Here is a 57671-nt window from a genome sequence, read left to right as displayed (position 1 = left end):
CAGCACAGTTGTAAATAACCGGATGTATGCCGAATACCAAGATAGTCGAGCTAAATATGCAGATCAGGTCAACCGCTTTTTGACATAATTCCTTGAATGTTAATGCTCCCTGAGTACCTTGCCATCACAAGCCAAGAACCCAGGGAATATAGATTTCGTATTGAATTCCTACTTAGCAGCTGCTCTTCGTTCTTCAAAGACTTCCGCTGCTACCTTGAAGATCGTGTTCAGGGCATGTGGAAATCCGGCATAAATGATCATCTGCATAATTACTTCAACGATCTCTTCCTCTGTCCATCCAACGTTGAGCGCTCCATTGATATAAAATTTGAGCTGCGTAGTGTTGCCTAATGCAGTCAAACCTGCCACCGCAGCAAGCAGTCGCGATTTCAAATCGAGCCCTGGTCGCGAAAAGATCTGTCCATAATTAAATTCTACAGCAAGTCGTCCTAAGTCCGGAGCAGGCGAATCCTTGAAGCTGTTTACAATGGCCTCAACATGATCTTTGTCGATACGTGCCAAGATGTCCAAGCCTTTTTGATAGTGGTCTTCACAGCGTGACATGATGAAATTTCCCCTTTGTAAAAAATTCACTTTCCATTTGCTCAACCGTTAGATGTTCCAAATGAGTTCCCTCTGTCAATCAGACCGATGGAAGAGATGAGGAGCATAGAGAGTCCTGTGACACAGACTCCTACCCATTGCCAATGGCTCCATGCAAGCAAACCCAAGTAAGAGCCTAGAGCCCCTCCCAAAAACGTTGCAACCATATATAGTCCATTCAGACGATTGCGAGCTTCGGAAGACTGTTCGAAAAGACGTGCCTGACAAGCCACCTGATTCGCTTGCGTACCAATCGTTAGCAAGAAAGCGGCGAACACGAGTACCAGCAGACTTTCTCCCCATAACAGAAGCAGCAAGTAAGAGAACAGAGCAGCAGCCGTACATACTCTTCCAGCAAACACAGCTCCCATGCGATCGATCACTCTCCCGACGAGGGGAGTTGCGAACGCGCCTCCAATCCCAACCAGACCGACCATACCTACTGCACCAGAACCTAAGGAGTAGGCAGGCGAGGCAAGCAGCAAGGCTAACGTTGTCCAAAAAACACTAAATGCTCCAAATACGAATGCTTGACTTATACATGTCTTGCGCAGTACTTGCTCCTTCCGAATCAATGGAAGAAGAGAGGCGATTAACGCTCGATATGTCATCTCTGCTCGGCCATAACTGCGTGGGAACAAGCTGCGAACGAGTATCATCAGACCGATCATGCAGCCAAATGATATCCAGTACATGACTCTCCAGCCATAGATAGCGTCTATCCATCCACTAACGAACCTGGCACCCAATATTCCGCACACTAACCCGATTGCCACATTTCCGAGCACTCTCCCTCGCTGTTCCGCTATGACCAGAGAAGCCGCCATCGGAACGACAACTTGTGGGATAACAGTGGTTATTCCGATAACCAAATGAATGCTTATTAACCAGTTCATATTCGGGGATACCGCAGCTGCCGCTAAGGAGATACTCACGATCCCGAGAAGGACAAGCATAAGACGCCGTCTCTCTACCATATCAGCAAGCGGAACTAAGAACAGATTGCCCAGTGCATAGCCTACTTGCGCCAATGTTGCAACCCAGCCAATTTGAGTAATCGTCCCTCCGAACGTCTGGGCCATACTGGCAAGCAAGGTTTGGCTCACATACACATTGGCGACCGTAAAGCCGCATGTTAATGCCATTAAGAACAATAATCCTCTTGTTAGCTGTGGATGATGCACATCTGGTAAAGTACGATTCATTGTTTCAATCACCTCCGTTCTTCTTAGTTGAGTTACTTCTATCCGCAGTGATAGAATAAGGGTATTTTCCTGATCCAAATAGGTTCCTGTTAATCATAGTATTGAGAGTAATAGGTATAGGAGTTGAGATAGCTTGGATAAGAAGAGCGAACAGGGGCGACGCCAAGAATTAGGGGACTTTCTCAAATCACGGCGCAATCGCCTGCAGCCTGCCGATTATGGTCTGCCGATCGGAACGAGACGCAAAGCGAAGGGGCTTCGCAGGGAAGAGCTAGCACAATTAGCTGGCATCGGCCTATCGTGGTATACATGGCTGGAGCAGGGAAGAGAAATCAATGTCTCCCAAGACGTATTAGAGAGCTTAGCTCGGGTGATGCGATTAAGCGCGGAAGAGAAGAATCATCTGTTTCTACTTGCTCTTCAGCAGCCTCCGGCAGCGAATAAGCCGGAAACGATTCGTGCGGATGTTCAAACTGTTGTGCAGCATTTTCTAGATCATTGGGCAGATTGTCCTGCATACGTAACCGATCATAAATGGGATGTGTTGGCTTGGAACCGCGCTGCATGTGCGGTATTTGGCGATTTTTCCGCCATGAATGGGAAAGAGCGAAATGCGGTATGGCGTTGTTTTCGCTCAGCTTCTTACCGAGAGCTGCTGGTCGATTGGGAAGGTCACGCGAAGCGGCTGCTTGCTTCATTCCGATCTACCAGCACATGTTACGTAGGGGAGGATTGGTACCAGGAGCTTGTCCAAGAATTAATCAAGCATAGTAAGGAGTTCCAGCAATGGTGGCCTCGCCATGACATCATGGGAACCCCGATTGGCACCAAAGCATTGCTCCACCCAAAGGCAGGGCTAATGATGATGGAACATATCACGTTCCAGGTATATGATGCTCCGGATCTGAAGGTGACATTGTACCGGCCGCTTCCTGACAACAACACAGTGGTGACACTCGCCAAACTGCTTGAGGAATATCAGGATACAAACAGCCTGACTGCAAATAGCAGTTGAACATTTACCTGACAGACTTTATTTTTCCTGAAAATTTGAAGCGTCCGTGTTAAAATATTACATGTTCATTTATTCATGCAGTTACATACATTACAGGAGTGATGAAACATCATGTTGTCGAACAAAAGGATCAAAAGATGGAGCAGTGCCTTGTTGGCAGTTGTATTGTGCTTGAGTGCTGTAACTAGTGTCTCAGCTAGTCGTACAAGCAAACCGCTGCCAAAGCCAAGTTGGCAAAAAGACTTGTCTGAGGTAAATCAATTTATTGAGGCTCCATATCATTTTCCGAGCACGAAGACCGTGTATTTGGCTTCAAATACTTATATCGCCTCACAAACGAAAGTATGGGAAGCAGGTGTTGTCACTGCCGTAGATGAGAGCAGCGGCAAGCCGAAATGGTCCTTCACATTCTATCAAAAAGGAACACCTTATCCATGGAATACGAAGATTGCTTATAGCAAGTTAGGCTCGGTGTATGCCCTCGTAAAAGATGGTCAAGGAACGAAATTATTCTCCGTGAATGCCTCTGGCAAAAGCAATTGGATCATCCCTGTTCCAAATGCCGAAGACGTGCATGTGATGAATGATGGTACGATTCTATTAATCGACCCGGATAGAAAGGTTACACCTTCAGCCAAAAGCAAACCTCGTGCATATGCCTATAGTGCAAACGGCAAAAAACTTGCTGAGCTATCACTGGGACAAATGTATTCCGTAATTGGCGGTCAATATGTTGTGTCCCAAATAGGAGAGATCGGCAAGTCCAATTTAGCGGTGTATGGTTCGAAATTAAACAAGCTATTCACTTATAACCTCCCTAGCGGCGCGGTTACCTATGTGAATGAGGCGACTTGGGTCATTAACAACGGCGATATTCTGCTTCGTGTGAATGTGCCGAAGAGCGGAAATAAGTTAATCGCGATGAACGCTAAAGGGAAAACATTATGGGGACGCAGCATTCCAGGAAATGCACGAGTTCAATCCATCGGTCAGAACTATGTTGTGTACGCGGATGGGGTAATGAGCTTGTTCAATGCCCAAGGACTTGTCACGAAAGCCGAAGTGAAAGTGGATCTCCCGATAGCCATTATTTACGAAACACCAGATCAGCAAATCGAGATACATACAGAGAATGCGAAAAAGGTGCTGAATGCCAAGACCTTGCAAACGATGTATGAGTATCCTAATGATCAAGACAGACAGAAGTATCATTATGCAGGCAATGGATATCTGTACTCGATTAGCCAAGGGAATCAGCTAGCCCAATATAAATTGCAAAAATAACACAATGAATGGGGTTGTCTCAAAAGGATAGGATCAAATGAGTCAGTCCCATAAGATGTGCAAAGACGCTTCCAAAACCACTGAATATGTGGGGATGAAAGCGTCTTTTTCCTTGCATGCTCCTATCAATGCGGAGGCTTCAAATTTAATATTGACCTATGAGACTGTCCCAATTAATCATTGCTTTGGCCATTGAGCTTCAATTGCGATTTGCGATTCCATAGGGTTGACATCACAAGCGCAGCAAGCAGGATTACTGCTGCGAACATGTATGGCGCATTAATGTTCAGGTCGAATAAGAAGCCGCCTATGGCCGGCCCAGCAATAATGCCTAAGCTTGTGTAGGTGGAGTTCATTCCTGCGACGAAGCCTTGATTTTCTCCAGCCATTTTCGAGAGTAAGGAAGTGACGGCTGGACGAAGAATATCACAAGCGAAGAAGACAATGCTCGTCACGACCATTATAGCTAAATAACTGCTTACGAATACCGTGGCCATAATGAATAATGCCGCTATAACGAGGGAAGCGTGAATGATATTCTTCTCCCCAAATTTCGCCACCATCTTCTCAAATAACAGAATTTGCGCAACAACTCCTAGAATTGAGCCGATCGTAATAATGAATGCAATATCTTTGGCCGTAAATCCAAACTTTGCATCAACGAACAGGCTGAACATCATCTCGTATGCTGCCAATCCAAACGCGAGCACAAACACGATGAGGAACGGTACAAAATAGACGGACTGCACTGATTTTTTCATTTCAGCAAAGAAGTTGACGCGAATATGTTGTGCACGGTTTTTCTCCATTTGCTCCTGAGATAGCGATTCTTGCAGCAGGAAGATGGAGAAGATCGCCGCGATGAATGCAAAGGCTGCAGCGAAGAAGAAGGGGGCACGTATGCCTAATTCGGCAATGAAACCGCCTAGTCCCGGCCCGATAATGAAACCTGCACTAATAGCAGCAGCTTGATAACCTAATACCTTGGCTCTATTCTCAATTGACGTTCGATCTGCAATGTACGTAATAACGGCAGGCATAATGAATGCATCACTAATACCGCCTAATATTCGCGACGCAAATAGAACCCAAGCCTGCGTTCCAATGCCGAACAAGATCTCTGAAAACGAAAACAGACATAACCCGAATACGATCATTTTCTTTCTGCCCAGTGTTTCTACCATTACGCCGGTAAACGGGGAGGCGAGCAACTGAGCAAAAGCAAAGGCCGAAATCATATACCCGACCATTTGTCCGCTTAAGTGCATCTCCTTCGCAATGGACGGCATGACAGGTACGGCAAGACCAATACCGACGTAAGCAATAAATAAATTAAACAATACGAGTGCTAATGACATTTTTTCCTTTGTAACTGTACTCATGTTATTCCTCACTTATTCAATTTTCTGTCTATTCATGTTGTGTGATGATGTTTCATAACCGTTATTGTTCTTCATCAGACCCCGTTATCACCTGGTTGATCTTCTTCATCGTGTGAAGCATCTGTTCCAACTCCTCAAGCTCAATATGAGATGAGAACTTCTGTACAATCGACTCATCCGCTTTGTTAATGAGCTCCGCATAGTTTGTTCCTTCCTCTCCAAGAAGAATAAAGGATTCGCGCAGATTTTCTGGATTGCTCTCACGGATAATAAAGTGTCCAGCCTCCAATTTAGACAGCACCTGACTAACCGCGCTTTTGGAAATCGAAAATGCTTTTGCGATCTCATGAGCGGTCGTCCGCTCGTTTCGCATAATAAATAGCATCATATTTTCTTGTTGCACCGTTAATTGATAATCATCTATTTGTTTAGCTCCCTTGTTATAGACCGTGAAATAATCTTGAAAAGCATCATTGAGCTCGTTCATAACTCTCCGGTATTCCGCAATCATATCAATTCCCTCCATAGCGATAGTATTCACCTCATCCTCAACCAGAATCAATTCCGTTACGTTAGGATAAGTTCCTTTTAGTTTAGTTAAGTTCACTTAACTATATAGATAGAATACGCTATTGTCAATTCATTAATAGGGATAATCAATGAGGTTAAACGTCGATTCATGGAGTAAGCTTGCGATATCAACATAAGATTGAGGGTTTTTGTGGAAATAGATTCATGCTATACTGAATCCGTTACTATAGATAAGGAGGTTGAACCATGTTAAAAAACGAACTCGGGACATCGCTCTGTGCAAAGTCTTACCTATAAACAACGGCGGTTGTTTGTATAGAGCCAAGCACGCTTGAACCGCCTTCATCCGTGACGGTGAGATATGTTTATATTGAGACTTTGCCACCTTACTATCTAACTATATAAGGGGTAGAGTTATCATGAAATATGTCAACGCGGACATTTTACCACAAGAACTGCTAAAGGAAGTTCAAAAATATACGAATGGTGTCATGCTGTACATTCCGAAACGCGAGGAAGAACGCAAGGCATGGGGGACAAAATCCGGAAGCAGGAAGCTGCTGGCCTTTCGAAATCATGAGATTCGCAACAGATTTGCCGAAGGTGCAACAATCGAGCAGCTTATGGAGCACTATTTCCTGTCCTACGATAGTATTAAGAAAATCGTATATACCAAGTTAAAATAGATGATTCAATGCGCAAGCCACATCAGATTTCGATCTGATGTGGCTTTTTATGTGCAAAGAACGGTTTAGATTCATTTGCTGTCTATCGACTCGATTATCACATTGCTACAATCATTTACAGCAGTATCGTTCTTGCATGCTGCTAATGGATGTCCATTACGATGAACCGCTGCAGCCCGACTTGATTATAGACAAGGAGAATAACACCGTAGAAAGCTGCACAATGCATCAGCTAACTTTATCACCACTAGGTTCGCCCATCCATATGTGATCGGGAATTGATGCAGATTCATAGAAACGGAGAGGGTTCAAATGAAGATAGATGGAAAGCGTGTTCGTCTTTCAAGAGTTACTGCAGATGACTTAGATTTTATTTGTGGACTTGAGACGAACACCGGCATCTGGTTGTATGAAGAACAAGTTGAATCTGATAAAGAGAAAGTTAGGAACAAGTATCTTGAGCAGATGAATTCAACATCCCAATATAATTTTGTCATAAAGAAGGAAGCCGATGGAAAGTCAATTCCTGTTGGCTTAGCTCAAATTTGGAGTTACTCCGAACACCGAAAAAGTTGGGAACTCGGATTTGCGATAATTCCAGAATTCCAAGGACAGGGTTATGGTTACGAAGCCATAAATCTATTACTTGATTTCTCATTCCATCAATTACAAGCTCATAAAGTCGTTGGTATGTGTAATTGTCACAATATGAAATCCATGAACCTCATGGAGAAGTTAGGAATGAGAAGAGAAGGGACTTTCAAAGAGGAACTAATGTGGAAGAACCAATGGGTTGACCAGTATTTTTATTCAATACTCAATACCGAGTACATAAAAAAAGCGAACATCACGGTCCAACTGTAGATTTAAATATAAATTGCATTAACAAGATGGATTATGACAATTCAACAAACGGGCCATTTTGCGGAACAAGGGTTTGAAATCACAGGGGAAAAAGAGTTAGCTTTGTTGATTATTTTGTGTATCCTATTTTGAGAATTATGGAAAAGATATTCGGGATGTTTGAGGCCATGTGTGAAAGTGGCTTGTCTTAGGAGAGGAGATAAATAAATGATCGAATTACGAAAAATTACCGGAGATAACATAGATGAAGTAATAGCACTTGAAGTAGGAGAAAACCAGAAAGACTATATACAAACTACTAACCTCAGAAGCTTTGCAGACGCTCATATGTTGAACGCAGACGGGATACCAGCGACTCCCATTGCTATTTATGCCGATGGAGTTGCGGTTGGATTTTTGATGTATATTTATGATACGTTGGATCATGAATCATTTGAAAATGAAGTTTTTTACGGGAAGAAGAGCTATTTTATATGGCATATTATGATTGAAAAGAGTTATCAGGGGAAAGGATACGGCAAACTTGCCTTTGAAAAAATGTTGATGGATATTGAAAATAAGCCATATGGGGAAGCAGAATATGTAGCCCTCTTTTATCGAACAAGTAATGTCATAGCTAAAACATTATACGCTTCATTTGGTTTCGTAGATACAGGAATCATTCAGGATAATTCGATGTTGGCGATTAAAAATCTAGATAGGAAAATAACTGAATCCTTAGTAGAATAGGATCTATCGGAAAGAAATGTAAGATATCAACGTCTCGACCCATAATAAACATAAATATCCAGAAGTAAAAACCGATTTTGTTAACTCTGTCTTAGCAAAAATATAAAATTTATACCGCAATCGGGAGCGATTGTTTTATTCCAAACCAACATCATTCACAATAGAAACGTATTGGAACGATATGAAAAAAGTGCCCTCTTAATGAAGGCACTTTTTGTCATGTAGCCAGCAATCCGTCGAATTCCATTTTATCCAAGATGCTCAATCAAGTTAGCGAGTGGAACCTCTTGCTCCTGCTCTGGATCGTCAAGTGGATATATTCGAGCCGATTCGTTATCGGAATCTACATGCTGAATATACACTTGTCTACCGTTGTAGGTTACGTTAGCCAGCATTGGAGAGCCTGCGATCTCTTGTGCGCGTTGTGCATTCATGCCGATACCTCCTGCAATCATCATCTATACACTAGTGTGTGTAAATGAAATGGAAAATAATCGGCATGAAGCTAATCATCTCAATGGCTTGCCTTCTTTATAATAATAGTGCGGATCGAGGATGATGAAGAAAATGTGAACGCCTGGATATCCTCGCTCTCGCAACATATGGTCGATGCTGGCGGCAACGGCGTCATGTGTTTCCTTATCCCGTTGGAACATCATAATCTCGACCGAAAGCGGAGTGTTCGTTATAATATGAACGTTCAGTACTTCAATCTTGACCTTCTCCGGCTCCACGCGAACAATCGAGGCAAACTCCTCTACAATGTTTGGTGTAATCTCTTCCACGAAGGCATCTGGAAAGGCTTTAAATCGAATGTATGGCATATAAATCCCTTCAATCTGTTCTATTGTTCAATATTGTGATTTTAGGCGCAAATCGATGGAAAAGTCAATTCCCTTGTATCGAAACAATGCAAAATACCTATATTCAGCAGCGGGGGCGTAAATCCTTTTTCTTTCCTTGAAGAGTGAGGGGAGGAAGGAATCGCTGTGCTAACTGTCAAAGTTTATTTTGATTCAATTCAAGATATAGAACAACTATATCGAGCTATCCAGAAAGGATGATTGCCATGTCAGAGATGCAAGGAAATGCATTGAAGTCAAATGGCAATAAATTCGATGTCAATGAATGCGTCTCGATGCATCGCTCACCAGAAGAAGTGGATAGAGTAAATGCTCATTTATTTAATCCCATTAACAAATAAACATGACTCGCTTCGATCCTGTTTGAAAAAACAGGATCTTTTTATTACACTAAAGAGATCAATAGGCATAAAACATAGAATACAATGACGCAACGGGAGCGAAGATATGATGGAGAGACAGCCGATGAGAGATCATTTGGTGAATATACTTAATGTCATTAATCTTGGGGAGAAGTTAAAGTCTGACTGCGGCACAGCTGGCTATCGAACGGCAGACAGGAGAGCGTGGCGGAGCACTCGTGGAGAGTATCGCTCATGGCCATGCTGATTGAGCCGTATTTAGATCAAGAAATCGATACCGCCAAAATGCTGAAAATGATCATTATTCATGATTTAGTGGAAGCAGAAGCGAAAGATATTCCTGCATTCGATACAATGAACAACGAACAATTGCGAGAGCAAAAGGCTCAGAATGAAATGAAGGCCATACAACGAATTCGGGAAACACTGAAAGGGGATCTAGGGCGAGACGTATATGACCTGTGGATCGAATTTTAACATAAGCAAACGTATGAAGCCAAGGTTGCAAATGCTTTGGATAAAATCGAAGCTCAAATCCAACACAATGAGGCGGATATAAGCACATGGATTGAAATCGAATACGAGATGAGCTTTATGATGGGAAGCATACCGACTTTAGCCCTGTATTGTCCCAGTTGAAAGAACTCATTGAAGAGGAAGCAGAGGATAAACTACGACGTGCAGGTATTGATGTAGACAATCGCAAGAGTATGAAATGAACGGCGGCCAATTTCTAGCCGATTGGCAATTCAAATAGAGAGCGCGGGAAAATGAATATAACGCATATCTTCGGGGACTAAGGCTACAAGCTATTTTAATGGGATACAGATACACATCATCTAAAAATGACAATGACCCCGCCTAACGCCAATGCGTTGGTGGGGTCATCTTGTGGTGCATATTCACTTAAAAGCTTATTTGCTTACTTGATCGATTTGGCATATTCAGCGGATTTCGTACCCGCTTGACGACCGAAGATAATGATCTCCGCAACGGAGTTACCTCCGATTCGATTCTCGCCATGCAATCCGCCTGTCACTTCACCTGCAGCGAATAGTCCTGGGATAGGCTTGCCGCCCTTGTCCAGCACTTCTGTATTCGTGTTGATTTTTACGCCACCCATGGTGTAGTGAATCCCTGGGCCGATTTTAATCGCATAGAATGGGGCAGCTGACAATTCATGATCCATCCCCGTTTTTCTGTCGAACTCCGCGTCTTTCTTATTTTTCACCGCACTGTTCCACGTATCGAGCGTTTTTTGCAGCTCTTCAGCCGGTACCTTAATTTCTTCTGCCAGCGCCTTGATCGAGTCTTTTGTTTTGACAAAACCCATCTTTTCGTACTGTTCGATGGCTTTTGCTCTTGAGCGGACACCCGCGTCAAATATAAGGAACGCGTTTTTCTCTGGCAGCTTTGTAATCGCAGCCGTTACACTGTCTCGGGCAGCCATCTCGTTAACGAAACGCTTCCCTTTGCTCGTAACGAGAATCGCACCTTCGCCGCGCACAACTTCACCAATCAGGTAGGAGTTTTCCTGCTGTACAGTAGGATGCACCTGAATTTGCTTCAAATCAACCGTAGTTCCGCCCATTTTCTCAACCATAGAGATGCCATCACCTGTGCTTCCCGGTTGGTTCGTTGTGACATAGCCTTTCAGGTCGGGACGAACTTCAGCAATGCGATTCATGTTGGCTCCAAAACCACCAGCTGTTATGACAACCGATTTTGCTGCAATCGTTTTTTCTCCATGCTGGCTGAATCCAACCTTCACTCCCGTTGCTTTGCCATTTGAACTTGTAATTTCTTTAACATCCGCATTTACAAATACCGGGATGCCTTTTTCTTGTACATTTTTAAGCAATCCAGTCACGAGATACTGGCCCACGGCTGAACCGTCTTTGGGACGGTGTGTCCGCTTCTCGCTCATGCCCCCGGTAATCGTGATGTTGTTGAGTGTAATACCAATGGAGTCGAGCCAATCGATCGCTTTGGCCGAATTGTCTACGAAGAAGTGGAGCATATCTTTGTTGTTCGTGTTATGTCCACCCTTAAGCGTCTCTTCATAAAATAAGTCATTTTTATCAGAGATGCCTTGTTCCTTCTGGAACTTTGTTTCTGATGCATTCATACCCGAAGATGCTTTACTTGTATTGCCGCCTGCAACTGGCATTTTCTCAAGAATGACGGGATTCATGCCCGCCGCCTTCGCCTCAAGCGCGGCAGTCATGCCGGCACCACCCGCGCCAACGATGACGATATCGTAGCTATTCTTCAATTCCTCAAGCGGGGTATACTTCGCCACTGAAGCACCTGATGTGGCATCTTTTTCTCCCTTATCCTTCTCTTTTTGTACATTTTTGTTCTCGCCCGCATTAGTCTCGGGCTTCTTGCTTGCATTCCCACAGCCTGAAATCATAAGCAGCATAGAGAGCAAGAGAATCATGACAATGGTTGATTTTTTTTGCATGATGCGATCCTCCACTATGGAATCTGTTCTTCTCACTAGGATGAACACAATGCACCCTAATCAAACTGAGCGTTTCATCACATTTAGCATGTCATTTTCAGCTTTATATTATTTATGAACATCTGAAACCTAGATGGAGAGACATGAACGATAGGAGTTGACTTTGCCCTTAGGGGAAGATGTACAGTGGAGTTGAACCAAGAAACGATACACAATTCATGTTGATGATTAGATAAATGATAAAGAATGGAGGTTATCTCTTGTTATCAATCGGAGAATTCTCGAAAATATGCGGAGTGTCAACTAAAACACTTCGATATTATGGTGAAATCGGATTAATTAATCCTAGTGAGATTAACCCTGAAAATGGGTATAGGTATTATTCCATTAAGCAGCTTACAAAAATGCTTTTCATTAACCGTTTGAAATCTTATCACTTCCCGTTGGAGGAGATTAAAGACATGCTCGTGTGGGAGGAGAATGATTCGGAAGGAAAGTTGAGCGATTCCCTGAACCGCAAGCGAGAGGAATTACAACTCAAAATCCAAGCATTAGAACTTACGCTTGCACAAATGAATCATGATATTTCAATTATAGAAGAGGGCGTATCAATCATGTCGTACCTTGATCATATTGAAGTGCAACTTGTTGAGACTCAGCCTATGAATATTTTGTATATGCGTCGGATGATGAGCAGCGTTGACTACGCTGCTGGATATGGCAAGTATTTTGGTGCGCTCTATGAAAAAATTGCCGCCGATCATCTCACAATGACGGGCACACCAATGACGATTTATCACAGTCCAGAATACAACCCTGCAGGCAACGATACAGAGTTTGCTATTCCGATTCGGGAAGCAGTTAAGGGGACAAGAGATTTGCCAGAAGGACTATGCGCAAAGTCAGTCGTGAGGGGACCATATGCGGAATTAACTTCGGTATATGCCAAGTTAAGGGAGTGGGTAGAAAAAGAAGGTTATGCCCTAGTAAACTCCCCCTATGAAGTCTATGTAACGGATCCAAATCAAGCCGCTGATCCTGAGGCAATGGTTACTGAGGTATATTTTCCTGTCAAGAAAAGATAGAACCTGAGACTGCCATCATCCTTAATTAGGTTAAACAAATTAACTAGGACAGTACTCTTGAAGGAGTTGCGATATGAATAGAAATGACTTAACAATTACAGAATGGCAAGTTGAAGTCCCATCTGTCTTGCGAATGGACGCTAATAAGTTATCAACGCTTGAACCTATCATACAATCAGAGTATAGCAATATAAACGGGATTGTCATTGCGAGACATGGATTCATTGCTTACGAAAGGTATTTCAATAGCTTCGGCCCAGATGATACGCACCATGTAGCCTCGGTGACGAAAAGTGTGCTCTCCACGCTGATAGGAATTGCTATAGATGCAGGCTACATTCAACATATAGACCAGAGGGTGATCGATTTCTTCCCTGAATATGTGCCTGATTCGGCTGACAGACAGAAGCGAGAAATCACCCTTCGTCATCTTCTCACGATGACGGCTCCTTATTCATTTGAGGACTGGCGGGAGCCGCTGGACAAGATGTGTATGCAGCCTGACTGGGTAACTTATTCACTCGATATGTTGGGACAGGATGGTAGCATTGGAGATTTTAAATACTCAACCGCGGGGGCACACTTACTATCGGCCATTATTACACGCAGCACAGGACAAAGTGCCCAATCGTTTGCCAACGAACGATTATTTGCACCCCTCGGCATGAGCATAATTCCTGATTTTGAAATGAAGGAGTATGACTTTGAGCATTTATTCGGGAAGAAGGTAAAAGGGTGGGTGAAAGACCCGGACGGCAACTCTACAGGAGGGTGGGGACTTACATTAAGTCCCCGTGATATGGCTCGGTTCGGTGTTCTGTATTTGAACCGTGGTAGTTGGAACAATCGTCAAATCATATCAAACACATGGATTGATGAATCAATAGCGATGAACCTCAATCATTACGGGTATCTATGGTGGCTGCGTGAAGAGAATGGGGTACTTGCTTATATGGCACTAGGCGATGGCGGCAACGTTATTTGCTGCATTCCAGATCAAGATCTGGTCATTGCCATTGCATCTGAATTCACCATGAATCCTCGGGATAGATGGACACTGATTAAGGAATGCATTATCCCGGCAGTTATAGACTAAGTAAGTTTGAAACTTACGGTTTCACATTCCCCAAGCTATTCTCGAACATATCAATGATTTCAAGGAAGCGTTCAGCTTCACGAAATACATGGTCGGCTAGCAATGGATGAATAATGCTCTTGATTTTACATGCATCAATCAAGTCTCTCGCCGTCTTTTTGAAATCACGCAGGGAGGTTACGGAGACGCGGTTCTGATCCAAAAATTGTTCCAATAGCGGCTTCGTCTGCGATTGTGGTCGCATGTGATCTAAATCAATCGCTTGATAGAGCAGCTGGTCAAAGTCATGACTAAAATTGCGGGCCTGCTCAACTAATTGGCGTTCAGATGGATCAAGCAAATGCCCAATAAACTTCGCGTGATCGGCCATGATTTTCAAGAAGAATACATTTTCATTAATGATTGCATCGGGGAGTGGATCCAACTGACCATTATTCAGCTGTTCCATACGATTTCTGAAATAGTTGGCTTCCCTGCTCGTATGATCAATAAGCAAGGGGAAGTTATTCGCGCCTGGCATCTGGCAAGTGAGCACAAAGCCGAGTATTTTACGTTTGAAGGCCCATATGTACGCCGCTGCGTTGCGCACTTCTGTATTAAAACGAACAATTACTTGTGGATCTGTATCCTCCTTATAAGCATGCGATTGATTTTCAATCTGCTCAAACAAGGAATAGAACTGATTCGCTTCATTGATAAGCTGTGTATCTTCACATCTAAATCCTAGCTTTAAAAACAGAGAATGTTCTTTCATAATGCGCGACCAAAAGCGTATTTCGTCTAGTGAGCGTGAGACAAATAAGTCCGGCACAGTGCACACCTCCAATGGATAAACAATGGAAAGTCCTTAGTTCATCGTATTCTCTGGCATTCAGATTATGTAATATTTCAAACATAGGGAATGAAAATTAGCCCAAGTCGTATTTTTCAGGTATTGTTGAATGAACGTGTATGTAAATAAACAAGAAATAAGCTAAAGTGTCAGGAAGAGCTTGAACCATCAAGCTCTTCTTTTGTTGAACTTTCAGCTCAGGAATTGGTTCTTCGCTGAAAACAGAAACTGGAACCTATCGCTTATGTTATCCTTTCAAGAAAAGTTCGTTATAATAGACTCAGGAAATGAGGAAAGGAAATCAAGTATGAAAAAAGTCATCGTTGTAGGAGCAGGAATTCTTGGGGCATCGACCGCTTACCAGTTGGCTAAGTTCGGAGCGAATGTCCTGATTGTAGACCGTAAGGATCAAGGACAAGCTACAGACGCTGCAGCAGGGATTATATGTCCATGGCTGTCACAGCGACGCAATAAAGCTTGGTACCGATTAGCGAAGGCCGGAGCCCATTTCTATCCGCAGTTAATCCAGGATCTCCAGAGCGAAGGGGAGACGGATACGGGTTATGCGCAAGTGGGAGCTCTCTGTATACATGAAGATGTTGAGAAACTCATCAAAATGGAAGAGCGCGCATACGTACGTAAAGCAGATGCACCAGAAATCGGGGAGATCACACAGCTTGATGAATCAGAAACGCAGGAACGATTTCCTCTGTTGGCTGAGGGATATCGATCCGTACATATAAGTGGTGCCGCTCGAGTAGACGGTCGTGCACTTCGTGATGCTCTGCTCCGATCCGCTCAAAGAAATGGCGCTGTCTTTATAAATGGAGATGCTGCGCTTCAATATGAGTCGAATCGTGTTACAGGTGTATACGTAGGTGAACAGAGCTACACATCTGAGCTTGTAATTGTATGTGCAGGAGCATGGGCTAACCCGCTTCTTCGACCATTAGGGCTTGACTTTCAGGTAGGCTATCAGAAGGCGCAAATCATGCACTTACGAGTTCAAGGGAAACACGACACTGGCAGCTGGCCTTTAATTATTCCGCCTTCTGATCAATATTTGCTTACCTTTGACCAACAGAAGATCGTGATTGGAGCCACACATGAAAATGATGTCGAAGGTTATGATACGAGAGTAACAGCAGGGGGAGTACAAGAGGTTCTAAATAAAGGATTGCATTTAGCACCACAGTTAGCGGACAGCACAATGGAGGAGATTAGAGTCGGATTCCGCCCTTTCACACCAGGCTTCCTTCCCGTTATCGGCGCTGTTCCCGGCTGGGCGGGGCTTATTGCAGCCAATGGGCTAGGATCATCTGGATTGACGGCAGGGCCTTATTTGGGTAGCCAACTTGCCAAAATGGCACTGAATATGGAGCTTGATATCGATCCGGCTGACTATGATATTCGTAATGCCATGGAGGAAAGCTGAAACTCAGACCATCGATAAGTAGCAACATAATTTAATTTTTAGCAATGATAACAAGATTCAAGATCGTCATAGGTTCATGAGTACAATAACGCCGCTAGCTTCCGCCTCGAAGTATAGCGGCGTCTTTCTATGCCGATGATTTCGTTCCCTTGACACATTACGTCACCATATACAATTCAGCATTCTCCTTGTTCTTTTTATCGAAATCAAACTTTTTCAGATAGCTTATTCGTCTTTCTTATGTACAGCAAGCAAGAATACATGGAGGTAACATAATGAAAAACCAACAAGCAAAGAAAATTCCTTTATTAGCGATGGCGGGACTCATTTGTGCTGTCAGCATCGGAACACCGCAAGTAATATTTGCAAAACAGGCATCCTCAACTCCAAAAGCAGTAACTCAACCGACAAAAAATAATAAGTCATCAAATGTAGAGATTGGCCAAAAATGTAGAATCCCAGAATTAAAACTAAAGGAAAATACGTATGTCCTTGATTATAAGCAATCCGAAATTACTGGGGATAACATTCAAGACAACGTGATATTGGTCGGGACAAAAGAAAAGTTAAATGGAAAACTGGATACTTATGCGAGAGACTTGTCCATTATCATTCAGGACGGAAAAACCAAAAAATACGTGAAATACGATTGGATATTCAAAGGATCGGACGGAAAAATGTATCGAGAAATCGGAAGAGAACCGAATTTGATTATTGGCGACTATACGGGCAATAAAGTGAACGATATTATCGTAACGGCCCCTCAAGGCGGAAATGGCGGATTCGTGGATCATCTTATCTTAACTGGGGAAAACCTTAACCTCAAAGATGTTATGGCGGATAATCAAGCGCTATACGAGAATTCTCAGGCAAAATTCAGCGTTAAACTGCCTGCTTCATGGAATGGACATTACAAGGTAAACCCAATTTCAGGCGCAGAGGCAGATAAAGTTATGCCATTCGCAAAGCATGTCGTGCAGTTCGAATACGTGACGAAAGATAACAAAGATTCGGAAATAATGATGATGATCTCTGTTTTTAACAAGACTGATTGGAGCCGCCTCTCCAATGAAGATGGCCCGCCTGTAGGGAGTGTAATTGCAGAGGCCGACGGTATGGTATATGTATCTACAACGCCACAATCCAATCCATTTGATCCGAAGTCCAAAGATGGCAAAATGTTCGATCAACTCTATCAAGATCTAAATTTGAATAAATCTTTCGAGCTGATTAAATAGGTTTTTAGTTCACACATCTAAGAGATATAGAAAGGTTATCAATACATCTGCAAATTAGATATAAATATCAATGAACCTGCAGGACACGAAAACTCGATTTTCCTTTTAAAGAGGAGATCGAGTTTTTTTGATTTCATTAACAACGTAAAATGTTGAACGATGATGACAGTACCTATATTTACATCACAGAATGATCTTACTTTTGTGATTAAATAAAAGTTGCCCAATGATCTCGATAAAAATGAAAATTTTACATCTACTTTTCACTACTCAAGTACAAACTTTTTGAGTTGCTGTCTTCGTCTTATTCTATAGCAACAAAAAGATATGCGCATATCAAAGGGAGAATCTCTGCATGAATCACAAGTTCGAAAAGTTACTTATTCGTTTCATTACGGAACATAAAGAGGATATATATCGATTGGCTTATAGTTACGTTAAAAATGCTGAAAACGCACTGGATATTATCCAGGATACCATTCATAAAGCTCTGTCATCATCAGAATCGTTGAAATCCGAAGGCTCGATAAAGAGCTGGTTTTACAGAATATTAGTCAATACAGCGATCGATTTCCTAAGAAGGCAAAAAAAAATACAGATTGTAGATGATAAGACATTGGAATTACACACCCCAGCAGGAGAAGATGTCTACCAAGACATTGATCTTGAAAACGCATTGGATGAATTGCCTCCTGCATACCGGACTGTCATTGTACTTCGATATTTTGAAGATATGAAAATAGAAAAAATTTCGGAAGTCATGAATGAAAACGTCAATACGATAAAAACACGGTTATATCAAGGACTCCGCAAACTCCGAATTAAATTGAGTAATGAATTGTTAGAGGAGGTAAAGAAATGAGCGAGCAACTTGACCGTCTAAAAAGAAAATATAAAGATATACCCATCCCTAAAGAATTAGATTCTGTTGTAAAGAGTGCGATAAAACAAGGGAAAAAGAAACGGAAACGAGTGAACTGGACGAAGAAGCTGATTGGAGCAGGCGCAGCTGCAGCTATTCTGATGATAGCTGGGATCAACACTAGCCCCGCCTTTGCAAAAGCCATATCGAATGTGCCCTTGGTTGGTTCGCTCGTCAGTGTGCTCACGTTTACTGAATTTACTGTGAATGAAGAGACCGCCAAAGCCAATATCAAGGTGCCTGCCATCACGAATATGGATAATAAAGCACTAGAAACTGCCATAAACAATAAATATCTCGAAGAAAATAAAAAACTGTACAATGATTTTAAAGATGAAATGGAAGAAGTAAAGAAAAGCGGCGGGGGACATGTAGGTGTAGAAAGCGGCTATGAGGTCAAAACTGACAACAATCAGATACTTGCCATTGGCAGATATGTTGCAAATACGGTCGGTACATCATCTACTACATTTACGTACAATACGATAGACAAACAAAATCAACTATTAATTACTTTACCAAGTTTATTTAAAGATAATAGCTATATACAGCTTATCAGCGAAAATATTAAAGAACAGATGAAACAGCAAATGAAGTCGGATTCCGATAAGACCTATTGGTTAGATGGTGAAATGGGCTTCAAAACCATAACTCATGATCAGAGCTTCTATATAAACAATAATGGAAAACTCGTCATTTCCTTCAATAAATATGATGTCGCACCTGGCTATATGGGCGTGGTTGAATTTATCATACCGACAAAAGTAATTGCGGATGTACTAGTAAGCAATGTTTATGTCAAGTAAGGGATGTTCAAGATGTACTCCAAGCAACATTACGTCTGCTTGTTGTGCTCTCTTTACGTTTAGGACGTGCTGTATGAGCGCTGTACTATTTGCCAAACGCGATGATTCGAGAATACATTACCGTCGTTGTACTGGCTCGTTAGCAATAACATTCATAAGTTTCCACATAGCTGCCTTCGTCTGGGAAGGCAGCTTCTTCGAGTTAAGAGGTGATGCGCCTAAAATACGTAACCCAAAATATTCTTGTACGTATAATGATAATAATTGTTGACGAGTTGACGCATGCACAATGAATAATCTTATCGAAGTCGAGGGAAGCCACCTGATGAATGAAGCACTTATCGATCATGCCCATACTGCATACCGGCAAGCTGAACAGCGAGCAGCGCAATATTTTGCAGCGTTGTATGAACAGACAGCTACGAAGACTCACCTGACTAAGTTAACAGAGGATTTTCGCTTATGGAAGAAGGGTCATCTTCCTCGTCATTCATGGTTATCTATTTTTTCAAAAACCAAGAAAAAGCCATCTACGAAAGAGTACTACAGGTATATTCAATGGCTGAATCAAACTGGCAAGCTAGATGATTACTTGGATCGAAGCGTATCCTACATGTACATGAGAGATCTGGGCAAGTCCCTAGATTCTCCTGACATACGCGCTCGAGTGAAACGCCTGGCTACCGATATCAAGCAACAGCTTGTTGCCTCTCAGGAAATAAGGAATCAGAAACAACCTCCAGAATTGATGAGCTTATCGGGATTGTATCGTTGGGCTCAGAAGGTGGGAATTGAAGAGGACGTCATCTGGGTAATCAACAAGCTGAATGCCGTATCCTCTCATATTCCGAAAGAGATGAATGCAGAGCATGCCCAGCGCAAGCTGATTAAGATCATGCTCGGGGTAGTTCTGAATATGAAGGAAGAAATAGATGATAATGCGCCCCCAGCAGAACGTGCCAAGCGGCTCGGTGATGCAATCAGACTGGGATATAGCTATGGTCTGACCTACCCGTTCATTGACGACCTTCTGGATTCTGGAGCATTAACGCCAGAAGAACAAGTGCAATATTCACATATGATTCGAGAGGCTTTGATTACTGGAATCGTTCCGGAGCTCGGAATGTGGACGGGTAAGCACACCGATATGTTTCACTTTATCCACTCTGAGCTGAGCGAAGCGTTCACCTATATTAAGGGTTACCAAAATCCACGGTCTGAGAACACTTTTTTCGAGCAATCCTATGTGTTTTTTCATTCTCAGGACATTGATCGTGTCAAAGATCTAGCAAATGCAAATTATACGAATGAAGAGCTTTATATCCCAATCATCCTAAAATCATCATCTTCCCGCTTAATCGTCCGTTCGGTTATCCGTGCACCTGAAGATTCCGGGTTCGAACACCGGACATTCTATTACGGAATCTATAATCAGCTGGCGGATGATTTCGCGGATATGTTCGACGATATGCAGGACGGGGCTGTAACGCCCTATACGTATTATTTGAAGTATCATCAACAACGGCCTGATTTACTAAATCCGTTCGAATTGTACTGGTCAGTGATCTCCCATATTATCCATCAGGTCCATCATTCTGATGCTGCGACGCGCGAGGTCATATTGGATCGGGCAATCAATGGCTTGAAGCGCTGCAGAGAACGAGTTGGGGAAGCTAAGTATGAAGAAATCATGGATATATTCGACTTCAATGAATCGGCCTTTCTTTCTCTTGTGCAACAGATGGTGCAGAAGGCGGACAACGTGGATTTCTTCGATAAACTGCTTCGCGATCAGCTCGTTATTCAACTCGCGAACAATCGGAAGGAGAAGGAACATTTCCATAGTTCAATTGCAACCATTCGACAAGAGATTAACAGCATACTTCATATCACCAAGCCTAGCACACTTCCAATTGAAGATTCACTATTTGACGCAGCCAATTACAGTTTGACAGGTGACGGGAAACGATTACGCCCTATATTAACTTGGGTCATAGGTGTGAATGAATATGGGCTGCAGTCAACTGCCATCGTACCGCTGCTTCGATCATTGGAATATATGCATACAGCATCTTTAATCTTCGACGATCTTCCGTCTCAAGACAATGCCGATACGCGCAGGGGAAAACCTACGCTCCATAATGTATATAATAGCGCCACTGCGGAACTGACAGCTCTATTGCTAATTCAGAGGTCGATTCAAGAGCAATCCTCCCTAGATAAATTTGATGCTGCAACTGTTCTGAACTTAATTCGGTATTCGGCATGCAAGACAGAAGAGTTGTGCAGAGGCCAAGCGATGGACTTGCAGTCAAAAGGAATGCCGCTGACGTTAGAGCAATTGAATGCCATCTGTTTCTACAAAACAGGGGTTGCCTTTGAGGCATCCCTCGTCATGCCTGCAATTCTAGCCAAGGCTCCTGAAGCTGAGATTGCGATATTGAAGAAATTCGCCTATCACGCTGGTATTGCCTTTCAAATTAAGGATGATTTGCTTGATCAAGAAGGGAATATGCACGTGCTTGGGAAACCGGTTGGGCAAGATAAGGAGAACAATAATTCGAATTTTGTGTCCATCCTAGGTGTGAATGAAGCGAGGAAGATGATGTGGGAACACTATTGTCTTGCAGCGGAAGCCTTGCAGAAATTCCCTCGCAATATTGCATTTTTGAAGCATCTACTGAATTATATCGTTACCCGAGATCGCTAATTCGGACATTGCGTAATCATAATGTATATATAGAAAAAAGGTATAGACATTCTACCGCGTAAACCGCGGTTTTTTTATGCTCTTTTACGCCGTGAGGCTTTCTATTTAGCTTCGATTCACGAAAGGGCATGCCCGAAAGTACATTCTGACTCTGCCCGCATGTACGATTTCAAATGTCTGTTTGATCGCTATAATGACAGATATTCATGCTAGTAGAGGATGGTGATTACACATGGCAGCGTTCTTGTATAAGCTTGGTATATCAGCTGCTCGTAACAGAAAGAAAGTCTTGTTTGGAAGTATAGCAGTACTTATCATCGCCGTATCAATTGGTCTTGGAATGGGAATCCATTTAAACGGTGAAATAACCATTCCTGGCACCAAATCCGAGGAAGCAATGAAAGTATTGAAAAAAGAGTTTTCGCAAGGAACTGGCCCTGAAGGCGGTACAATTCAAGTGATTTTCAAAGCCCCAGAAGGTCAAACGCTTGCATCGAAATCCACGCAAAACATAATCGCCAAGACGCTAAAGTCTATATCGAAAGACTCCGAAATTGCATCGATCGTCAGCCCATACGAGGCAGGTACGATCAGTTACAAAAAAGAAATCGGATATGCGGTTATTACGTACAAATCCGAGGCTTTGCAAGTCACAGATGCATCTAAAGAGCTCGTATTGAAAAGTGTGGAGCAGGCGCGTAACGAGGGCTTGCAGGCTGAACTCGGCGGAACCGTCGAATTCTCCGAGCTTGAAATTGGCGGGACGTCCGAGATCATTGGCATTATTGCCGCATTTATGATTCTGGCGATAACATTCACATCCTTGCTCGCTGCTGGTTTGCCTATACTGACAGCAATCATTGGACTTGTGATCGGGGTAATGTCCGTCATCATTGCCTCTAATTTTATTGAAATGGCATCATTTTCTTTGATTCTTGCCATCATGCTTGGATTAGCAGTCGGAATCGACTATGGTTTATTCATTATTTCGAGATTCAGACAAAATCTTGTTGAAGGCAAAGACGTGGAGGAGTCCATTGCGCATGCAAATGCTACCGCAGGCAGCGCTGTTATTTTCGCCGGATTGACAGTTATCATAGCACTTGCCGGATTAGCCGTAACGGGTATTCCATTCATTACGGTCATGGGCGTGGCGGGAGCATTCACGGTACTTGTGGCCGTACTCATTTCCATCCTCGTCGTTCCTGCGCTACTAGGAATGGCAGGTGAGCGGATTCGTCCGAAGTCGAAAGCTGCCTCCATTCAGAATCCTCCTAAAGACAATGAGCACTCGAGTCGTTGGGGACGAATCGTTACGAAATATCCATTACCGATCGCGCTTGCAGGTGTTTTGCTGTTAGGAGCAATAAGCCTGCCTGCACTGCATTTGCAAACCGGTCTACCAGATAAAGGCTCTAAATCGATCGACACAACGGAACGCCGCGGGTATGATTTAATAGCAGAGGGGTTTGGGCCTGGAATGAACGGACCGCTCGCTATTATTCTTAAGGCAGAGACAACAGACAACGTGCAAGCAACATTCGCGAAGATAGGGAAGGAACTAAGCAAGCTGCCAAATGTGGCAATGGCAACGCCACCTGTTCCGAATGCAACAGGTAAAATAGCCATGGTAACGATTATTCCTGGAACCGAACCGAAAGATGAGAAAACAACTGACTTGGTTCATTTGATCCGCGATAAGGCGGCTGAATTTAAGCAACAGGATCAAATTGAGGTTATGGTTACAGGTTCAACAGCAGTAAATATTGATATCACCGAAAAATTAAATGAGGCTTTGCCTAAATTTGCTGCTCTGATTGTGGGACTTGCTTTAATTCTTCTCATGATGGTATTCCGATCCATCTTGGTGCCAATTAAAGCCGTGATCGGTTATCTTCTTACGCTTACAGCAACGCTTGGATTCGTCGTATTTGTCGTGCAGGATGGCAATCTGGCTAAGCTGTTCGACATTCCTGTAGCCGGTCCTGTATTGAACTTCCTGCCTATCTTGACTGCAGGGATTTTATTCGGATTAGCTATGGACTATGAAGTATTTCTCGTCAGCCGCATGCGCGAAGAATATAACCATTCAGGAAATGCGAAAAATGCCGTATTGTCCGGTCTTAAAAATAGCGGAAGCGTTGTAACGGCAGCCGGTCTTATCATGATTGCCGTGTTTGCAAGCTTCATCTTCGTTGAAGATACTATGATTAAATCAATGGGCTTAGCTTTAGCGTTCGGCATCTTGTTCGATGCATTTATTGTAAGGCTGACAATCGTACCTGCGGTCATGACACTAATGGGTCGCTCCGCATGGTACCTGCCGAAATGGCTTGGACGCATATTGCCGAATATCGATGTTGAAGGCGAGTCTATTGAGAGAGTATCGGAGCTAAAGAAAGAAATCGTCTAAAAAGATCGAATAGATATATATCTGGTAGTACATCATTGCCCAATCGTACATGAGGGGATCTGCCCTTATGTACGATTTTTTCATGTTTACAATAGGGGTATAATAGAAAATATAATCGAAAATCGGAAAAAGTTGAAATACTGGATAGAACGAAAGGGGAGGACACATGGAAACGGGAAACGAGTTCAAGCAGAGGTCGCACATAAATCGATATAACGAATTACCCGATGCCATGTTTAATGCCAGAGTCCCGAGCTTGACTTGGGTTTTTTTCATTTATTTCATATCTATGTTTGTACAGATATTACACGGTCCCTCGTTTATTTCTTTATCCTTCTTTTCGGGATTGATGCTTCTCCACGCCTCATTAATTTGGCATTTCTCGTCTCTTACGGCAAAATATCCTTGGGTCTACTTCATGATTCAAGGCCTAATTATTATGGGATGTGCGCTTATTATGGATCAGGCCCTTTTTATGGTCTTGCTTGGGATGTATCCCGTGTTGACGGGTCAAAGCGTTGGTGTCTACGATGACAGAAGTAAAATAGTAATGCTGTCTGTTGTGTATTATGTATTATTTCTATCAACTCTCTACATGATGGGGCAATCCGAATCAATGGTTTTAATGACGATCTTGTATGCGATGATGAACGTCATTCTCGTTTCGTTTGCCGATTTATTTTTAGAACAGGTTCATGCTCGGTTCCGTACCCAAGCCTTTCTTGAAGATCTAGAGCGCGCACATCGCAAGGTTGAGGAATTGACACTGGCTAACGAACGTCAACGAATGGCTCGGGATTTGCATGATACGCTGGCCCAAGGTCTTGCGGGTATTATTATGCAGCTGGATGCTGTCGATGCACATTTGACGAAAGGCAACTCCCAAAGAGCACAAGAAATCGTTCAACATTCCATGGTTCATGCGAAGAAAACATTATCGGAAGCCAGGTTGGCGATTGATAATCTTCGTTCCAAAACGTTTGCAACAGTCGACTTCTCGGATGCGATTCACAACGAGGTAGAACGGTTTCAGAATGCCACCGGCATTCAAGTGCTTCTTGATATGAACATAAAGGGAAGCATACCTAAGTTGATGATGGAGCATGGACTTTACATTATAGGCGAATGTTTAACGAACGTTGCCCGGCATGCGGAAGCCAATCATGTGTGGCTATATGTTCGAATAGAGGACGGGAACATGAAGTTGGAAATCAAAGACGACGGGATAGGAATTGCTTTGAGTCAAAAGGATTCCTTAACTGGACATTATGGATTAATCGGCATAAAGGAGCGAGTTCGCATCTTAGGGGGAACACTTGTTATTACGAATAATATTCCTCGCGGAACGCTGATTCGGATAGATACACCTGAGAAAAAAGGAGAGAACTCATGACTTACAACGTACTTATCGTCGACGACCATCTTGTAGTAAGAGAAGGGCTCAAGTTTATGATCGAGACGAACGATAATTTTCAAGTCGTAGGAGAAGCAGCGAACGGAGTGGAGACTCTCCGACTATTGGAATCTCTTACGCCCGATGTCATTTTGATGGACTTAAATATGCCTCAAATGAGCGGATTGGAGACGATGAAGGAACTAAAAGAAAGGAACTTCGATATCCCCGTCGTTATATTGACGACTTATAATGAAGATGAACTGATGATAAGCGGGCTGGAATTGGGGGCAAAAGGATACCTCCTGAAGGATACCGGCAGAGATCATTTATTCCGAACGATCGAATCCGCGGTTCGTGGCGATACGCTTCTGCAGCCTGAAATTATGGAAAGAGTATTCGCGGCAAGGAATAAAGGCAATGATAAGCGAGATACGTCCACAGAACATATGGTACTATCCGAGAAGGAACGAATCGTCCTTCAGGCCATTGCGCGGGGGTATCGCAGCAAAGAAATAGCTAGTGATATGGGTATATCCGAACGTACAGTCAAAGCTCATTTGACGAGCATCTATAACAAGCTAGGAGTGAATTCGCGATCTCAAGCAGTCGCTGTCGCGGTTGAACGGGGCATCGTCCAGTTTTAAGATGCCTGAATAGCCGATTGATGAGCCTCTATAGTACCCCACATAACATGTTGAAATTGAGCCGAGCTCGCAGAATCAAAACGCCAATCGATAGGTTCATATCGATTGGCGTTTTTTGGAAATAGGTATGAAACAATTTAAATTAAGCACTCGCAGTCGAATTCAAGATCAACGGACTGCGCCATTTGGAAGACATCCGATATTCAATCGCTGAATCGGCTAAATAAACTACCAGCGTTTTACACGCATTGGTAAATGAGTCAGCGTCTGCCCGGCAGCAAAAGGCGTCAGATTTTCCTCCAATTTGAATCCGGGAACCGGCTCAATACGTTGGAAATGATCCATAAACAACCTCAGACCAATGTTTGCCTCCAGCCGTGCGAGTGGAGCACCAAGGCAGAAGTGAGGGCCGTTTCCAAAGGTTAAATGCTGCTTGTTATTTGGACGGTGAATGTTCAGTGTAAACGGATCCGCAAATACCGCCTTGTCCAAATTGGCTGCGCTCATCCAAGCGATAACGACATCGCCTTTTTTGAGTTCCACGCCAAGCACATTGTTATCCTGCTTCACTGTCCGATCCATCTTGGTAACATGGAAACGGTAGCGAAGCATTTCTTCGACTGTATTCGGAAGAAGTTCGCGATTGGCCTGTACCTCCGCATAGATTTGATCGTTATCATACAAAAAGGAATAGAACGTGTTCGCTAGTAAATGACTTGTCGTTTCAATGCCAGCTCCCAAAATGAACATGGTCATACGGACAATCTCATCATCTGATAATCGATCGCCGTCGACTTCGGCCCGAATCAAGTCTGAGATGATATCGTCGGTGAGATGAGTTCGTTTGGCAGCTACATGCGGGTAGAGATAGTTGTAATAATTCTGCGCCGCTACTCGCTTCAATTCTTGTACATCCTCAATGTTATCAATCGGGAATGGAAGGAACAGATGATCCACCCATTCCTTGAAGAGGAAGCGATCCTCCGATGGGACGCCAAGCAGATCTGCAATAACGATCGTCGGCAGCGCGCTGGTAAAGCTCCTGACGATATCGATGATCGGTTCGTCTCCCATATCCTCGATTAACTGACCAACCACTTGATGGATTCGCGGCTCCCACAAGCTTAGGCTTCTAGGCGTAAATGCCGCGGATAAAAGGCTTCGGCTTTTGCGGTGCAGCGGGGGATCCGAGCTCAAATTGATTCGTTCAGGAGTACTGCCTACCTCATTGTCGGCCCCGACGCTGATTGTTGTCCTGACTCTCTCACTAGAAAATAACTTGTAATCGCTCAATACTCTTCTGACATCTTCATACCGAAACACGTTCCAGGTATTCGTAGCTTCGTTGTAGTGAATCGGCTCATGTTCCAAATGATGTCTGTACCATTCAAAGGGGCTGAACTCTTCGATAGCTGATCGAAACCGGGTAATTTTAGCTGAAAGGATAATTTCTTTCTGCATGTTACTCCCTCCCAATTTGAATAATAAGGTTTATGTTCAAGTTAATAGAGATTAACCTAACATATAATTGGTGGAGGCCACGACTAACAGACCTGTGCCTAAAGGTTCGCCAGCAGTAAAGCGATGATGAGTGAGTTTTTTCGTTTGCTTCTTAGGCCTCTTTTACAATGGCTTTTTTCAAAGCAGCTTCAGGAGCTTCCTCTTGAGTTCGAGAAGTACGTTTGATAAAGAATGAAAGAATCAATCCAATAACCCCAATTCCGATTATGACAACGTAAGCATCGTTAATCCCTAAAATAGAGGCTTCTACGATCATATCCTTTTGTGCTGCACCGGTTGTCCCACTTGCGGCCATCATATCCGCAAGATGCGATTTGGTCTGATCCGTCATAACCGTGACGAGAAGAGAAGTCCCTACTGCACCCGCTACTTGTTTAACCGTGTTGGATATTGCGGTACCGTGTGCGTGTAATCTGGAAGGCAGTTGATTCAGACCTGCTGTCTGAATAGGCATCAGCAGCAGCGCCATTCCGATTCTACGGATCGTTGACATCAGAATTAAATAGGTATAACTAGTTGAGTCGGACAACTGGACGAAACCGGAAGTGGCCGCAATCGTTATGATCATCCCCGTTATGGCAAGCCATTTTGCTCCGAATCGATCATATAGCCGCCCAGCAACAGGCATCAGCAGACCCATCGCAAGCGCACCAGGGAGCATGAGCAGACCAGATTCCAGTGCAGAATAACCTCGTGCATTCTGGAGGTACAGCGGAAGCAGCATCATATCTGCGTACATCACCATGGTGATCATGATGTTAATGATGGTTGTGAGCGTGAACATATTGTACTTGAAGACTCGAAGATCCAGCAGTGGGCTTTCGGAAATGAGCTGTCTCCATACAAAAAGAACAAGGGTCATGATGCCGACGGCAATAGACAACAGCACCTGGGCACTTTCCCAACCTTGACTTCCTGCAGCACTGAAACCATATAACAGCGTGCCAAATGCAATGGTGGACAGGATAACACTTAGAACATCGATTTTCGTACGGACTTGCTCCGACACATTTTTTAAATAAATATGACCGCAGATGATGACAAGCAAGGCTAGCGGGATCATGCCGTAGAACATTGTTTGCCATTTATAGTTTTGCAAAATATAGCCGGCTAGTGTAGGCCCAATCGCTGGGGCAAATATAATGGCAAGTCCCATCGTTCCCATGGCTGCTCCCCTTTTTTCGGGTGGGAAGAGCACCAAAATAACATTCATAAGCAGCGGCATGATAATGCCAGCACCTGCTGCCTGAATCATCCGCCCTGTTAGGAGAAAGGGAAAGCTTGCTGCAAATGCGGACACAATTGTACCAGCAAGAAAGATTACCATCGAAGCTTGAAACAGCTGCCGAGTAGTAAACCTCAGCATGAGATAAGCCGTAATAGGGATTAGAATTCCGTTTACCAGCATATAGCCGGTTGTCAGCCATTGCGCCGTGGAAGCCGCGATAGTAAAGTCAACCATCAATTCCGGAATGGCTACGCTCATGACTGTCTGATTCAGCGTTGTAAGAAAGGCGCCCAAGATCATGATAAACATAATCGTGCCCTTCTTTATGGAACCGTTGGTTGTTTCCATGCGTTTACTCAACTTACTCCTACCTTTCGTTTCTCTATAGACTTAATTTACAATGTGTAAGATAATTAACATTGTATAAAATAGATTATAGTTATACAGGTTAGGGCGATCAATCAACGCATTTTCACAAAATGTAAATTAGTTATCATTTGGCTTGCAAAGTGTAAAGTAAGCTGGAGATTTACTGCAAATTATTTATAAATTGTTTATTATCTTGTGAATCGGAAAGGAAAGAGCTGAATGCCGGACAATTCCAAATCTCAAACAGACCCAAGAATTCGCCGTACAAGGCAGTTAATAAAGGATGCCTTTGTTGATATGCTGCAGAAGATGGAGATAGAGAAAATGTCCATCAGCGGTATTGCTGAGCGGGCGACCATCAGCCGCGTTACCTTTTATCTTCATTATCGCGATATCCCGGACATGCTGAACAAGATGGCGGACGAGATGATTGAAGATCTTCAGCATGCCATGAATAGCAATCCTGCTCACCCTAATAGTCCTGAAGACAACGATTGGTTGAAGCTAGTAGGGATGCTTGAGCATATTGCTGAAAATGCGCCATTTTATAAGGTTACTTTAGGATCGAGGCGAACCCCTATTTTTACAGATCGGCTATTAAAAATGCTTACCGGGATAATTACGGCAAAGTTCGAAAATAAGGAGACTGGCTCTTCGAATAATCGAACAGCCATTCAAAAGGATATTGCCATTTGGCATGGCTCCTCTGCCTTAATTGGAACCATCGTAGGCTGGCTGCGCAACGATATGCCTTACACGCCAGCTTTCTTGGCAAAACAACTGTACTTGCTTCACTCTCAAGATCTATAAGGCTACTAGCGAAAATCACATTGGCGACGAATAAATTAGCAAAGGCCTAAATTTCTCAGTGTTGTAAACGAGAAATTAGGCTTTTTTTATGTGGTCTCCCTTATCAATGCCAGCGTAATGGGAACCTATGAATCACGACCAATCCGAAGGATACGAAAATCCCAAAAGCTCATAGTGGAGTTCGGTCAGCAGGGATACCTGCCTAACCATATTTTGGTGGGCGGGTGTCATAGGAACACTAGCGGAACCAATTTCATAAATTATCTAGTCGAGATGGATGATGGGCAGCATGCCGGTCGGATCCAGCTCTAACATTTTCGTTTAACGATAGTCACATGCATGTACAGTGAAATGAATGATGAGGAGGGTATAAAATGAACGATTTTCAGAAGGATCTGCAAAACTTGAATGTCGGCAAGTTCAATTCGACGGGGATGACGTCTGCGTCGGGGCAAAATCAGAACGGAGCAGGGGATTCACGCTTATGTGTTGGCTTTTGCTTTTTTTGTGTAGGGTTTTGTTCATGCAGCAACTGTTTTCGCTGTAGCAACTGCTTCAACTGCGCACGTTGCAGTAACTGCTTTAATTGCGCCCGCTGCAGTAGCTGCGCACGTTGCGGAAGCTGCGCTCGCTGCCGCTGAGTACCAAAAAGCTCCCTTAGCGATACGAAAACGGTATGCCCCTACAGTGTCTCGTCCTGTAGGGGCTGTTCCTTTTTTAGTTTCTGGCATGACGGACAAAATGCTCTACATAACTTATAAATGACGGATAACCGAAAGCCTGCGTACAATGCGGTTTTGCCTCTGGCAAATCCTTAAGGGGGAATAAAAACTTGAATCCTTCTATGCGTCTGAAAGTGAAAGGGGATACGTTCTTTCTTCCAGATTCGAATGGAGGTGTCTACTTTCGCAACAATACAGGTTCGTTCCGAATGGAAGGCGACATGGTTGATCAGTGGATCGAAAAATTGATGCCCATGTTTAGTGGGGATTATTCCATGTCGGAACTAACGGACGGGCTGACGGAACCGTACAGGGTACGGGTTTATGAAATCGCGGAAGTACTGCTCAATAACGGCTTTGTCCGAGATTCCAGCCAAGATCTACCGCACGACCTACCCGAAGCGGTAGAACGGAAATATGCCGCACAGATCGAATTTCTGGACAGCTTGGGCGGTTCGGGCGCTCACCGCTTTCAAACCTATCGCCAGGCTAATCCGATTGCGGTCGGTTCCGGTCCGATATTTGTCTCGCTCGTTGCTGCCATGTTGGAATCCGGATTGCCCCGGTTTCGTATGCTGATCACGAACCAGACGACCACGGATCGGCAGCGGATCTCCGAACTGACGGCGACTGCGCGTCTATCGAACAGCGAGATCAAGGTTGAGGAGATCTTACCGTCTAACGACGGATTCCTCGATTGGCAAGAAGTCGTGCAGCTGGCGGATTCCGTTCTATATGTCGCTCAGGTTGACGATCCCCGAGAGCTTAGAGCATTGCATGCGGCCTGCAGGGACGCGAAGAAGCCACTGCTGCCCGCCATCTATTTGCCACAGTTGGGCATAGCAGGGCCGTTGGTGCACCCGGATTCGGATGTCTGCTTCGAATCCGCATGGCGCAGGATACACCGAACCGCCCTTGGCGATGCGGATCGGCCGTCCGCCGTCTCTACCACGCCGGAAGCCATGCTAGCGAATGTGCTCGTATTCGAATGGTTTAAGACCGTTACGGGGACGGCTTCGGAATTGAACGGAAAGCTGTTTCTGCTGAATCCGGAAACATTAGTTGGCGAGTGGCATTCGTTACTTCCTCATCCGCTAGTCACAGGTCTTCGTCAGGTCGAGCCAACGGATCCGTTTGACCTTCCAATCGATCCATGTGCGGAGCGGCAGGAATCAGACCGACTCTTCTCCTATTTCTATCGCTTGACTTCGACGGAGACCGGCATTCTTCACCGGTGGGAGGAAGGGGACTCGAAGCAGCTTCCGCTCTCACAGTGTCGCGTCCAGGCAGTCGACCCGCTGTCGGAAGGCCCCGCTGAGCTTCTGCCGCAGATCGTCTGTTCGGGAATGACGCACCATGAAGCCAGGAAGGAAGCAGGCTTGGCAGGCATCGAGGCGTACGTGTCGCGAATGGCCGGTGTTCTGAAGGCTGCCAGTCCTGCGCAGCCGGATTCTGCTAGCCCGCTCGAGTCGCAGTCCCATGAATATGTAGGGGTTGGAGCGGGAGAGACCGTTGCGGAAGCGGTCCTTCGCGGATTGCGGAAGTGTCTATTCGAGGAGCTGAAAAGTCGTTCCGAATCCAGCATACCCTCCGTTAATCCAATCAAGCTAAGCGAGGTTGAAGACGAATATTGCCGCTATTGCTTGCGTGCATTGACTACGATGCAGGACACCCCGGTAATCGGATTGGGACAAGAAGCGGCGGGCTTCCCAGTCTTCTGGGTCGGTACGAACGGGTACTGGTACGGCGGGGTCGGAGTCAACCGCACGATGGCACTGCGAGAAGCGCTCCGACAGGCGCTGATGAAAATACAAAACGATCCGGCGGACATCCAAGGCCAAATCCTAGAACGCTCTTCGGTCATGGTGGAAGATGCCTTGGCACAGAGTCTGACGATCCCCGGCTTCGATGAATCGGAATACGGCACGATAATGCAGTCTGTACGGCAGATGCTGCACTTGAACCGTAAGCGGATCGCGATCGTTGATTTGTCGACAGAATCGTTCATGAAAGAAGAACTGGCAGGCGTGTTCGGCGTGTCGTTGCGAGAGGAGGAGACGCATTGAGCGCGATTGTAACGGTCATCGGGGGAGGACAGCTCGCGGATTTGGTAACCAAGCAATTGTCTGCCGATGACCGCTATCGACTAATCCGGCAGAAGAACATAGAGTCTGGAGAAGCAGCAACGGGAGACTTGGCGCTGGTGTTGAACGATGCTTGGGATCCTTCCTCTCATTCTGCGGCAGAAGATCGGTTCAGACAGTCGGGAATGCCTTGGCTGCGCGGATTTGTTGCATTCGGAGAGGGGATTGTCGGTCCACTGGTTCGTCCAGAGGGGCAAGGGTGCTCACAATGTGCGGATACCCGGCTCCTGATGGCGGGAAGTGACCGTAGGGAATCGTGGAAACTGCAGCAGAAGCTGGCGTCAAATGGGGGAATCGCCCGGGACGCTTGGGCGTCTCGCACGGGATTATTGCAGGTGGCGCGCCTTGTTGCGGCTGAAGCCGTGAAGATGCTGATGGGCGGGCAGCCGGAGACGGAAAGCAGGATGTACTTGATCGATATGCGTACGTTGAAAACCTCATTGCACTTCTTCCTGCCCGTTCCGCTATGTCCAATCTGCGGCCGATTGCCGGAAGACGATGAGGAGCTGGCCCGCATTGCGCTGAAGCCAAGCAAGAAAATCGGCACCGAAACGTATCGCAGCCGCTCGATGGATGAACTGAAAGATGTTTTAGCCAAAGAATACTTGGATGCCAGGACCGGATTTTTGAATGGGAAAATGGTGGATCTTGTGTCGCCTTTCGCTGATGCGAGCATCAATTTGCCCTTGTTTGGCGGAGATGAGGCTTGTGCAGGTCGAACCCACTCCTATGCGGTTAGCGAAATGACAGCCATCCTGGAGGGACTGGAGCGTTATTGCGGTCTGTCGCCCCATGGAAAACGATCCGTCGTTCATGACAGTTTCCTCAATGTACAGCACCATGCGCTCAATCCTTTCCGTGTAGGACTATATGCTAAGGACCAGTATGAACGCTCTGACTTCCCGTTCAAGTCATTCGACCCCGAAAGGCCTATAGATTGGGTATGGGGCTATTCGTTTCTGCAGGAGCGTCCGATTCTCGTACCGGAGCAGCTGGCTTATTACAGTTCGGGCTGCGGTCACGGATTCGTCTATGAAACCTCCAATGGCTGCGCGCTGGGCGGAAGTCTGGAGGAAGCGATCTTCTACGGGATGCTGGAAGTGGTGGAGCGCGACTCCTTCCTCATGACTTGGTATGCTCGTCTGCCCCTGCCTCGCCTGGATCTCCGTTCTGTTCAGGATCGGGAATTGAATTGGATGACGGAGCGACTGGAGACAGTGTCGGGCTATGAACTGTATTTGTATAAATCGACAATGGAGCACGGCATACCAAGCGTGTGGGCGCTCGCGAAGAATAAAAAAGAGCGAGGCATGAACCTCATTTGCGCCGCGGGCGCCCATCTGGATCCAATACGTGCGGCAAAGAGCGCGATCCACGAGCTGGCAGGCATGCTCCTCACGGTTAGCGATAAATTCGAGGAAAACCGTGAGCAGTACGAACGGATGCTTCACGATCCGTACCAGGTTGTTCAGATGGAGGATCATTCTATGCTGTACGGGTTGAAACAGGCAGAGGAAAGGCTCGATTTTCTGCTGAATGACGATCGTCCGATGCAAACGTTCGAAGAAGCATTTGAACCGACGAGCTGGAACGCCGATCTGACTGATGATCTGAAGGCCATGCTGCTTGTTTTTCGCCAATTGAATCTTGAAGTGATCGTGGTCGACCAGACGACTCCGGAGACCCTTCGCAACGGACTGCATTGTGTGAAAGTACTCATTCCCGGCATGTTGCCGATGACGTTCGGGCAGCATCTCATCCGGTTGACGGGACTGGATAGAGTGCTCAGGATTCCTGCAGAGCTGTCTTATTCGCCAGAGCCCTTGTCACCCGAGCAGCTTAATCCATATCCGCACCCGTTCCCATAAATACGGCTATCGAACGGCACGAATGAAACCAGGGAGGAAAGCGATGAGTCTAATGAATCTGGACGTTTTTCTTCACCATTTGCAATATGATCCGGATAAGGTCAAGCCCTTGGATTGGGAGACGGATTGGGAGTACGCGCCGCTTCCTTACAAGCTTTATCGTGACTTGCCAATGTTTCCACTATCTAGGGAAGTGCCGATAACGCTCGAAGGAATGGATACACCCGATGTGCCAACCCTTCGCAATATTGGACATTTCCTCTACTATGTATACGGGCTTGCACAATTGACCCAGTCCGTCATGGAACGGGATGCGTCGGAGGAATCGGGAGGCGTCTTGCAGATGTGCCGGCGCTTCGTTCCTTCCGGAGGCGGGCTCTATCCGAGTGAACTGTATCTCTATCTTAAGCTCGATGAGTTGCCTGCAGGCGTATACCATTACGATGCGGCACATCATCGGTTGGCGTTGCTGCGCAAAGGGAATTTCGACGATTATTTGGCGAGGTCGCTCGGTAATCGATGCGACGCGAACGGCTGCTTCGGAGCCGCGTTCGTATCTACGGTATACTGGAAAAATTTTTATAAATACAATAATTTTTCATACCGGCTTCAGGGACTGGACGCCGGTATTTTGATTGGACAGCTGCTCGAAATCGCAAAACGATTCAGATTTTCGTCTGGCGTGCATTTTCAATTTCTTGATCAAGCCATCAATCATCTGCTCGGTCTATCAGAACAAGAGGAGAGCGTATATGCGGTAATCCCGTTATCGGTGAATCCGGCGATCCGGTGGATGGAAAGTGGGAACGAGGATACGGACATCGTGTCCGCCTCCGAGCTGTGCCGGGAGTTGTCGCCGGTCAATCATGATCACTATATAAAGTCGCGGAGGAGCGCCGATTATCCAATGCTGCTCCGGATGAGCGATGCGTCCCGATTTGATTCGGCGCGATTGTTTCAACAGATCCGGCAAGATGAGCAAGCAATTCCGAATCAAGCGCCCGCACTGCCTCTGCCGCCTGTAGATCGCTTATCATATGATTTGGCGGCGGTTTGCCGCAACCGTTTCTCACCCGAGACGGAATTTATCTGGAAGCCGATCGGTATTTCGCGGCTTGCATCTCTGCTTCGGGAAGCGACGGCTTCCTTCACGTATCGCAACGACCTGGATGACCCGCAGAAGAGGCCGGAACCCCGTGTATGTCTTTACGGCTGCTTCTACGGGGTCGAAGACGTTCCGGATGGCGCTTATCGGTACGATAGCACTGCGCATGCGCTGCAGTCGGTGTGCCTTGGAGATCACCGGCAACGGATGCAGGAGGGAATGTCGCTTCCCAATATCAATTTGTTTCAAGTACCACTCAGCTTTCATGTGGCAGGGAAGAGGAGTTTCTATCAATCGCAGCTCGGCAAGCGGGGATACCGCATACAGCAAATGGAAGCCGGGATGCTCGTGCACCGATTATTGCTGGCAGCATCCGCTCTCGGTATGGGAGGGCGTCCCCTTCTCGGGTTTGACGCCAATTCCAGCGATGCGCTTTACGGGACGGCTTCCCGAGATGAGACGGGACTAATTTTTATACCGGTCGGTCCCTACCGTCAACGATTGCGATTGGTAGGCAGCTTGAGCCGTTAAAAAAAATCATCGCTAATGACATTGACGCGAACGGTCATGTCCTCAGCGATGAAACCACCCTTTCAAGAAAGGGAGACTGGACTTCTCTTAGCAATGATAGTTATCCCACGGATGATGGCAATGCAAGTGGCTATGATCCCATGGATGGAACCAATCATGATGGTAATCGAGCTCGCAACAGTCCCACCCTGAATACTGATAAGGATGAAGGTGGTCATCCATATACGGATTCCATGGATGATGCATGCATGGATGGATCATGCATGGATAGTGTTCATGCTCCCAGGGGTGAACCATATCGGGGTGCTGCTCATGCTCCAGGGGCTGAAATTTCGTAGGTGAGTGCATATTCTCACAGGGATGAGCCATTACGGCTTGATGCTCGTTACCACAAGGACAACACATCATGGGGTGATATCCGTGATGATAAGGAATATGGCACCAAGGATAGTGTGACGCTTGAAAACCGTCATCGCGAGGTCTAATTTGATTATTAGATTGCTGCTCAAATGCTTGCTCGGACGGATTGGGCACGCCGGCCGGGTTCTGAACGTAAGGTTGATGGTATATCATCGTTTTCCTCCTAATCTTTTGAGGGGCATTGCATCGTGAATCCTCTTCTGGCAAAGCTCGCTTGAAGCTACCGCTAGGCATAATTCACAATATGCTGAGATTGGGGAAAGGGCACTTGCCCCTGTAAAATGGGCAGCTACCCAAGAGGAGGAGAAGCAAGGAACGAAATTGGTGTCGAAACGAAGATTAAGCGTGTGACGGTGATGGTAAGGTTGTAGCAAATAAAATTGTGATACCTTGATCCCCAAACTTTCTCAGATGAATCAGGTCATCAGATTATCTATCCGTATTCTGAATAAATGGGTCAGTTTATTTTATGTCCCCAAGTTCTTGTCATTTTTATTTGACAAGAACTTGGGGACGTTCGTTTTTGATAAGAACTTAGAGACATTTTTGAGTAACCTATAATTATACAATATCATTTCAAGCAATATCTGAGAGAAGAGCATTGCACACGTATGGGATATCCTTATCCTTACATGCAATTCAGTCACTATACTCTTCTTCATTTAGCGAATGTTACTGCACCTTATCGACATCAGAAGCTTTCACAAAAGCGAAGCGGTGATTGAAAAAGATGCGATAGAATGCCTCCTTGCCTTTAATGTGCTTATTCGTCGCATAAGGATCCTTCGTGAATAATGGGGCTTCGTAATAATCGCCATTGACCTTCTCAATGGCAACATACGATTGTCCCTGTGCAATCGTGTACTGCAGAGGTACGAGTTCATTCGGCTTTACATCGGCAGGGTAGGCTGCCGCTTCTGGATAGGCCGCACCATAAACCGGTATAGAAGCTGTGCCCGCTTTCGGAGTAATGAGCTCTCCTGCACCCGCAACCGCATTGCTTCCTGCCGGATTATAGAACCATGCCTTTTGTCCACCGTACCAGATTGCTGTCCAGTTCCCCAGCTCACCTGCGAGCGAGAAGGTTTGCCCTGTCGTAGCTTTAGCGCCTATGCTCAGTCCGTCTTTCTTGTTCTGAACGGCAAGGGCAGGGTCATCAATTAAATCCGCATCAAACTGCGGCTCCTTATACAGATAAACGAAGTTCGTCGGCTGGAGCGGAGCATCCTGAACTTCAGGTAAATTACTCTTAAAATTAGGCTTGATTGTCACGATGTCCTTGAGGCTATGCGTGGCGCCAAGTGGTGCTCCAACCAGCTCCATATAATGCTCCCAATCCCAGAATGGACCGGGATCCTGATGCATTGCCGGTGTTCGCTTCGGAGTAAGCCCCGGAATTTCGTTGTGCCCAATGATATGCGCTCGATCCAGCGGAATATCATACTTCTCTCCCAAATATTTAACGAGTGCGGCAGATGAGCGATAAAGCCGTTCGGAGTACCAGGTTGCTCCTTCCATCGCATAGCCTTCATGCTCGATGCCGATGGAGTGCATATTGAAGTAATAGTTGCCTGCATGCCATGGCACGTCTTTGTTGTTAACCATTTGCGTTACATCGCCATCAAATGAGCGAACAACGTAGTGGGCGGCCACGCTCTTCTTCGGATTTGCAAAAATGCCAATGGTGTCTCGATATGTTTCTTCCGTATCATGAATGACAATAAAGCGAATATCTGGCCCGAATTTAGGACGGTCTGCAAGATCATAATTGGAATAGTCTGACGGGTCATCCCCGTTCTGCTGATAGGCTGCAGGAATAGACCTGCAAGGTAGTAGGGAAGGGCAATCAGCGCTGCTTGAAATGGTTGAATGCAGTTGCAGACTCTGTAAAGTGGCTGGGTTTGGCTTTACTTCCTTGGATGTGAGGCGCAGCGCCTGACCTTCCGGAGTTTGCCGTGCGATCCCTTGCTGTATCGTGTGGAACACTTGATCGGCGAAATCCTGTGCATAATACAATTCTTGAGAGCCGCTATATTTGGCAACAGCACCATACCAATCGGATTCCGTTACCGGCAGTTTGCCTGCAATGTCCTTCGCATATTTTGCCAGCAGCGCAGCTCCGCCTCGAATGTTCTCTACTGGATCCTTCTTCAGAAAGATTGGATTTACCTTCAGGAGTTGAGATGCTGCAGCAAGAGTATGATGGCTTGGATCATCAAGCGAATCCGATGTGCTGCCTTGTTCAGCGGTTGCATTCTGTTCCTCTGGCTGCTGCTTCGGTATGTCGGTCAAATGCATAACGCCGAAGCCACCAGATGTGCTTGGTTCACCATTATGTTGCTCCCACCGTGTCAGGTTGTAGGAGACGGACATCAGAATGCTCACAGGTACTCCGAATTCTTTCGCTGCAGATTCGAAGGCTTGTTGCAGCTGCTGCGAATTCGACTTGACTTGCTCTGCATAGACAGACGGTACAACATTGAATGGAGCAGGCAGCGAAGGCGCAAATCCTGCGGCCGCCAATGAGGCGACAGTGAGAGTGAGCGATAGCTTTTTCCATTGGATTGTTTGAAGTCGTTTCAATTATTTCCCTCCCAAAATGATAATCAATAAGACAAGATGACACCGCTTTCAAAACACAATTGGCATCCACATTTGCGCTACCTTATTTATCACCACCATTCCATAATATGGGGATTGGTAACTATTATATTATCTTTCGATTAAAATTTTCAATATATTTTTAAAAGATGAAATATTTTTTCAAATAAAAAAGGACGCTTCTCCTATCAATTTCACAGGTACCATATACGCAAAAAGAGAGACGAACATTGGCAACAAATCGAAAAGTGGGTAGGTTCGTGCTGACAATTAGAGAAAGGGATAAAATCTAACTATTGACATTCGTTGTGTATTACGGGCATAATACACCCATGAAGTGTATGAACTACATAGTACACACACTTGGCGATAAATGCGAGGGGTGATCATAGAGATGAATGAAGGGTGGACGAGTGTGGTCTTTAATAACCGTGACCCTGTCTATTTGCAAGTTGTAAGGCATTTCAAGGAGCGGATCGCAACAGGCCGATTAAAGGCAGGGCAGGTTATTCCTTCCCGCAGAGAGCTCGGAGCATTGCTCAAAATAAACCCAAATACGGCGCAAAAAGCCTACAAGGAAATGGAGGAGCAGCGGTTGATTATAACGGAAGGGAACTCACCGAGTCGGATTACGGAAGAAGCGGATATTCTGCGAGCAATTCGTTCGGAACTTATAGAAGATGCAGTAGAGGCTTTTGTCGTGACAGTAGGGAGAATTGATGTGCCTGTCGATGAACTGCTGGATCTTGTCCGAGCGAAGTATGTAGAGGAACGTGCGCGTACGAACCAAGCAGAAGGGGGGAACTCTGATGATTGAGGTTGTCGATTTACATAAACGTTATCGTGGGCGCAAGGTGCTGAACGGTATATCCTTAACAGCCGAAAAGGGGCAGATTACATGCCTGATCGGAATCAATGGAGCTGGGAAATCCACGATTCTGAAATCAATTATGGGACTTATCCCACCAAAGAGCGGCACGATTCGCATTGATGGCAAGTCTGTTGGGCCAGCGATGTATGAGAAGGTAGCTTTTGTACCAGATCATCCGACAGTACCTATGGGGATGAAGTTGTCAGACGGGATGCAATTTATGAAAGATTTCTACCAGAATTGGAATGAGGCGCGAGCGAAGGAATTATTGGATTTTTTCAAATTGGATCGGTCGGAGCGCGTAGGTAATCTGTCCAAAGGGACTGCTGCGAAATATAGTCTGCTGCTTGGTTTATCGCAGGGTACGGATTATATCTTAATGGATGAACCATTCTCAGGCATTGATATGTTTAGCCGCGAGATCATTGCTGAAGTATTCTCGTCGGATCTTATCGAGGAGCGGGGCGTACTTCTGACGACACATGAAATAGACGATATGGAGCATTTGATCGATAAGGCGATTCTCCTGCAGAATGGGACGGTTCAGCTTGCCTTTGACTGCGAGGACATGCGTACGACAGAAGGGAAATCCGTCATTGACGTGATGAGGGAGGTGTATAGGGGATGAATCGCTATTTGAAATTGGTTCATATGGAAATCTATCGATTCCGATATATTTTGGCATCCTTAATGGTAGTGACGATGGTCTGTCAGTTCAGTTCATTCATTCTGACAATCAAGGATGCATTAGCCTTCAAAGCGAAAAATGGGATGGGTTATGATGATATAGGTTTACCTGATATCCTCACCTTCCCATGGGCTATCCTCAAAACAAAGGAATGGTTCTTTCTTCCGATTCTGCTGAGCATAACAGTTCTGGTGTTATATACCCTCCTTATCTGGTATCGGGATTGGTTCGGGCGATCGACGTTCATCTATCGGCTGCTGATGCTTCCAACGAAGAGATGGATGCTATACGTATCAAAGCTTACAGCTATTATTATGTTTGTATTTAGTATGATTGCATTTCAATTGGTGCTGCTTGTCGGCGAAAATATGATCTTCAAGGCGATGGTTCCGGCAGAACTGCGGGCGGATTCGACATTCGTCGAAGCGATTTCGATGAATGAAGCATTAAAAATGCTACTGCCCAAACAGTTTGAGCAATTTATATATTGCTATGGCTTAGGCATTGTTGCTGTAATGGTGATCTTTACTGCAGTTCTACTCGAACGAAGCTATCGGAGAATCGGTGTTCTATACGCGTTCGCGTATTTCGCAGGTAGTGCGATCCTGGTTGTGTATCCAATATTATTCTTACGCATGGATGGATATTGGTATCCGATTGAAATATTCGGAATGCATCTTGGTGCCTGCTTGCTCGTTGCCGTGATCTCCGGCTGTCTCGGATTCTGGCTTCTTCGCAAGAAGATTACCGTGTAAAGGAGGAATTACGATGAAACGTTACTTATTATCGATCATTCTCGGACTTTGTACGTTAGGGATATTGTGTACCTATTATACTTACGGTGCGGCGGATCATCTGCCGACATACAAGCTCGTAACGGAACAAGGCGACCCGAAGGAGGGAGCGGGTATCGAGCTTTCCGCTATTTACGGAGGAATACGGTTGGAATCATTATCCATTAGTATGGAAGGAAGCAAATATCGGAGTCGGGAGACATTTCGCGACGAGCTCTTGTCCGTACGACCATTGAGAAATAATTCGGAAGGCATGGGGCAGCTCTTTCGGGATTATCGCCAATTTATGAGGGGCAAGAGGGATCCTAATGGATTTTATAAGGATAATGAATGGTTGATTTATGCCAATAGAAATATAGGATCAGGTCAGTCTCCAAAGAAGGAATTTCAACTGCATGTAGACCTGTTGAATAGGAAGACGAATGAAGAGAAGCAGTATGTCATCGAAATCCCTACTGACAGCACATTTGATTATATCTATATCGACGATGTTCAACGCATCAATAGTCAGCTGCATGTACTCATTCAGCACGGTAAGAGGGATGAATCGTTTCTTCAATCTTTTGACTATGTGTTGGACATGAAGAGCGGCGCACTTATTGAGGGTAAGCAAGTAACCCATTGGAAGAACAGCGCAAATAATGATATAGAAATTGAGGTTGGCTCATTAAGTAATGGCATTGCTCCGAATGAATATATGGTCTTTCAAGTTCAAGAGAATAAGGTCAAATCAAATGGAGATTATATGAATTCTTATGAACTCATAGCCATACATAGATATGTTTATTCATATCGAACAGGCAAGCTGAATGCCTTGCCAGACCCAAAGCAGTTAAACGCAAAGCAGAAACTTAATCCTAACACGCACTATTATCTAGAGAGCAATTCCTTGGTCTACGCAAAATTCGATGAAAATGCCATTCAGTTATCACGCTATAACTTAGACACAGGTCTTGAAGAGAGAGATTATGTTCAGATCACAGCATCGGAGCTTGGCGTTGATAAGATCCAATCGTTTGTTCTCTCTCACAATCGTGTCAATATCTTGAGTAAGAAAGGCTCAACACCTCTCGTAGTTATTCTTGATACATCCGATGGGAAAACACGCTACGTGGGTCAAGTAGTCTACGAAGGGCCTGAATCTGAGCGTGATAAAGAGATGGGGGTTTTGCAGTTACATAGCCTGCAGATGCGAGATACGACTTCTTAGAAAAGAGGTACAGCCCGATGAATCGAACGGTGAGCTTTGGGCAGAAAGTGCAGGTTTTAAGAGGGGTGGAGACGTACGGATACCAAGCAGCGCATTATCTGCTGCAAGAGGAAGAGCTTGCTTGGGATGCGGCCAAAGCAGCCCTGCAGGAGTTGAGCGCAAATGATGATTTTTTCACTGAAGACTCTTCATTGCAACGAGCAAGGCTCTGCAGAACTGTTATACGTCATGCCCTTCTTTTGAAACAAAAGTGTCTGAGAAAAGAACAAGGTATCATAAGCTGAATTCGATCGTTTTTTTATACCTGGATCATCAGGGTTTGAAATGCTTCGCTAAAAGAGGTTAAAAATCACTACGAAAGTCTATAGTTCCCGCCTGTCCGAGGATAGGCGGTTTTTTAATTTCGGGACTTCTACTTTTTCGTTCGTCGGATTAGCTCTAAGTAATGTAATTATAGCGCATACAAAGAAACGGATTGAGATTCAGATCTTCTCTGAAACCTCTATCCGTTTTTATTTAGCCAATATAATGTCTAACATGAACCGACTTTCTAGAATGATACAAAATTAGAGAAGAGGACGTTTATTCCATCAGCATGTCCATCAGTTGTTGGCCGAGCGCCGCCGTATTCGGCGTTACGATATTGCTCAGTGCAATAACGGTTAAATTCTGTTCGAGATGTCGGACAAAAGTTGAGGTAAAGCCATTAATTCCGCCATGATGGAATACTACAGGAATGCTAGGGATAAACCAACCATATCCGTATGGCTGGTGATGATGAGCATACATATTCCCCGATACATCTCCCGCATCTTGTTCGAACCAACGCTTGCTGCGCATAGCGAAATTCAAACGATAGAGGTCATCTATCGTAGATAGGAAACCTCCTGCTGCATGCGCATTCGACATATCAATATGGGATGCACGTTGCAGACTGCCTTTCGGATCCACTTCATACCCGACTGCGCGGTTCGCAATGATCGTGGTCGAATCCTCAAGCATTGTATTCTCCATTCCCGCAGGGAGGAGCACGTATTCCCTTACGTAATCGGCGTAGCTCTTGCCGCTGATCGCTTCAATGACTTTCCCGAGTAAAATATAATTCGAATTCGCATACTCAAACCTTGTTCCTGGTTCGAAGTTCAACGGAAGAGCAGAGAAGGTGGCAATAAGCTCATCCACAGTATGCGGCAGCAGGGAAAACTGCGGGAACTCTGGAAGTAAGACCAAGTTCGGGATACCCGAGCGATGGGTCAGCAATTGCTCAATCGATATGTGCTCCCATTGAGAGAATTCTGGTAAATAAGTTGTCAACTGTTCTTCAAGACGCAGTTGGCCCTGATAGGCAAGGGTCAGGATGGCTTCTGCTGTAATTGGCTTGGAGTTTGATCCAATTCGATATACGGTCTTACGTTGATTCGGTACGTTCAGCTCCACATTTGCAAACCCGTATCCTCTGGCGAGAATAACTTCTCCTTGTACAGCAACAAGCACGCTTCCATTGAAATCCCCACGCTCATGCATGGATTGGATGTATGAATCAATCTTTCTGTTCAATTGGTTACTATTCATGTTGAATCTGCCCCTTATCTTTGTGTTTATGAGATAAAAGGCTTAAAATTAGGCTGTGTGTCAATCAATCGACATCCCGCCTTTCCGGGTGATAGATAGGTTATAAACAATAAGTATTCAAACTGCTATATAGTAAACAGTTATTTACTATATACATAATTATCACGATTATATCCATATTGTCAATGTCTGAATCGATAACGAAGGGGTATTATGCCATGCGAGCAGCGATTATGAATGAGATTATAGAGTCGTGGGGTGAAATGATGCCCTTATTTGAACGCAGAATGATGAAGCTATTTGAGCAAACGGTGATGCAAAAGCTGAGCCCGCTGCAATTCTATGCACTTGTTGCAATCGAGAGCAATCAGCCAATCGGAATGAAAGAGCTCGCACAAGAACTCAACATGTCCAAGCAGCAGCTCTCCAAGCTTATTCAAAAATTAATCGAAATGACATTCGTGGAACGGACTCACGACGAACAGGACTTGCGATCCTTCAATCTCCACTTAACAGCAGAAGGATCGGCATTTATCAAAGAGTATAAAGAAGCCATTGGACGGCTGCTCCGTGACAAGATTGACGTGTTCAACGATGAGCAGCTCCTTCGTTTCCATCGAGCTTTGTTCGATCTGCACGAAGTGCTAAAAAGCTGGGCGTAATCAATCATGAGGATCATTTGCATTTGGAGGCTTAGCTTGTAGCAGAGCCATGCTCTGCTACGTACTTCGAACTAGGTACGATAAATACCTCGAAAGGCTGCCGTTCACTCTTGAATCGGTGGCCTTCTTTCTTTCTCAATCGATCCTATAAAAGCCTAACAATGTGTATGCTATCATCACCTATGAACATATTCGAGCAGGGGTTGAACAAAATTTCATGTTATGAAGTTAAATCTCATTTGAAGTAACCTTTTGGCCGTTACATGGCACTAGTGTATAGATGGATAGAAAGAAAGGAGTTGGGGGCGTGCACCATTGGATAGAGGCAGCGAAGCAAGGAGACCGCGAGTCGTTCGATCCCATCGTCCGACAGTTCACTTCAATGGCTTATGCTGTAGCCTATGAACGGCTGCACGACGTTCAGTTGGCGGAGGATGCCGTGCAAGAGGCATTCGCGGAAGCATTCATCAGCCTCAGTCGCCTGAAAGAAACCGAAGCATTTCCGGGTTGGTTCAAGGTGATTGTCGTTCGCCAAGCGAACCGCATTCTTCGGCGCAAACGTCATCCGTCTGTCCCGTTGGATGATATGACCGGCTTAGCTGGAAGCGGGAAGAGCATCGCTGACATCGTCGAGCAAAAAGAACTGAGAAGGCTGCTTCATGAATCCGTATCGTCATTGTCATCAAATATGCGTGTGGCGGTACAGTTGTTTTATTTTTACGGCTATTCATTGCAGGAAATCTCTGCGTACTTAGGCACATCCGTCCCTGTATTGAAAAAACGGCTATTCGACGCGCGACGCAAACTGAAAGGAATCCTGCCTGTTGCTGATTTTGCTCATGTATGCAACAGCTTATATGAAGGGGGAAAACATATGCTGCATATTGTAAATGGAGATCACGTAGCGAGCACTTTGCGTAAGGTTTTACATAAAGGGGATATTCTCGTGTGGAGGGAAGTGTACCCGGAAGGGCCGAACTTCGCAAATCCCACAGCAGCCTCCAATCGGCAGGTACGGGCTCAATACTTGGAGCAGGCGCTCGGCATTCCCGCAGCAGAATTCACACGTCTCTCTGGCGAACAAGAACAGCAGCTCACTCGCTTTTCCGAATACGAAGAGATTGTGTTGTGGTTCGAGCATGATTTATTTGACCAGACGATGCTCTGCTACTTGCTCCATTGGTTTGCACACCAGCCGCTTGGCCGTACAAAGCTAAGCTTGCTATGCATTGGATCCTTCCCAGGCATTGAATTATTCCGCGGGCTTGGCCAATTAAATGAAGAGCAGCTGGCGTCACTATCAGGGACGTGGCAAACTGTCGGTCGTGAACAGCTCGATCTAGGGTCAGCATTATGGGAGGCTTATACATCTCCTGATCCTAGCAAACTCGTACAGCTTCTGCGAGAGGATACGTCGGCATTGCCCTATGCGAATGCAGCATTCCAGCAGCATCTTGCCCATTTCCCATCTGTCCACAATGGGCTCGGCATTGTCGAGCAATTCACTTTGGAGCAGATTGATTTTGGCATTGCTTCTCCGTATGAATTATTTAAGCATGTCTGCAATAAGCTGCATGAACTTGGAATGGGGGATTTGCAATACTGGCATGTGTTGGACAAGCTGACTAGCGGTACCCATCCACTTCTGCACGTTGAGGGAGTAGAGACCTTCCCGAATTTCCAAGGCACACCGCCTTCATTCCGTGAATGTACGGTGTCGTTAACGAAAGAGGGGCAACAAGTTCTGGAAGGTCAAGCAGACCGGGTAGCTCTGAACGGCATCGATACGTGGCTTGGTGGTGTTCACCTGAAAGGCCAATCTGTACCGTGGCGCTGGGACACAGTAGCGAAAACACTCATCAACGATAACCAAGGAGCGTAGCAAAGCGGAGCAAATTCATCGTAGGGTGACCAATTGCCTACATTTGAACAACTGAACTCGTAAATTATGCCTTTCATAACAAAAACGGCTGAGCAGTCGAATAATGACGCTCGGCCGTTTTATTATTTCACCTCATTCTTTTCTACATAGTTGTTTAATTCCTTCGAGGCATCCAGGGATTAATTGGAGTGGGATATTCTCATCCGTTGTATTAAAAGTATTAAAAACATAGCTTGTTATTAGATGCTGCACCCGAATCGGTATAGGCACATTGGGTTTAACAGTGTATATAATATATATATACACTAAATACTCTATTGACACTTACCACAACAGTGTATATATTGTATATGTACACTATATGGATATAAACAGCATTGAGGTGATAGAAGCTGAAAATTATTATTTCCAATGCCTCGAGCGATCCGATATACATGCAAATATTGAACCAAATCAGACAGAGCATTCTGAGCGGGGAATTGCGTGCAGGCGACAGTCTTCCTTCTATTCGGCAGCTGGCTAAGGATTTGCAGGTTAGTGTCATCACAACCAAGCGTGTGTATGAAGAGCTGGAGAAAGAGCAGTTGATCGACTCCGTGGTAGGGAAGGGATCGTTCGTATCAGGTGCCAATAAAGACTTCATTCGGGAGCAGCGTATGAAACAATTAGAAGAAAAAATGATAGAGATCATTCGTGAAAGTAAGGAATTAAGCATGAGTCAACAAGATGTGATCGATCATATGAAGCTATTGTTCGAGGAGGAGCACACACCATGAATGTAATCGAGATACGTAATTTAACGAAAACATATCCTGAATTTACAGTTGATCAGGTATCTTTGGATGTGAAGCAGGGCTACATCACCGGGCTTATAGGTCCGAATGGCGTTGGGAAGAGCACCTTAATCAAAATGATGCTCGGCATGATTCGCCCTGACTCCGGGAGCGTAAAGATACTAGGCTGCGATATGCCTGCACAAGAAGTGGAAATCAAGCAGCGCATCGGCATCGTGTCAGATGATTGCTTCTATTATGATCACCTTACGATTCGTGACATGAAGAAGATGATTGCGCCTTTTTATCAAAAGTGGAACGAGCAGAAATTTAACAACTATCTGGAACAGTTCGAGCTGTCCCCGAATAAGAAGATCGAACAATTATCCAAGGGGATGAAAGTGAAGTTTGCCCTTGCCGTTGCTTTTTCACATGAGGCAGAGCTCCTCATCATGGATGAGCCAACCTCCGGGCTAGATCCTGTGTTTAGAAGGGAAATGCTCGATATTCTTGCGGACATGATGCAGAACGAGCGAAATTCGATTATTTTCTCAACTCATATCACGACAGACTTGGATCGCATTGCCGACTACATTGCTTTCATCAATCGCGGAAAGCTCGTATTCAATGAAGCGAAAGATGATGTACTCGATAGATACGTGATCGTGAAAGGTGACTCACAACTACTAGATTCCGATGTTCGAAAGAAATTTGTCGGAATTCGTGAGACAGCCGTTGGTTTTGAGGGCTTAATAGATAATCGGCAGGAAGCCGATCATTTATTTGGAAATTATGCGGTTCTCAACAAACCATCATTAGAAGACATCGTGTATTTCACAACCAAGGGAGGACGCGTACATGCTTAACTTGCTTCGGAAAGAATTCATCGCTGTGAAAAGCTCGCTGTGGACACCTCTCATGTATTTTGTTGTATTCAGTGTTGTTTTTATACCAAAGCATTCATCGTCTGTTCACCTTGTGGGTATTTATACGGCTTTCGCTACGCTTAGTCACGTTACGCTGATCGATATAAAGAATCATAACCACAATTTTCTGGTCACGCTGCCGATTTGCCGTAAAAATATCGTAAAAGCGAAATACATAACGGGCATTATTATTACCCTTGTCAGCGTCCTAGCATCTTATGGCATTCACCTGTTCGTTACAACTGTATTCCCGGCATTTAACAAGCCAGAATTAACGGTCATGGATATACTAGGACCAGCAGCCATCACGCTAGCCCTGGCTTCCATTTATTTGCCGCTGTTTTATACGCTTAGTAAGAAAGGAACGTCTATTATTCAAGGGGTGTTCACACTGATCCTAATTGCACTGGCGCAGCCTACGGCAATATTTATGCAAATGATTAACGAGAACAGATTACACAGTGATTCTACTTTATATTTTATTTTAATCGGAATCATCTTGTTGTTCATTGTTTCCTACTATATAGCTGCATTTCTATTTACTAAAAAGGAATTATAAGAGGCCACACTGTTGAATGATCAAAACAATATTCGAAAAGGGGTCTTGAACGTAGATGCAAGCACAAAAAAGTCGTCCAATTCAAATAAAAGGCTGGATGATGCCCCTTGTGGGATTTATTCTGGGGCAGCTTTTTTTAATCGTCTGTGATAGGTATTCGTGGACGCCGTACAGAGAAATCAAAGCGGGATCAGTAATGGGCAGAATTTCGAATTCTAAACTTTTTACAGAATGGTTCACTCCTTATGACTTACCGATGTCTAATGTAATTACGGCATTATTAATCGTAGCCATACTCCTGCCTGCGCTAATAGGTGCGATGAAGAGTATTTTTTTCAGAAAATAAATCGACTTATGTTAGGAATGAAAGGACTGTGATGTAATGATAAAGAGAGAAAATCAGAATATGAAATGGATAGGTTTATTGTTCGCAGTATGGTTTACAGTAAGTGCTGCCCTGTTTTTAGCCGGTCTGTCCGGTGATGTTGCTGAACAATTGTTCGGCTCATCAAGGCATGTTCGGAACCTAATTCAGAGTCTTGTGATGAGCGGGCTGGTTGTTCCTATTATTTTGTATTTATATCAGCACCTCTATCGGATGACTGGTATAAAACCGAAGACACCGGTATATTCCTGGAAAAGGGGATATCACTTTTTTACTGGGGTTCTCTTGGCAGGTGGACTGGGTGTCTTGGGCTTCGTTATAGCAAGTGTTCAAGGTTGGATTGTCATTGAAAAATGGCATGCCCCCGATCAGTGGTTTGCTGCGCTGCTTATCAATGTATTGTTTGCCGTGTTTTTTGAAGCTTTGCCGGAGGAACTAGGGTTAAGAGGGCTGCTGTATGATGTGTTACGTCATCGATTCCCAGCTTGGTTATCCGTATTCTTTCAAACCATACTATTTGTATGCGTCACGACAGCGGTTGCCCTATTTCAAGCGTTCGTTGGACAGACACCCGGATTAACGCTTAATATCATTTATATCGTAGTCATTTTTTGTTTTGGAATAGGCTTGCAGTTACTCCGTTTATGGACCGGAAGCCTCTGGGCGTCAATTGGTTTTCACCTTACCTACTTAGAATTTATGCGGTTTGTCGCTCTTCCGCATGGCTATGGCGTACCCCCAATTATAAGCTACCAAGATTCAGTGCCCTTACTCGGCTACTCAATCTCTATTAGTATGATTCAAATCGGGGGCATTATCGTATCGCTCGTTATAATAAGTGCGAAGCGTATCATACGGAAGAAGCATACCGCTCGAACTGGTGAACTAAGCAAATGAAATACCTGAGTATAGATCTGATCCGCTTCCATGATTAATTAGATTTAAATCAAATGCATAGATTGATATAAAAAAATAAGTACAGTTGAAGAGAGCAACCTACGCTCTCTTCATTTCTTTCTGGGGCTCACATTCCTTATTTTCCATGGAGAAAGAACCGATTCCCTTGCAAATTCAAATCGAATGGCTATGCTTTTTTCCGACATATTCTTCTGTTTCATGAAAACAGGTAGTTCTAACACTGTAGTTAATCGCTGCCCGTTGTCTGGATCGGGGATTTCTTTTCTTTTCATCATCCGATATGTCGTTCCGTTCTCCAGCTGCTTAAGAAAGTAGTTAACCGTTTCAGAATGTGCACCTTCAGACACTGCTATAAGTAAATTATTATCTCGTTGAGACAATGCTCCAATAAATAGCTCCGACAGCAACTCGGGAGACAGGCTATGTAAAAACGCCTCTCTTTTCCCAGCAGCCGTGTAAACCATCACCTGATGCAATAAGTCTGGATGAGTGGATCGATGCGTACTGCTGTCTAAATAGTGTACGCAGAAGTGTCCTGAAAATCCATTGTCCGGAATCCCATCGCCGCCATGAGGCATTCCGTTCATAGAAGCAGCGATTTTTCGATTGTCATCAGTAACGGCGATTATCGCTTTCCGATTCCAGCTCCAATGATTATCATACATCTGCTTCATCGTCTTCGTATCCTCTTTGGTTAGCGGCTGCACATCAGCATGCCTGCTTCCCGCACGACGCTGAACACGGAATTTCAACCCTTTCTCCAAATCAATAATTGAGAAAGTACTTTTTCTAGGAAGCAAGGCTTTCGCTTCACTCCAAGGAACAATCGTCCCATAATGATGTTTTCTTAGAAAATTTGCATGTACCAGTAACTGCTTGGTCGCTTTAGGTGTAAGGATAAGACGTGTTGATTCAGCCTCGTTCCATAAGGAACCGGATTGATCCATACGGAAATTTTTAGTTCCATTATTTTTTGTAATCGTTACATATATGTCGGAGAGTACAGGGCGATATTCTATTTGTTCTTCCTTGCTATCCTGATATAAACGAATGGCGTCCTTATTTCTCAAAACCATTTTATGTTCATATGTTGCGGAGGGGCTTGTCCGTACACTTATGTTCATTTCAGCAGATGGCGCCTTGTAGTCAGCATGAACAATCATGCTGTTATCAGATAAATAGGTAAGGAGGAGAAGGAATATCATGGAGCGGGTCACGAACAAGATCATTTTCAAGCCTCCAAATAACTGTTGTTGTTTGTTAAAATCAATATTTCTGGGCTTCGTCCTGACCTAGAAATTGGATGACGCATGTGTAGAATTCATCTTATGTACGATTTTTATTCAGCATCCTCTATATATGCAGTGGCACGTCGTGTACCGAAGGTTAAAAGTCGTTTGCTTATCGTTTGAACAGAAACGACTTCCTCCAATTTTATAGGTGATAAACCAACGGGATAAAAAGGGGAGTCTACTGAAAAGAATTCAGCAAACTCCCCATGTTCCTCCATTCATGTTTTACTTGCGTAAAATAGATCCGGTATTGACGCATTCGATCTCTTTTCGAATTGCCGACAATAGTTGCTCTGGATGAGAGTGCAAGAAAAAGTGTCCTCCCGGGAGCAGCTTGCTTGAAAAATCGGAATTGGTCAAGCTGCGCCAGGATGTCAGCGATTGTTCGGACAGAAATTCGTCGTCTTGTCCACCTAATGCAACGATGGGACAAGGTACGGTGCCATGAGTATATTCATACGTCTCGCATACCGAAAAGTCGGCTCTCAAAGAAGGGGACAGGAGTTCCAGCAATTCTTCGTCATCTATCAGCTCTTCTGGAATTCCCCCGTTCAGGCGAAGCCGCTTGCGAAATTCTTCCTCGGGCAAATCATGAATGGGAGATACCGGACTCTGAACATACGGGGCATTCAATCCCGCGACAATAAGCTTTAGCGGAGGACGATTCAAGCTCTTCGATAATAAGATCGACAATTCATAGGCCAATAAGGCTCCCATGCTGTAACCAAACAGAATATACGGTTTGTCCAATAAGGGCCTCATCGCATGTGCGACTGCTTCCAGCAGCGGCGGCATGCTTGTGTAGGCAGGTTCGCGCAATCGCGCGCCTCTGCCTGGATATTGAACTGCGCAAACTTCCGCGAACGCTGGCAAATAGTCGTGCCATGCGCGGAAAATGGATGCGTTCCCTCCAGCATACGGCAAACAAAACAGCCGTATTGCGTCTTTCTGATTCACCTTATTGCGAGCGAACCATTTGCTGCTTGTATCAAGACCGCTCACATCGCTCATCTTCCGCTCGTTGACAGATGAATGGGATTTTGATTGCTGGCATAATCCGATCATGATTCGAAGCTCTCCTTCGAACCTTTGAGCCAGATTTTCGATCGTTTGTTTACGATGCACATTTTCGCTGTATGACAAACTTATGTGCAGGCGGCCTGACGTCACCAATGCCGCCACGTCGACATAATGGGCCCGTTCGGTATCAGGCGCAAGATCCTGTCCTGCTGTATCCGCAACCAGCGTGAATAGAGCTCCCTTTTCCTTATTCCAATCAGCATTGAATTGCCCCAAGTAATTAAAGCTCATCATTGGTCGTGGAAGCTTGCGAAGCTGATTCGCAATACTGTCATCTTCAGTCATATAGCGCAGTAAGCCATAACCGATTCCGCGAGTTGGAATAACGTTCAGTCGCTCTTTTACCCCCTGGATGTCCGCGTATATATCCGCGCTATCTGTCACTTCAAGCATGACTGGATACATGTTCGTAAACCAACCTACTGTACGCGAGATATCAAGGTCAGTGAATAATTCTTCTCTGCCGTGCCCCTCCATATGGACATACATTTTCCTTTCTCCCGACCATCCAGAGACAGCGCGGCCGAGTGCGGCCAACAGAATAGCGTCAATTTGCGTGCCGAATTCTGATGGAGCCTCCTGCAGCAGAATCCGCGTTTCTTCAGAAGACAAATTCGATTCCGCAACTGACAAAGAGGCCGTCGTATTGGCTCCGTCTGGGAAGTCGAGCGGAATTAGGGGAGGGGGAGGACTGACTTGATGTAACCAGTAATCCAGCTCTGCCCGCAACTGATCCGTAGCGGAGTAGGCAGCAAGGCTGTGCGCCCAATCGCGATATGAAGCAGTTTTCGACGGCAAGCATATGGCTTCACGGTCTACTATTTGCTGACAAGCCGTGCTTAGATCGTCCAGCAAAATGCGCCATGAAACACCATCTATCGCCAAATGATGAATAACCAAGGCCAGCTTTCCTGACTGTCCGGTGTCATAGTGAAAATAGATGGCGCGCAGCAGTATGCCTTCGCTTAAGTCGAAGCCGGTTTGAGCCTCTGTGATCGCGGCAGCAAAAGCATCTGCCTGCAGGTTTGCAGGCTGATCGCGAAGATCAATGCGCTTCAGAGGCGATTCGTCCGTATAAGCGGCATATGCCTGTTCCCAACCGGATCGACCCATCGTAAATCGGAGGCGCAGCGCATCATGATGTGCCACGAGATGGGCGATCGCTCTCTGCAGGACTTCATAGCTTATTTGGGAATTCACGGACAAAATCATGGACTGATTGAAATGCTCGGGAACGGACATCTCCTCGAATAACCAGCGCTGAATCGGTGTAAGCGGCAGCGAGCCCGTCACTTCTTGCTGCCCGATTCCATTTGGCTCGAGCGGCTTCAGAGCTTCTAACATGGGAGCCAGCTCCGCGATCGATTGATACTGAAACAGATATTTCGGCTTCATTTCCAGACCCAATTGACGTACTTTGCTTGTAATTTGAGTGCTTAAAATGGAGTCGCCGCCTAAGCTGAAATAATTATCATGGATGCTGATGAGTTCAATGCCGAGCACCTGCGACCAAATGTCAGCCAACTTTTTTTCGGTCGGCGTTCGGGCAGGCACATATTCCTCCTCCTTATCCGTAAAATTCGGCGACGGCAACGCATTGCGATCCACTTTACCGTTAGGCGTCAATGGGAGAGCCTCCATAACGACGAAGGCGGCAGGAACCATATAATTTGGAAGCCGGGCCTGCACATGCAGCCGAAGCTCGCTTATATCCAATCCGTGAGTAGTATCGGCTGACGGGATCACGTATGCAACCAACCGCTTGTCTCCTGAACCAGGCTCCTTTACGGAAACGATCGCCTGCTCAACGGCCGGATGTAGCGTAAGCGCCGCCTCGATTTCTCCGGGTTCAATGCGATATCCCCTTATTTTTATCTGATCGTCGGCACGCCCCATAAATTCAATGGATCCGTCCGGTAAATAACGGGCAAGATCGCCAGTTCGATACAATCGTTCCCCTGGAAGGGAAGGAACGTACCCGAACCGCTCAGCTGTAAGCTCGGGCCTTCTCAGATAACCGCGAGCCAAGCCGTGGCCTGCAATGTATATTTCGCCAACAACGCCGATAGGAACGGGATGGCGATGCCGATCCAGCAAATAAATTCTCATATTGGCGATCGGTCGTCCAATCGTCGGAGCTGTAAGCTCCACGGAAGACCGTGATTTCGCAGGCACGCGGCATGCCGTGGAGACAACGGTTCCTTCACTCGGCCCGTAATGATTGAACAGGGCAAACGGCAACGTCTCCGGTGGAAAATAACGCAGTCTGTCACCTCCGGTAAGCATGCACCGCAGCGAGCACTTGTCAGGCCAGGTCAGAGAGAGAAGCGCCTCAGCCAGCGGCGTGGGCAAAAAGCTGACGGTAATGCGCTCATTCACGAGCCAATCCCGCAGGCAATCCGGATCCAAGCGGGTATCCTCGTCTGGAATATGAATTGAGGCGCCGTTGGCCAAATAAGGCCACAGCTCCCAGACGGAAGCGTCAAAAGCGGGGCCTGCCAGCCATGTTGCCCGATCGCAGTTGGATATGCGATACGCATTCTGATGCCAGGACACTAAATTGAGCAAGCTATGATGTTCGATTTCGACTCCCTTAGGGCGGCCCGTCGAACCGGAAGTGTATACGACATAGGCTAAGTTGCCGGGCGCAGCGCCGCTGTCGGGAGCCGATTCATCACCATCTTGCGGATTGGCGCTGATTCCGTCCAACGGAAGAACGGTCAAATTCGTGTGCCGAACCCGCTCTGCATGCCGCTTGTGAGTCAACAGTACATGAATTTGGGCATCTTCGATCATATAAGCGATCCGTTCGTCAGGGTACGCCGGATCGATCGGCACATAAGCCCCGCCGGATTTTAATATGGCGAGCAATCCGATAATTTGCTCGGCTGAACGGTCAGCCAGCAAGCCTACCAGTACTTCTGGACCAATACCGAGCCGCTGTAGATGGCGGGCCATCCGATTCGCGCGAATGTTGACCTCCCGATAGGTGAACTTCTCGAACCCGAATGTCACCGCAATTGCATCTGGGAATAAGGAAGCTTGTTTCTCTACAAGTTCATGGATGCACATATTGCCTAAATCTGCGGCTTCTGTCCGATTCCATGCCGATAGCAAAAGCTGCCGCTCGCATTCGCCCATAATCTCCAGACTGCTCAAGGACAAGTCAGGATTGAGCACGATGCTCTCCAATAGATGTTGGAGATGATCCAGCATCCTCTCCACGGTCTGTGAATCGAAAAGATCCGTGTTGTACTCCAGCTCGGCAACGATTCCGTGATCCCTAACACGGCTCATCACCAGGGACAGGTCATATTTTGACGTCTTGTTGACAATCGGAAATAGCTTTACCTGCAGTCCGTCCGATTGCACCATATGCTGAAACGAATCGTCATTCATTGCGAACGTGACTTGAAATAACGGACTATGGCTCGTTACGCGATCAGGTTGCATTGCCTGCACCAGTTGATCGAACGGAAGATCCTGATGCTCATATGCGTTAAGAACCTGTTTCTTGGTTTGCTGCATCAGCTCGCGGAACGTCGGGTTAGTAGACAGGTCGCTTCTGATCACGAGCGTATTTACAAAAAAGCCGATCAATCCTTCTATTTCCGACATTCCGCGATTGGCTATCGGAGTGCCAATGCAAAAGTCATGCTGTCCCGAATAGCGATGCAGCAATGCTTGAAAAGCCGCCAGCAAGGTCATGAACAATGTCGAGCCTTCTCGGCGGCTCAATTGCAGGAGCGGTTGCACTACGGCCTCCGGTATGCACAATTGAGCGGCATCGCCCCGGAAAGTTTGCGTAGCGGATCGGGGACGATCCGTGGGCAGCTCTAATGCCGAAGGAGCATGATGCAGGGTGTCCAGCCAATATTGCAGTTGCTTATCCAATTCTTCTTCCGACAACCATTTGCGCTGCCAGATCGCATAATCCGCATACTGGAAGGTGAGCTCGGGCAGGGGAGACGGCTTTCCCTGTGAATAACAGGAATAGAGCGTAAGCAGCTCCTGTTGAAATACGCCCAAAGACCAACCATCAAACACGATATGATGGAAGGCAAACAGGAGAAAATTCTCCTGTTTGCCGGTTTTGATGAGCAAGCTCCGGCACGGATGCCCATGCTCCAAGTCGAACGGCTTGGCTGCCTCTTCATCGATGATGAGGCGAG

The 57671-nt window shown here is 45.4% G+C and carries 49 protein-coding genes and 1 pseudogene (2 of these 50 running past the window's edge); 35 read left to right on the top strand and 15 right to left on the bottom strand.

Annotation, left to right across the window (positions count from 1 at the left end; genetic code table 11):
* Nucleotides 1–88: the 3' end of a 4-hydroxyphenylacetate 3-hydroxylase family protein gene (locus PBN151_RS14335; RefSeq protein ID WP_227774676.1), read on the top strand. Its footprint begins 1379 nt before the window's first position; only the last 88 of its 1467 coding nucleotides appear in the window; its start codon lies beyond the left edge, outside the window; its stop codon occupies nt 86–88.
* An 80-nt stretch (nt 89–168) separates the two neighbouring features.
* Here the strand turns inward: PBN151_RS14335 and PBN151_RS14330 are convergent, their stop codons facing one another.
* Together PBN151_RS14330 and PBN151_RS14325 are read right to left on the bottom strand one after the other, a co-directional pair.
* Entirely contained in the window at nt 169–564 is a 396-nt protein-coding gene (locus PBN151_RS14330; RefSeq protein ID WP_072729506.1) for a carboxymuconolactone decarboxylase family protein, read from the bottom strand.
* Nucleotides 565–605: 41 nt separating this feature from the next.
* Nucleotides 606–1808, bottom strand: a complete 1203-nt coding sequence (locus tag PBN151_RS14325) for an MFS transporter (protein ID WP_072729505.1) — start codon at nt 1806–1808, stop codon at nt 606–608.
* Between the two features lie 133 nt (nt 1809–1941).
* On the opposite strand from PBN151_RS14325, the gene PBN151_RS14320 reads away from it, so the two are divergent.
* Nucleotides 1942–2823, top strand: coding sequence for a helix-turn-helix transcriptional regulator (locus PBN151_RS14320; protein ID WP_072729504.1), 882 nt, complete (start codon nt 1942–1944; stop codon nt 2821–2823).
* Between the two features lie 111 nt (nt 2824–2934).
* On the top strand, nt 2935–4107 hold the full coding sequence (locus tag PBN151_RS14315) for a PQQ-like beta-propeller repeat protein (RefSeq protein ID WP_227774674.1): 1173 nt from the start codon (nt 2935–2937) through the stop codon (nt 4105–4107).
* 173 nt (nt 4108–4280) lie between these two features.
* Here the strand turns inward: PBN151_RS14315 and PBN151_RS14310 are convergent, their stop codons facing one another.
* Both PBN151_RS14310 and PBN151_RS14305 read right to left on the bottom strand, forming a co-directional pair.
* Nucleotides 4281–5489, bottom strand: coding sequence for an MFS transporter (locus PBN151_RS14310; protein WP_072729503.1), 1209 nt, complete (start codon nt 5487–5489; stop codon nt 4281–4283).
* Nucleotides 5490–5550: 61 nt separating this feature from the next.
* A complete protein-coding gene (locus PBN151_RS14305) occupies nt 5551–6096 on the bottom strand; it encodes a MarR family winged helix-turn-helix transcriptional regulator (protein ID WP_227774672.1) in 546 nt (181 codons plus the stop codon).
* A 343-nt stretch (nt 6097–6439) separates the two neighbouring features.
* On the opposite strand from PBN151_RS14305, the gene PBN151_RS14300 reads away from it, so the two are divergent.
* The 3 genes from PBN151_RS14300 to PBN151_RS14290 all read left to right on the top strand — a co-directional run bounded on the left by PBN151_RS14300 (nt 6440) and on the right by PBN151_RS14290 (nt 8299).
* Nucleotides 6440–6706: a CD3324 family protein gene (locus PBN151_RS14300; RefSeq protein WP_072729501.1), complete on the top strand. Its 267-nt coding sequence runs from the start codon at nt 6440–6442 to the stop codon at nt 6704–6706.
* A 312-nt stretch (nt 6707–7018) separates the two neighbouring features.
* Entirely contained in the window at nt 7019–7570 is a 552-nt protein-coding gene (locus PBN151_RS14295; protein ID WP_072729500.1) for a GNAT family N-acetyltransferase, read from the top strand.
* 207 nt (nt 7571–7777) lie between these two features.
* Nucleotides 7778–8299, top strand: a complete 522-nt coding sequence (locus tag PBN151_RS14290) for a GNAT family N-acetyltransferase (protein WP_072729499.1) — start codon at nt 7778–7780, stop codon at nt 8297–8299.
* A gap of 248 nt (nt 8300–8547) precedes the next feature.
* On the opposite strand, the gene PBN151_RS14285 is transcribed toward PBN151_RS14290, so the two are convergent.
* Both PBN151_RS14285 and PBN151_RS14280 read right to left on the bottom strand, forming a co-directional pair.
* Nucleotides 8548–8733, bottom strand: coding sequence for a small acid-soluble spore protein H (locus tag PBN151_RS14285; RefSeq protein WP_021255616.1), 186 nt, complete (start codon nt 8731–8733; stop codon nt 8548–8550).
* Between the two features lie 75 nt (nt 8734–8808).
* Nucleotides 8809–9123 carry a DUF1904 family protein gene (locus tag PBN151_RS14280; RefSeq protein ID WP_065290771.1) on the bottom strand — a complete coding sequence of 105 codons (315 nt, stop codon included), beginning with the start codon at nt 9121–9123 and terminating at the stop codon, nt 8809–8811.
* 245 nt (nt 9124–9368) lie between these two features.
* Between PBN151_RS14280 and PBN151_RS32290 the strand changes: the two genes are divergently transcribed.
* Complete coding sequence (locus PBN151_RS32290) at nt 9369–9503, top strand: hypothetical protein (protein WP_265332096.1); 135 nt, start codon at nt 9369–9371, stop codon at nt 9501–9503.
* 124 nt (nt 9504–9627) lie between these two features.
* Nucleotides 9628–10243: pseudogene (locus PBN151_RS14270) on the top strand (HD domain-containing protein).
* A gap of 203 nt (nt 10244–10446) precedes the next feature.
* Here PBN151_RS14270 and PBN151_RS14265 read toward each other — a convergent pair.
* A complete protein-coding gene (locus PBN151_RS14265) occupies nt 10447–11991 on the bottom strand; it encodes a flavocytochrome c (protein ID WP_072729498.1) in 1545 nt (514 codons plus the stop codon).
* A 260-nt stretch (nt 11992–12251) separates the two neighbouring features.
* Here PBN151_RS14265 and PBN151_RS14260 point away from each other — a divergent pair, with 260 nt between their 5' ends.
* Nucleotides 12252–13076 carry a MerR family transcriptional regulator gene (locus PBN151_RS14260; RefSeq protein ID WP_072729497.1) on the top strand — a complete coding sequence of 275 codons (825 nt, stop codon included), beginning with the start codon at nt 12252–12254 and terminating at the stop codon, nt 13074–13076.
* A gap of 73 nt (nt 13077–13149) precedes the next feature.
* A complete protein-coding gene (locus tag PBN151_RS14255) occupies nt 13150–14172 on the top strand; it encodes a serine hydrolase domain-containing protein (protein ID WP_072729496.1) in 1023 nt (340 codons plus the stop codon).
* Nucleotides 14173–14185: 13 nt separating this feature from the next.
* Here the strand turns inward: PBN151_RS14255 and PBN151_RS14250 are convergent, their stop codons facing one another.
* Nucleotides 14186–14983, bottom strand: a complete 798-nt coding sequence (locus PBN151_RS14250) for a DUF2935 domain-containing protein (protein WP_072729495.1) — start codon at nt 14981–14983, stop codon at nt 14186–14188.
* Between the two features lie 328 nt (nt 14984–15311).
* On the opposite strand from PBN151_RS14250, the gene PBN151_RS14245 reads away from it, so the two are divergent.
* From PBN151_RS14245 to PBN151_RS14210, 8 genes are all read left to right on the top strand, one after another.
* The gene (locus tag PBN151_RS14245; RefSeq protein WP_072729494.1) at nt 15312–16439 is read left to right on the top strand and encodes an NAD(P)/FAD-dependent oxidoreductase; all 1128 of its coding nucleotides are present in this window, start codon (nt 15312–15314) and stop codon (nt 16437–16439) included.
* 275 nt (nt 16440–16714) lie between these two features.
* The gene (locus tag PBN151_RS31305) at nt 16715–17677 is read left to right on the top strand and encodes a hypothetical protein (protein ID WP_072729493.1); all 963 of its coding nucleotides are present in this window, start codon (nt 16715–16717) and stop codon (nt 17675–17677) included.
* A 355-nt stretch (nt 17678–18032) separates the two neighbouring features.
* Nucleotides 18033–18539, top strand: coding sequence for an RNA polymerase sigma factor SigV (locus PBN151_RS14235; RefSeq protein ID WP_072729492.1), 507 nt, complete (start codon nt 18033–18035; stop codon nt 18537–18539).
* Entirely contained in the window at nt 18536–19405 is an 870-nt protein-coding gene (rsiV, locus tag PBN151_RS14230) for an anti-sigma-V factor RsiV (protein ID WP_072729491.1), read from the top strand. The genes PBN151_RS14235 and rsiV overlap by 4 nt, the downstream gene beginning before the upstream one ends.
* A 325-nt stretch (nt 19406–19730) precedes the next feature.
* Nucleotides 19731–22115: a polyprenyl synthetase family protein gene (locus PBN151_RS14225; RefSeq protein ID WP_072729490.1), complete on the top strand. Its 2385-nt coding sequence runs from the start codon at nt 19731–19733 to the stop codon at nt 22113–22115.
* Between the two features lie 232 nt (nt 22116–22347).
* Nucleotides 22348–24528, top strand: a complete 2181-nt coding sequence (locus PBN151_RS14220) for an MMPL family transporter (protein ID WP_072729489.1) — start codon at nt 22348–22350, stop codon at nt 24526–24528.
* Between the two features lie 457 nt (nt 24529–24985).
* Entirely contained in the window at nt 24986–25921 is a 936-nt protein-coding gene (locus PBN151_RS14215; RefSeq protein ID WP_175560714.1) for a sensor histidine kinase, read from the top strand.
* Complete coding sequence (locus PBN151_RS14210) at nt 25918–26568, top strand: response regulator (RefSeq protein WP_072729487.1); 651 nt, start codon at nt 25918–25920, stop codon at nt 26566–26568. The genes PBN151_RS14215 and PBN151_RS14210 overlap by 4 nt, the downstream gene beginning before the upstream one ends.
* Nucleotides 26569–26796: 228 nt before the next feature.
* On the opposite strand, the gene PBN151_RS14205 is transcribed toward PBN151_RS14210, so the two are convergent.
* Both PBN151_RS14205 and PBN151_RS14200 read right to left on the bottom strand, forming a co-directional pair.
* Complete coding sequence (locus PBN151_RS14205) at nt 26797–28029, bottom strand: cytochrome P450 (RefSeq protein ID WP_072729486.1); 1233 nt, start codon at nt 28027–28029, stop codon at nt 26797–26799.
* Nucleotides 28030–28180: 151 nt separating this feature from the next.
* Nucleotides 28181–29665: a DHA2 family efflux MFS transporter permease subunit gene (locus tag PBN151_RS14200; RefSeq protein WP_072729485.1), complete on the bottom strand. Its 1485-nt coding sequence runs from the start codon at nt 29663–29665 to the stop codon at nt 28181–28183.
* A 240-nt stretch (nt 29666–29905) separates the two neighbouring features.
* Here PBN151_RS14200 and PBN151_RS14195 point away from each other — a divergent pair, with 240 nt between their 5' ends.
* Nucleotides 29906–30496, top strand: a complete 591-nt coding sequence (locus PBN151_RS14195; protein ID WP_072729484.1) for a TetR/AcrR family transcriptional regulator — start codon at nt 29906–29908, stop codon at nt 30494–30496.
* Nucleotides 30497–31017: 521 nt separating this feature from the next.
* Here PBN151_RS14195 and PBN151_RS14190 read toward each other — a convergent pair.
* Nucleotides 31018–31227 (bottom strand): hypothetical protein, encoded by a 210-nt coding sequence (locus PBN151_RS14190; protein ID WP_072729483.1) that lies wholly within the window; start codon nt 31225–31227, stop codon nt 31018–31020.
* 101 nt (nt 31228–31328) lie between these two features.
* On the opposite strand from PBN151_RS14190, the gene PBN151_RS14185 reads away from it, so the two are divergent.
* The 4 genes from PBN151_RS14185 to PBN151_RS31300 all read left to right on the top strand — a co-directional run bounded on the left by PBN151_RS14185 (nt 31329) and on the right by PBN151_RS31300 (nt 37351).
* Nucleotides 31329–33284, top strand: a complete 1956-nt coding sequence (locus tag PBN151_RS14185) for a putative thiazole-containing bacteriocin maturation protein (RefSeq protein ID WP_072729482.1) — start codon at nt 31329–31331, stop codon at nt 33282–33284.
* Nucleotides 33281–35230, top strand: coding sequence for a TOMM precursor leader peptide-binding protein (locus PBN151_RS14180; RefSeq protein WP_072729481.1), 1950 nt, complete (start codon nt 33281–33283; stop codon nt 35228–35230). Before PBN151_RS14185 ends, PBN151_RS14180 begins: the two co-directional genes overlap by 4 nt.
* 43 nt (nt 35231–35273) lie before the next feature.
* Nucleotides 35274–36866, top strand: a complete 1593-nt coding sequence (locus PBN151_RS14175; RefSeq protein ID WP_072729480.1) for a SagB family peptide dehydrogenase — start codon at nt 35274–35276, stop codon at nt 36864–36866.
* Nucleotides 36867–37204: 338 nt separating this feature from the next.
* Entirely contained in the window at nt 37205–37351 is a 147-nt protein-coding gene (locus PBN151_RS31300; RefSeq protein ID WP_174808331.1) for a hypothetical protein, read from the top strand.
* A gap of 607 nt (nt 37352–37958) precedes the next feature.
* Here PBN151_RS31300 and PBN151_RS14165 read toward each other — a convergent pair.
* Nucleotides 37959–39869, bottom strand: a complete 1911-nt coding sequence (locus tag PBN151_RS14165) for an N-acetylmuramoyl-L-alanine amidase (RefSeq protein WP_072729478.1) — start codon at nt 39867–39869, stop codon at nt 37959–37961.
* Between the two features lie 412 nt (nt 39870–40281).
* Between PBN151_RS14165 and PBN151_RS14160 the strand changes: the two genes are divergently transcribed.
* Genes PBN151_RS14160 through PBN151_RS14140 form a run of 5 tightly spaced genes read left to right on the top strand, consistent with a single transcriptional unit; the run spans nt 40282 to nt 43734 of the window.
* A complete protein-coding gene (locus PBN151_RS14160) occupies nt 40282–40704 on the top strand; it encodes a GntR family transcriptional regulator (protein ID WP_072729477.1) in 423 nt (140 codons plus the stop codon).
* On the top strand, nt 40697–41386 hold the full coding sequence (locus PBN151_RS14155) for an ATP-binding cassette domain-containing protein (protein ID WP_072729476.1): 690 nt from the start codon (nt 40697–40699) through the stop codon (nt 41384–41386). Before PBN151_RS14160 ends, PBN151_RS14155 begins: the two co-directional genes overlap by 8 nt.
* On the top strand, nt 41383–42201 hold the full coding sequence (locus tag PBN151_RS14150) for a hypothetical protein (RefSeq protein WP_072729475.1): 819 nt from the start codon (nt 41383–41385) through the stop codon (nt 42199–42201). Before PBN151_RS14155 ends, PBN151_RS14150 begins: the two co-directional genes overlap by 4 nt.
* A gap of 13 nt (nt 42202–42214) precedes the next feature.
* Nucleotides 42215–43450 (top strand): hypothetical protein, encoded by a 1236-nt coding sequence (locus PBN151_RS14145; protein WP_072729474.1) that lies wholly within the window; start codon nt 42215–42217, stop codon nt 43448–43450.
* Nucleotides 43451–43467: 17 nt separating this feature from the next.
* Nucleotides 43468–43734 (top strand): hypothetical protein, encoded by a 267-nt coding sequence (locus PBN151_RS14140; protein ID WP_072729473.1) that lies wholly within the window; start codon nt 43468–43470, stop codon nt 43732–43734.
* Between the two features lie 298 nt (nt 43735–44032).
* Here PBN151_RS14140 and PBN151_RS14135 read toward each other — a convergent pair whose 3' ends face one another.
* Nucleotides 44033–45022 carry a serine hydrolase domain-containing protein gene (locus tag PBN151_RS14135; protein ID WP_072729472.1) on the bottom strand — a complete coding sequence of 330 codons (990 nt, stop codon included), beginning with the start codon at nt 45020–45022 and terminating at the stop codon, nt 44033–44035.
* A gap of 218 nt (nt 45023–45240) precedes the next feature.
* On the opposite strand from PBN151_RS14135, the gene PBN151_RS14130 reads away from it, so the two are divergent.
* From PBN151_RS14130 to PBN151_RS14100, 7 genes are all read left to right on the top strand, one after another.
* Entirely contained in the window at nt 45241–45684 is a 444-nt protein-coding gene (locus PBN151_RS14130) for a MarR family winged helix-turn-helix transcriptional regulator (RefSeq protein ID WP_072729471.1), read from the top strand.
* A gap of 307 nt (nt 45685–45991) precedes the next feature.
* Entirely contained in the window at nt 45992–47566 is a 1575-nt protein-coding gene (locus PBN151_RS14125; RefSeq protein ID WP_139295346.1) for a sigma-70 family RNA polymerase sigma factor, read from the top strand.
* A 392-nt stretch (nt 47567–47958) separates the two neighbouring features.
* A complete protein-coding gene (locus tag PBN151_RS14120; RefSeq protein ID WP_072729469.1) occupies nt 47959–48342 on the top strand; it encodes a GntR family transcriptional regulator in 384 nt (127 codons plus the stop codon).
* Complete coding sequence (locus PBN151_RS14115) at nt 48339–49205, top strand: ABC transporter ATP-binding protein (protein WP_072729468.1); 867 nt, start codon at nt 48339–48341, stop codon at nt 49203–49205. Before PBN151_RS14120 ends, PBN151_RS14115 begins: the two co-directional genes overlap by 4 nt.
* Complete coding sequence (locus PBN151_RS14110) at nt 49198–49824, top strand: ABC-2 transporter permease (RefSeq protein ID WP_072729467.1); 627 nt, start codon at nt 49198–49200, stop codon at nt 49822–49824. The genes PBN151_RS14115 and PBN151_RS14110 overlap by 8 nt, the downstream gene beginning before the upstream one ends.
* Before the next feature lie 55 nt (nt 49825–49879).
* Nucleotides 49880–50170: a YfzA family protein gene (locus PBN151_RS14105; protein WP_072729466.1), complete on the top strand. Its 291-nt coding sequence runs from the start codon at nt 49880–49882 to the stop codon at nt 50168–50170.
* 36 nt (nt 50171–50206) lie between these two features.
* Nucleotides 50207–51106, top strand: a complete 900-nt coding sequence (locus PBN151_RS14100) for a CPBP family intramembrane glutamic endopeptidase (RefSeq protein WP_072729465.1) — start codon at nt 50207–50209, stop codon at nt 51104–51106.
* A 110-nt stretch (nt 51107–51216) separates the two neighbouring features.
* On the opposite strand, the gene PBN151_RS14095 is transcribed toward PBN151_RS14100, so the two are convergent.
* Nucleotides 51217–52356 (bottom strand): hypothetical protein, encoded by a 1140-nt coding sequence (locus PBN151_RS14095; RefSeq protein WP_072729464.1) that lies wholly within the window; start codon nt 52354–52356, stop codon nt 51217–51219.
* 288 nt (nt 52357–52644) lie between these two features.
* On the bottom strand, nt 52645–57671 hold the 3' portion of the coding sequence (locus PBN151_RS14090; RefSeq protein ID WP_072729463.1) for a non-ribosomal peptide synthetase. 415 nt of this gene lie beyond the right edge of the window; the window shows 5027 of its 5442 coding nt (coding positions 416–5442); the start codon falls outside the window, past its right edge — the gene reads right to left on this strand; the stop codon is at nt 52645–52647.

Source organism: Paenibacillus sp. NAIST15-1, from assembly GCF_001894745.1.
Classification (GTDB): Bacteria; Bacillota; Bacilli; order Paenibacillales; family Paenibacillaceae; genus Paenibacillus_B; species Paenibacillus_B suaedae.
Note: the sequence above shows the minus strand (reverse complement) of the source record. Positions and strands in the feature narration are given on the sequence as shown.

Bases quoted from the DNA above. Each gene is read 5' to 3' on its own strand.
- PBN151_RS14330 (WP_072729506.1), bottom strand. From the start codon at position 564: ATGTCACGCTGTGAAGACCACTATCAAAAAGGCTTGGACATCTTGGCA.
- PBN151_RS14325 (WP_072729505.1), bottom strand. From the start codon at position 1,808: ATGAATCGTACTTTACCAGATGTGCATCATCCACAGCTAACAAGAGGA.
- PBN151_RS14315 (WP_227774674.1), top strand. From the start codon at position 2,935: ATGTTGTCGAACAAAAGGATCAAAAGATGGAGCAGTGCCTTGTTGGCA.
- PBN151_RS14310 (WP_072729503.1), bottom strand. From the start codon at position 5,489: ATGAGTACAGTTACAAAGGAAAAAATGTCATTAGCACTCGTATTGTTT.
- PBN151_RS14300 (WP_072729501.1), top strand. From the start codon at position 6,440: ATGAAATATGTCAACGCGGACATTTTACCACAAGAACTGCTAAAGGAA.
- PBN151_RS14295 (WP_072729500.1), top strand. From the start codon at position 7,019: ATGAAGATAGATGGAAAGCGTGTTCGTCTTTCAAGAGTTACTGCAGAT.
- PBN151_RS14290 (WP_072729499.1), top strand. From the start codon at position 7,778: ATGATCGAATTACGAAAAATTACCGGAGATAACATAGATGAAGTAATA.
- PBN151_RS14285 (WP_021255616.1), bottom strand. From the start codon at position 8,733: ATGAATGCACAACGCGCACAAGAGATCGCAGGCTCTCCAATGCTGGCT.
- PBN151_RS14280 (WP_065290771.1), bottom strand. From the start codon at position 9,123: ATGCCATACATTCGATTTAAAGCCTTTCCAGATGCCTTCGTGGAAGAG.
- PBN151_RS32290 (WP_265332096.1), top strand. From the start codon at position 9,369: ATGTCAGAGATGCAAGGAAATGCATTGAAGTCAAATGGCAATAAATTC.
- PBN151_RS14265 (WP_072729498.1), bottom strand. From the start codon at position 11,991: ATGCAAAAAAAATCAACCATTGTCATGATTCTCTTGCTCTCTATGCTG.
- PBN151_RS14255 (WP_072729496.1), top strand. From the start codon at position 13,150: ATGAATAGAAATGACTTAACAATTACAGAATGGCAAGTTGAAGTCCCA.
- PBN151_RS14245 (WP_072729494.1), top strand. From the start codon at position 15,312: ATGAAAAAAGTCATCGTTGTAGGAGCAGGAATTCTTGGGGCATCGACC.
- PBN151_RS31305 (WP_072729493.1), top strand. From the start codon at position 16,715: ATGAAAAACCAACAAGCAAAGAAAATTCCTTTATTAGCGATGGCGGGA.
- PBN151_RS14235 (WP_072729492.1), top strand. From the start codon at position 18,033: ATGAATCACAAGTTCGAAAAGTTACTTATTCGTTTCATTACGGAACAT.
- rsiV (WP_072729491.1), top strand. From the start codon at position 18,536: ATGAGCGAGCAACTTGACCGTCTAAAAAGAAAATATAAAGATATACCC.
- PBN151_RS14225 (WP_072729490.1), top strand. From the start codon at position 19,731: ATGAATGAAGCACTTATCGATCATGCCCATACTGCATACCGGCAAGCT.
- PBN151_RS14220 (WP_072729489.1), top strand. From the start codon at position 22,348: ATGGCAGCGTTCTTGTATAAGCTTGGTATATCAGCTGCTCGTAACAGA.
- PBN151_RS14215 (WP_175560714.1), top strand. From the start codon at position 24,986: ATGGATCAGGCCCTTTTTATGGTCTTGCTTGGGATGTATCCCGTGTTG.
- PBN151_RS14210 (WP_072729487.1), top strand. From the start codon at position 25,918: ATGACTTACAACGTACTTATCGTCGACGACCATCTTGTAGTAAGAGAA.
- PBN151_RS14205 (WP_072729486.1), bottom strand. From the start codon at position 28,029: ATGCAGAAAGAAATTATCCTTTCAGCTAAAATTACCCGGTTTCGATCA.
- PBN151_RS14200 (WP_072729485.1), bottom strand. From the start codon at position 29,665: ATGGAAACAACCAACGGTTCCATAAAGAAGGGCACGATTATGTTTATC.
- PBN151_RS14195 (WP_072729484.1), top strand. From the start codon at position 29,906: ATGCCGGACAATTCCAAATCTCAAACAGACCCAAGAATTCGCCGTACA.
- PBN151_RS14190 (WP_072729483.1), bottom strand. From the start codon at position 31,227: ATGCCAGAAACTAAAAAAGGAACAGCCCCTACAGGACGAGACACTGTA.
- PBN151_RS14175 (WP_072729480.1), top strand. From the start codon at position 35,274: ATGAGTCTAATGAATCTGGACGTTTTTCTTCACCATTTGCAATATGAT.
- PBN151_RS14160 (WP_072729477.1), top strand. From the start codon at position 40,282: ATGAATGAAGGGTGGACGAGTGTGGTCTTTAATAACCGTGACCCTGTC.
- PBN151_RS14155 (WP_072729476.1), top strand. From the start codon at position 40,697: ATGATTGAGGTTGTCGATTTACATAAACGTTATCGTGGGCGCAAGGTG.
- PBN151_RS14150 (WP_072729475.1), top strand. From the start codon at position 41,383: ATGAATCGCTATTTGAAATTGGTTCATATGGAAATCTATCGATTCCGA.
- PBN151_RS14145 (WP_072729474.1), top strand. From the start codon at position 42,215: ATGAAACGTTACTTATTATCGATCATTCTCGGACTTTGTACGTTAGGG.
- PBN151_RS14140 (WP_072729473.1), top strand. From the start codon at position 43,468: ATGAATCGAACGGTGAGCTTTGGGCAGAAAGTGCAGGTTTTAAGAGGG.
- PBN151_RS14135 (WP_072729472.1), bottom strand. From the start codon at position 45,022: ATGAATAGTAACCAATTGAACAGAAAGATTGATTCATACATCCAATCC.
- PBN151_RS14130 (WP_072729471.1), top strand. From the start codon at position 45,241: ATGCGAGCAGCGATTATGAATGAGATTATAGAGTCGTGGGGTGAAATG.
- PBN151_RS14115 (WP_072729468.1), top strand. From the start codon at position 48,339: ATGAATGTAATCGAGATACGTAATTTAACGAAAACATATCCTGAATTT.
- PBN151_RS14110 (WP_072729467.1), top strand. From the start codon at position 49,198: ATGCTTAACTTGCTTCGGAAAGAATTCATCGCTGTGAAAAGCTCGCTG.
- PBN151_RS14105 (WP_072729466.1), top strand. From the start codon at position 49,880: ATGCAAGCACAAAAAAGTCGTCCAATTCAAATAAAAGGCTGGATGATG.
- PBN151_RS14100 (WP_072729465.1), top strand. From the start codon at position 50,207: ATGATAAAGAGAGAAAATCAGAATATGAAATGGATAGGTTTATTGTTC.
- PBN151_RS14095 (WP_072729464.1), bottom strand. From the start codon at position 52,356: ATGATCTTGTTCGTGACCCGCTCCATGATATTCCTTCTCCTCCTTACC.